Below are 55008 nucleotides of genomic sequence, written 5' to 3' on the forward strand. Positions count from 1 at the left end.
ATCGGAGTCCGTATCAGGCACCGTCCGCCTGACCGAGACGCGGCCGACCGGCGCGCCGCCTGAACACCTCTGCTCTCGCCTGTATGGAACCGCTCCCGGCGCGGTTTTTTGCCGCTCCGTGTTAGGTTCAGGCCATGACGGTCAAGCGGCACAAGGGCGCCGAGGCGCCCACCTCTTCCCACAACTTTGAACATGCGCTGGTGCTGGAAACGGCGCGGGTCACCGAGGGCGCGGCGCTGGCCGCCAGCCGCCGCATGGGCATGGGCGACAAGAACGCGGTGGACGGCGCCGGCACCGAGGCCATGCGCCAGTTGCTGAACACCCTCGACATCCGGGGCACCGTGGTCATCGGGGAAGGCGAGATGGACGAGGCCCCCATGCTCTACATCGGGGAAAAGGTGGGCGCCGGGCAGTACGAGGTGGACATCGCCGTGGACCCCGTCGAGGGCACCTCGGTGACGGCCAAGGGCCTGCCCAACGGTCTGGCGGTCATTGCCCTGTCCGAACGCGGCGGCCTGATGCACGCGCCCGACTGCTACATGGACAAACTGGTGGTGCCGCCGCCGGCCGCCGGCAAGGTCAATCTGGAGTGGCCCGTAGAGGCCAACCTGAACGTCCTGGCCCAGAGCCTGGAACGCGACATCGAGGACCTGATGATCACCATCCTCGACCGCGAGCGCCACGCCGACCTGATTCGCCGGGTGCGGGCCGCCGGCGCCCGCGTGAAGCTGATCGGCGACGGCGATGTGGTGGCCAGCCTGCAGGTGGGCGTGCGCGGCACGGGCGTCCACGCCCTGATGGGGTCCGGTGGCGCGCCTGAAGGCGTGCTGTCCGCCGCCGCCATGAAGTGCCTGGGCGCCGAGATTCAGGGCCGCTTTATTGCCGAGGACGACGCCATGCGAGAGCGCTTCAAGACGATGGGCGTAGACGAGACCCGCGTCTATAAGACCCACGAACTGGCGCCTGGCAAGCAGATTGTCTTCAGCGCCACCGGCATTACCTACGGCGAACTGCTCAGCGGCGTGCGGCGCTTTGGCGGCGGGGCCAGAACACACACCCTGGTGATGGGCTACGCCACCCGCGTGGTGCGCTTTATCGACACCGTGCACCTGGAAGACGACGGCGCGCGGGTCACCGTCAGGATTTAAAGGCGGGAGGGCGTGCGGAGGGGCCAGGATGTTTCTGGCCCCTCCGCACGCCTCTCTTCAGTTCAGCCGCAGCCAGTAGTAGTCGTACTTGCCCAGAATCATGGCGTAGGGGTCTTCACCCACCGCCGGAAAATGGCTGCCTCCGGCCAGGGTCACGGGCATGCGTCCGGCGTAGGCGTGCAGGTCCAGCTTGACAGCCTGGGCGTTGGCGGCAAAGTTGCTGACAATCAGCAGCGTTTCGTCGGGGGTGGTGCGGGTAAAGGCCAGAATGGCCGGGTTGTCGGTGTCGATAAACTGCAACTCACCGTGGGCAAACGCGGGGTGGGCGCGGCGCAGTTCCAGCTGGCGGGCAGTCCATTTCAGCAGGCTGCTGGGGTCGCGCTCCTGGCTCTGCACGTTCACGCGGCCGTACCCGTACACCGGGTCGCCAATCGGCGGAAAGAAGCAGTGTTCGGGCGGGCAGGTCGAGAAGCCGCCGCTCATGCCGGCGTTCCACTGCATGGGGGTGCGGACGCCGTTGCGGTCAGCCAGCGAGAGGTCATCCCCCATGCCAATCTCGTCGCCGTAGTACAGGATGGGACTGCCGGGCAGCGCCAGCAGCACCGTGGTCAACAGTTCCACACGGCGGCGGTCATTGTCGAGCAGCGGGGCCAGGCGGCGGCGAATGCCCACGTTGATCTTCATGCGGGTGTCCGGCGCGTAGGCGGCGTACATGAAGGCGCGCTCCTCGTCGGTCACCATTTCCAGCGTCAGTTCGTCGTGGTTGCGCAGAAAGGTAGCCCACTGCCCAAACTTCGGAATCTGCGGCAGGCGGTCCATGATCTCCCGAATCGAGGTGGTGTCCTCTTTTTTCAGGCTCATGTACAGCCGGGGCATCACCGGAAAGTTGAAGCACATGTGGAATTCCGGCTCGGCATCGGTGCCAAAGTACTCCACGACTTCCTCGGGCCACTGGTTGGCCTCGGCCAGCAGCAGGCGCCCCGGATACTCCTCATCCACCAGGCGGCGCATCTGTTTGAGGATGGCGTGGGTTTCGGGCAGGTTCTCGCAGTTGGTGCCCTCCCGCTCAATCAGGTAGGGTACGGCGTCCACCCGGAAGCCGTCCACGCCCAGGTCCAGCCAGAACCGGGCCGCGCTCAGCAGTTCGTCCACCACGCGCGGATTGTCGAAGTTCAGGTCCGGCTGGCTGGCAAAAAAGCGGTGCCAGTAAAAGCGCCCACTCACGTCATCCCGCGTCCAGTTGCTCGTCTCGGTGTCGGTGAAGATGATGCGCGCGTCGGCGTATTCGGTGCCGGTGTCACTCCAGACGTAATAGTCGTGGTACTCGTTGGGACTGCCGTCGGGCAGGGTCGGGCCGCGCCGCGCCGCCTGAAACCACGGATGGTCCGAGGAGGTGTGATTGGTCACGAGGTCGCCAATCACCCGCAGGCCCCGCACATGGGCCTCGCGCAAGAAGACCTTGAAATCCTCCAGGGTGCCCAGGTCCGGGTGAATGCCGGTGTAGTCCGCCACGTCATAGCCGTCGTCGCGCAGGGGGCTGGGGTAGAAGGGCAGCAGCCACAGGCAGTCCACGCCCAGATTCTTCAGATAATCCAGCTTGCCGGTCAGGCCTGGAAAATCACCCTTGCCGTCACCGTTGCCATCGGCAAAGGTCCGGACCGAGAGTTCATAGAAAACGGCGCTCTTGTACCATTCGGGCGCGGCAACCTGGGTCATGCGGTCCAGTGTAACGCCGAATGGAATCGCTGCCACAGGTACAACATAGGACCATGCCCCAGCCTCTTGTGCGTCCGTTGACACCGCAGGACCGCGGCGCGGTCCTGCGCATTTTTCTGAGCAATGTACCGGACTTTTTTCTGCCCACCGAGCGCGCCGATTTCGAGACCGACCTGAACGAGACCCCGCAGTACCTCGTCGTAGAAGTGGGGGGCGAGGTGGTGGCTTGCGGCGGCGTGGCGCTGGAGGACGACATGCAGACCGGCTTCTTCGTCTGGGGCATGGTGGCGCGTGAGCGGCAGGGTCAGGGCCTGGGGACTGTGCTGGTTGAGGCCCGCCTGCGTCTGCTGCGCGACTTGGGCGCGCGCCGGGTCTGCCTGGACACCAGCCAGCTCACAGCGCCGTTCTATGAGCGGCTGGGCTTCGAGGTCCGGCAGCGCACGCCCGAGGGCTACGGGCCTGGCCTGGACCGCCTGGAGATGGAACGGGCACTCTAAGGGCACTGGATAACAACACCGGCAGAACAAAGCAAAAACCCACCCGAACGGGTGGGTTCTGACTGGCTGGGGCACTAGGACTCGAACCTAGATTAACGGTGTCAGAGACCGTCGTCCTGCCATTAGACGATGCCCCAACGCAACTCTGACTGCTGCCAAAAGCAGCGTCAGGGAGTATAGATGCCCGTAGCGGCAGGCGTCAAGGCTCACCCCCACCACCGGGCCAGCGCGGCCCCGGACTGATTCCACGTTAAAACAGCGCTGGACTGCGTTCAGAGCGCAGTTGGCGCGCTTCGCCAAACTCTGATACACTGAGGTGTTGCCGCGCCCGTTGCCAGGTCATGACCGTAGAGTCAGCTTCGCAAGGAGAGCAGGTATCAGGCCAGTGCAGGGGCCGCAGTGCCCCCGTGCTCAGGAGGACAGGAGTTCATGGAAGACAACACCCAGACCCCCGCCCAGCAAGGCGGGACTCAGCCCACGACGGGCACCACCCAGCCCAGCGCCCCCACCCCCGTGGAGGAGCGCGAGTACCCCGCGATGACCATGGAGGACATCCTCGCCAGTGAGGCGCAGGAGCCCCAGAGCGTCACGCGCGGTGACATCGTGGACGGCACCATCGTGTTCATTGGCCAGGAAGGCATTGCCGTGGACATTGGTGCAAAAGTTGAGGGCATCATTCCCCTCAACCAGCTCGGCGACGAGCCGGTCACGCTGGAGCAGGCCCAGGAGATGTACAAGGCCGGCGAACAGATTGAGGCCTACGTGGTGCGCGTTGACCTGCCCAACAGCCAGATTGTGCTGAGCAAGAAGCGTGCCGACCAGGACAAGGGCTGGCGCGTTCTTGAAAAGATGCAGGAACAGGGCGAGGCCTTTGAGGTCGAGGTGCTGGAAAAGGTGCGCGGCGGCCTGGTCGCGCAGGTTGAAGGCATTCGTGCGTTCCTCCCGGCCAGCCAGGTGGACACCCGCCGCGTCAACGACCTTGACCCCTACGTGGGCAAGCCGCTGATGGTCAAGCTCATTGAGCTGAACCGCAAGCGCAACCGCGTCATCATCAGCCACCGCGCCATTCTGGAAGCCCAGAAGGCCAAGGCCCGTGAAGAAACCGTGGGCCAGCTGGAAGCCGGCGCCCAGTTTGAAGGCGAAGTTGTGGAAATCACCGACTTCGGCGTGTTCGTGAACCTGGGCGGCATTGACGGTCTGGTTCACCGCAGCGAGCTGACCTACGGCCGCTTTAACCACCCCCGCGACGTGGTCAAGGTGGGCGACAAGGTGCAGGTGCAGGTCATGGATGTCGATGGTGGGCGCGAGCGCATCAACCTGTCCATGAAGGCCCTCACCCAGGACCCCTGGGAAGGCGCCACCGAGCGCTACAGCATTGGTCAGAAGGTCAACGGTAAGGTCACCAACCTCACCAACTTCGGCGCCTTCGTGGAGCTGGAGTCGGGTCTGGAAGGGCTGGTCCATGTCAGCGAAATGAGCTGGACCAAGCGCGTGCGTCACCCCAACGAGGTCATGAAGGAAGGCGACGAAGTTGAGGCCGTCATCCTGCGCATTGACCCCAAGGACCGCCGCATCAGCCTCGGGATTCGTCAGACCACGGACGATCCCTGGAGCGCGCTGCCTGACCGCTACCCACCTGGCACCCCCGTGAAGGGCAAGATCACTGGCATGACCGACTTCGGCGTGTTCATGGAGATCGAGGAAGGCATCGAGGGCCTGATTCACATCAGCGAACTGGACACCCAGCGCGTGAACAACCCCGCCGACCTGTTCAAGAAGGGCGACGAGATCGAAGCCGTCATTCTGAACATTGACCCCGTGGAGCAGCGTGCCAGCCTCAGCCGTCGCCGCTTCCTGGGTGGCGGCAGCGTGCCCGCCCAGCGCGACTACGTGTCGCAGGGTGGCGGCGCCCGCAGCGACCGCTACAGCAGCGGTGGCGGCCAGGGTGGCCCACGCGGCGCTGGTGGCCGTGGCGGTCGCCGTGGCGACGCCGACTACGCTTACAACGCCAAGGACGCCCAGCAGGGCGGGAAGATCAGCACCAAGCTGGGCGACGTGTACGCCGACCTGTTTGCGCAGTTTGGTCTGGGCAGCGACAAGAAGGCCGACACCCCCGAAACCGAAGGCACGGACGACACCCAGGGCTAAGCCCCAGGCAAGTTCAAGAACACCCCGAGCCAAAGCGGCCCGGGGTGTTCTTGCGTTTAGATGTGGAAGGCAGATAAGAGGGGCCGTGCCCCTTCGCAGTGAAGGTGAGAGCGTCTTTTGCAAGATCACTCCGTCCATTACGCTTACACGCCAGAAAAGAATCAGTCGGCCAATGCCAATCTCTTTACACATCTCCCCTATTTCGCAACGTTCCATCGTCGCTTGAATTCTCTATGCAGCAGAGGAGCCAGAGGCCGCGCTGTGCCTCCAACGGGTTTCTTATTGTCTCTAGGCAGAGCGAGGAGGCGTGACCGTCTCTCAAAAGGCGTCATCCTGTGCCTAGAGGGTGCCAAGAACAGGTTTGAAGTTCGCGGTAGAGACTTCGTAACGAGCAGAATGGGTGGGTGACGCGCCGAGGGTATCCGAGTGACGTCGATGACGACACGTATTTCTTTCTGCTCCCATATTTGCTGCTCAGTCCTGAAGACGCCAGACAACGGAAATATCCCATTCGAGACGTGCTGAACGCCCTGCTTTGGGTCGCGCGCACTGGCGCGCAGTGGGCGTATTTGCCCCATGACTTCCCACCGGCGCAGACGGTGCACCAACAGGCGCACCGCTGGTTTGAGGCCGCGTGTTTTCAGAGCGCGGCGCATGATTTGCGGCTGCTGTCCCGCGTGGAGAAGAGCCGGCATGGTGAGCCAACGGCGATCATCATCGACAGTCGCACACTCCAGAGCACACCAGAGAGCGGCCACCGTGCCGGCTTTGACGGCGCGAAGAAGCGCAGGGGCACCAAAGTCCATCTGGCCGTCGACACCCTGGGGCACGTCCTGGCGGTGCTCACCACACCGGCTAATGAGCAAGACCGAGCACAGGTCAAAGACCTGTGCCTAGACGTGCAGGAAGCTACAGGTGTGACGGTCCAAGTCGCCTTCGCCGATCAGCACCCAGACCGCTTTTGATGCCACCCAGGCCGGGGTTGAATTGATCGTCGTCAAGCGCCCCGAAGCCATCAAGGGGTTCGTCCTGTTGCCCAAACGCTGGGTCGTGGAGCGCTCACTGGCGTGGCTGTCGCGCTTCAGACGCCTCGGACGTGACCTGGAGCGCCTGTCGTCCACCCTGGTCGGCTTCCACATCCTCGCCGCCTGCGTTCTGCTCTGCAACAACTTAAAGCCCCTTTTTGCATAACGTTCTTGGCACCCTCTAGCTCAGCTGTATACCGCTTCAGTACAGACTGCGTCTCCTGCAAGGTCGTGTGCAAGAGCCAGCCTGTAAGACCCACGCTATCCCCTACCCCGGATGCCGCGCCGCAGCAAACGTCGCTTGGGCGCTGAAGTCACCGGGCATCTTCTCGTACTCGCCTTCAGCGTTGAGTTCCCAGGAGCCACGCGTGTCGGCCCACTCCGTGTCCAGAATGCTCAGAAAGGCCTCGCGGTGGCGGTCATCCAGCACCGGAGCAATCACCTCAACGCGGCGGTCCAGGTTGCGGCTCATCCAGTCGGCGCTGCCAAAGTACACTTCCGGGCTGCCGCCGTTACCGAAAGCGAAGACGCGGGCATGTTCCAGGTAGCGGCCCAGCAGGCTGCGCACCCGGATGGTCTGCGACTGTTCGGGCATGCCGGGGCGCAGGCAGCAGACCCCGCGAATAATCATCTCGATCCTCACGCCGACACTGGCTGCACGGTAAAGCGCCTCAATCAGGCCAGGGTCGGTAAGCTGATTGAGCTTGACGCGCACCCAGGCGTCCAGGCCATCGCGGGCGTGGGCGGCTTCCCGCTCCAGCAACGCCTCAAAGCCGGTGCGGGCCGTGTCAGGGGCCACCAGCAGGTGCGTGTACTCCGCCTCGGCGTAGCCGGTCAGGTGGTTAAACAGCTCGGCCACATCGGCGCCCAGATCGGGGTCGGCCGAGAGCAGGCTCAGGTCGGTGTACAGGCGTGCGGTCTTGGCATTGTAGTTGCCGGTGCCGATATGCACGTAGCGCCGCAAGCCGCCTTCCTCGCGCCGCACAATCATGGTGACCTTGGCGTGGGTTTTCAGGCCCGCCACGCCGTACACCACATGCGCCCCGGCCCGTTCCAACTTTCTGGCCCAGGAAATATTGCGCTGCTCGTCAAAGCGGGCCTTGAGTTCAATCAGGGCCACCACCTGTTTGCCGTTCTCGGCGGCAGCGCGCAGAGCCGACAGCAGGCGCGGGTCGTCGCCTGTGCGGTAGAGCGTCTGCTTGATGGCCAGCACCTGCGGGTCGCGGCTGGCCTCTTCCAGAAAGTCCAGAATGTTGGCAAAGCCGTCGTAGGGATGGTGCAGCAGCACGTCACCCTGACGAATGGTGTCAAAGATGCCGTCCTCTTCGTCACCATCCAGGTCCGGCACGGCGGGCGAGTACGGGGCAAAGGTCAGCTCCGGGCGCTTGACGGGCAGCCCCATCAGGTCGGCGGTGCCCAGCGGGCCTTCCAGGGTAAAGATGTCCTCGGAATCCAGGCGCAGGCGCTCTTGCAAGAAGGTAATCAGGGCGGGAGGCGTGTCGCGCATGACCTCCAGCCGCACGGCCGACCCAAAGCGGCGGCGGCGCAGGCCGTCTTCAATGGTGGCCAGCAGGTCCTCGGCTTCTTCTTCCTCGAACTCGTAATCGGTGTTGCGCGTCACGCGGAAGGCGTGGGCCGCCAGCACCTCACGGCCCTTGAACAGTTCCTCAATGTGCGCGGCAATCACGTCTTCAAGCAGGAGGACCGTGTCGGCAATGCAGACGGCGCGCGGCAGCACGCCCACCGGCACCTTTACGCGGGCAAATTCCGGCTCCTCGTCCTCGCCGGACGCCAGCAGCACCGCCAGATTCAGGCTGAGGTTGCTGAGGTACGGAAAGGGGTGGCTGGGGTCTACGACCAGCGGCGTCAGGACCGGCTGAATCTCGGCCAGGTAGTGCTCGCGCAGCTGCGCGCGGGCCCGGCGGCCCAGCTCTGAGGTCTTGGCCAGCTTGACGCCCTGCCGGTTCAGGTCGCGCAGGGTCCGGCGGGTCGCGGTCTCGATTTCGCGCAGCATGGCCTGGGTCCGTTCACGCACCAGGGCCAGCGTTTCGCGGGGCAGCAGGCCGTCGGGGCCGGGGGTGTTCACGCCCGCCGCAATCTGCCGGTGAACCCCCGCCACGCGCACCATGAAAAACTCGTCGAGGTTGCTGCCGCAGATGGCGGCGTATTTCAGGCGCTCCAGAGGTGGATTGCGCTCGTCGCGGGCCTCGGCCAGCACCCGCTCGTTAAAGGCCAGCCAGGACAGCTCGCGGTTCAGAAACTCGCTCTGGGCATTGGCGACGGTGCTGTGCGTCCTGGGTGCCGCTGGCCTCTCCTGCGCGGGCGACGCACCGGCCGCCTTGGCCGTTCGCCGCCGACGGGCAGCAGGCACAGAGGCGGAGGGCGACGCGGGACGCTCGGTGTTCTTGGGGGGCACAGTGACAGACTCCTTGGGACAAACTCCACGGGGCAGTAGAGGGCACGACGGTCAGGTGAACGTCAACGCCCAGGGTATACCAGCGCGGCGGCGGCGCCGCCCAGAGTCAAGGTTCGGCCTGAAGAGACGACAGGCCCTGCATGGTGGCGGAAAATGCCCGCGCGCCCTCCTGCAAAGCCGCCAGCCAGCGGGGCAGCGCCGCGCAGAACGCCGCCGGGGTGTCATATAGCCCTTCAACGCTGGCCCAGACCTCGCTGTCAGCGGTGTGCAGCTTGACCAGCTTGGCTGTGCGGTTAACCTCGTCGCAGGCGTACAGCGCCGCGCCGTGATCCTCATCGGTGGTCAGGGGCCACAGCCCAGGCCGCAGCAGGTGGTAAAACACCTCGTCCCCGGCCTGAGGCAGCAGAAAATACTGTTCCCCCTCAAACGCCAGGGACAGACCCCACTCGCCCTCGGCCTGCACCGTAAAGCCCTGGCCACGCAGCAGGTCAGCTACAGTCGGCGCCGGCAGGGTGGCCTGCTGACCACTGGCCGCGCGGCGCGTCATGCCTTCACCCGGCGTCGGGCCCGGCGCCGCAGCGGTCGCCCGTCCAACGAGGCGGCCTGGCTCTGGTCTGCACGCGCCGACAGGGCCGCCAGCGTCACCCGCCGGGGCCGCAGTGGCGTCAGGAGCGGTGGGTCGGGGGCCTTCGACTCCCGCAGCGTGGGCACGAGAGGCGCCGCCTGCTCTGGTTCGCCAGGTGCGGGCTTGCGTTTGGTCTTTTTCTGCGGGCGTTCCAGCATGTGGCCCCCTGCGGCACGGTGAAGTGCCCCCAGTGTACGCCCTGGCCGTCAGGCACACGGCGGCCAGACTGGCTGAGGAGGCATTGGCCGGCTATGCCAGTTTTCGCAAGCGGGCGCTGTCTTTGGACTGTGTGGCAATTCCAGTCAAGAGCAGAAGGGGCTCTGCTGATGGCAACGCCCGCTGGGCACCAGCGTTCCCACCGGCCCACTTCTTCCCCGACTCGGTCCTCGCCGCAGCGACCGGAGGCCGCACCTCCTCTCCGATTGACAACCTCTCTCAGGCTGATTCCAGCGGCGCCACGTACACCTGACCGTCCTCCAATTCAGTGCGGTACAGGCGCACGGGCTTGACGGCGGGCAGCGTCTTGGCCTTGCCCGTGCTTAACTCGAACTTGGCACCGTGCTTTTCGCAGGTGATGCGCCCCGCGCTGACCTCGCCGCCCAGCAGAGGGTAATCCTTGTGGGTGCAGTTGTTGCGCAGGGCGTAGTACTGGCCTTCAAAGTTCACCACCACCACGCTGACTCCACCCACCAGGACCGCAACCTGACTTCCTTCGGGGAGGTCAGTCTGCTGGCCCACCAATACGCGCTCACTCATGAGGGCCGAGTCTAGCGCGCAGGGCGGCGCTACAGGCGCTACACCCCGCAGCCGCTCTCTAAAGGCGTTTGGCGCAGGCCAGACGGCTTCCATTCGGCCACGCCGACCCCCACCCCTTCGTAATAGGCGGCCTGAACGGCAATCTCCATGCGGCTGTCGCCGTTCAGGTCAGCCAGCCCAACCAGCCGGTAGAGATTGGCCATCGGCATAGGCACGTCGCTGCCAGGGTCCCAGGGCTTGAGCGGCGCCACATGCGCCCCCAGCGTAACGGTCTTAACCCCACTGCCCGCCACATGCCGCAGGAGCAGCAGGCTGTAGTCACCTGGCTGGCCCACGGGCGGCGGAGACTCACTGCTGCGCTCGGCAAAACGGCTGGCCTCAATGATGACCTCCTGGGTGCCGTTGCCATCCACGTCGGCGCGCACCAGCCGGGTGATGCGAACATTCGGGTTCTGAAGGCCCCGCCGCACCAGTTCGGCACGGACGAGGCTGGCGTAGACCGCATTGGTGTTGGGCAGCACCGTGACAGGCCGGGGCTGCGCCCGCATGCCACCAGCGACAAACAAGGTAGACAGCGCCAGCTGCGCGGCGGGCCGCACGGCCACCTCTGAAGCCCATTCGCAGGGAGAATCCAGCGTGGCCGGCTTCTGACCCCTCACCGTCTGCGGCGCCTGCCCCAGCGCCAGGCGGGTGTAGGTTTCCTGGCCCGTCAACCGGGCGCGGGCAGCGTCAGGGTCTAGCCAACGGTCCCCTGCCCACGCCCCCAGAAAATACGGCGTAGCCTGGCCCGGCAGAGCCGCCAGAACCGGATACACCTTGGCCACCGGCGCAGCAGTGGCCGGCAGCAACAGCAGCAAAGCAGGAATCAGCAGGCGCATGGCCCAGCCTACGGCCTGCGCGCCACCAGAAAGCTGAGGAGCAGCGGCAAGCTTCTTATTAATCGGCTGGGCGAGAGGCCAGAGACAGGCCGCGCAGGCAGCAGTGTCCCAACCACCTCAGCAGAGTCTTCCATAGCGGTTTCAACGGGACAGACGGTCCTCTGCTCCAATCTGCTGAACAGTGATGCGGTTGCCCCAGGGATCACGCAGCCGCAGCACATCGGTCTCTTCTTCCAGCTCTGCCCGGCCGCTCAGATGGGCCCGCAGGGCAGTCAGGTCTGGCGTCTGGACCGTGAGGCCCGCCAGACCTGCGGCCTCGGCCGTCGGTCGGGGTTGCCCCACCGTGTGCCACTCGTTGAGGCCGATGTGGTGGTGATAGCCGCCCCACGACAGAAACGCCGCGCTGCCCATATCGGCCACCAGGTCCAGGCCCAGCGTCTCGCCGTACCACGCCGCCGCCTGCGCCGCGTGGCCGACCTTCAGATGAACGTGCCCAATGGCGGTGCCGGCCGGCGCAGCGTAGGGGTCGTCAGTGAGGTGGCGGGGGTCCAGGCCTGCGGCCGCCAGCACCGCTGCCGTGTCCACCGCCTGCGTGCCCATCTGCACCTGACCGCCTTGCCACACCCAGGTATCGCGCGGCCGGTCTGCATAGACCTCAATGCCGTTGCTCTCGGGGTCCTGAAGATAAAACGCTTCACTGACGAGGTGATCGCCACTGCCAATCCGCAGCCCCAGACCCGCCGCGTGCGCCAACCAGCGGCCCAGGTCAGCGCGGGTGGGGAGCAAAAAGGCGGTGTGATAGAGCCCCGGCCGGCTGACCGGCGCGGGCGGCCACTGCGGCGCCGCCTGGAGGTGCAGCAGCGGCGTGCCCTGGGCACTGAGCACCGCGCGCTGGGCGCCCAGCCAGCTCACGCTGAGCCCCAAGAGGCGCTGGTAGAACGCGGCCAGGCCCTGAAGGTCACGCGCCGCCAGTTCCACTGGTCCCATGTGGGTTGAGGAAGCAAGAACAGAAGTCATAGGCAACAGCATGACAGCTTAGGTTTAAAAAATCAACTGATTTATTTTCTAAAAGATACTTTTGAGGCTTTGAGTTGCTCTCAAAGCCTCTTCGGCTTCTAGCTTCACCCCACTTTTCGCCTCTCCCTCTAAAGAAGGATGCTCGGCAGCCCGGTGAGGTATTGACTCAGGTGAGTCACTTACACATCGAGAGAGTCTTGGAGGTTTTTCATGGTTCAGTCCACCTTTGCTGCCGTTCTGGATGCTCTACATGACCTTGCCCGTCTGGCCCTGCCTGCTGGACTGCTGCTGGGCACGCTTCTGATTGCCCTGCTGCTGCTGAGCCTGCTGGACCGGTCCCGCGCCCGCGCCGCGCTGAGTTGGCTGGCGGTTCAGGCGCCGCAAATCGCCGCGTGGAGCCTGGTGGCCCTGGCCCTGGGCGCGGGGCTGCTGGCCGTGACGGTCACGCGCCGCGCCGTGGACACCCGCCTCAGCGCCCAGCAGAGCGCACGCTACGCCAACGCCGCCGACCCGGACGGCGGGCAAACCGCCCAGCGGGCCCCCAGCGCCGCGCTGCTGGAAACCCGCACCTACACCCGCAGTCTGGCCCTGCCACGCGACGTGGTGACCCGCATAGGTGTGAATGACGGCTGGACCCAATTGCTGCCGTATCTGGGAGGTGCCGCTGGCAGCGTGCAGGATCTGCAGGAAGGTTTTACGCGCCAGGGCGAGACCCTGACCTACAGCCGGGCCGTCACGCTGCTGACCGAACGGCCCGTAGACCTGGACCGGGCATCCATCCGGGCCAACCTGGCTTTCACCGACCCGGCTGGTGGGCGTGCCAGCTTTTACAACGCCACCTTTGACGCGACCTATGCCTTCACCAATCCACTGGACGAGGCCGCCACCATGCGCTTTTTCTTTCCCCTGCCGCAGGGGAGCGGCACCCTGAGCGGCTTTCAGTTCGTGGTGAACGGCACACCGCTGCGGCCAGGCACCGCGCTGGAGGGCGCGGCTTGGGAAGGAGAGGTTCCGGCGCGGGGCACAGTCAAGGTGCAGGTGCGTTACGCCCACCAGGGCGCGCGGGCCTGGAGCTATGTCCTGAGCCGCCGCGAGGCCTTGCGCGACCTCGACCTGACCCTCACCACCAACCGGCCAGCCAAATTTCAGCGGTACGCGCTGTTCCCGACATCCCAGACCCGTACAGCGCTGGGCAGCCAGCACACCCTCCGCTGGCGACTGACCGACGTAATTACCGCACAGGACGTGGCGGTTGTGTTTACTGGCGGCAACCTGCGGGAGACGCTGCATAAGGTGCATCTGGGACAGACAGCGGCCCTGGGTCTGGCCGCGCTACTGTGCGTGTTGTGGGCACTGACCCGGCGCCTCCCGCTCCGGCCCCTGACCCTGACAATGAGTCTGCTGGGGCTGGCACTGGGCTTTGTGCTGGGCGGCGTGCTGACGGCCTATCTGCCCCCGCTGCTGGCCGAGGGGGCAGGCAGCCTGACTGGCCTGGGGCTGGCCTGGCTGCTCCTTTCACCTGCGCATCGACGGCACCTGCGAGTTCCCCTCGTCCTGTGCGCCGCGCTGCCACTAGCCTTTCTGAGTGGCGGGCACGCAGGCTTGTTGGTTACAGCGCTGGCTACGCTGGCCTTGCTGACGCTGCAGTGGCCAGCAAGGAAGGTCAGAGCAGCATAAAAGAAGGGCCGGTCTGGACACTACCCAGGCCGGCCCCTGCTTGCATTTTTTATTGACTCAGCTGCCCGATGATGCTGAACATCGGCAGGAACATCCCGGCCACGATAACGCCTACGATGCCCCCTAGAAACACAATCATGATTGGTTCAATGGCGGCGGTCATACCGTCGACGGCCTCATCCACTTCTCGGTCATAGAAGTCACCCACCTTATTCAGCATGTCGTCCAGCGAACCGGTTTCTTCACCAATACTAATCATGCTGACCACCATTGGAGGGAAGACTTTGCTGGTGGCCAAACTGGAACTCATCTGTTCGCCGACCATCACCACATTTTTAGCGTTTTCAATGCTGTCTTCCACGATAGCGTTGTTGGCAGTGCCCTTCGTGATTTCGAGACTCTCAATTATATTCACACCGCTACTAATCAGCAATCCAAAGGTCCGAGCGAATGAGCTGATAGCACTCTTTTGAAGCAAATTACCTAAAATAGGCATCCTGAGTTTAAGATCATCAATAACAACGCGCCCCTTAGGAGTCTTATAATATGCGCGGTATGCAAAGACAACGGCAGCCACGATAACAAAAATGAGCAAGCCCGAGTTCCTCAGGAAGTCCGAAACTGCCATCAACACCCGCGTAATCAGAGGGAGTGGCGCATTCAGCTGTGCCAGAATTCCCGCAAACTGCGGGACAATAGTTGTCAAAAGAAAATAAGTAATAAGAACAGCGAAAGTGAGTACGACAACCGGGTAAGTCAAAGCACTTTTAATTTTACCGCGTAGAGCCAGCTCCTTTTCCTGAAAAGCCGAAATCCGCTCTAACACCGTATCCAACGTGCCGCTCGTCTCGCCAGCACGTACAAGGTTCACGAATAGACGGTTAAAAATCCTGGGATATTTGACCAATGTTTCGCTTAAGGGCGTCCCAGATTCAACATCCGTACGCATCTCTTTGACAACGCCCTGAAAGCCCTTATGTTCAATTTGCTTTTGTAGAATAGCCAGTGACTGCACCAACGGTACCCCAGCATTGATCAGGGTAGCCAGCTGCTTGCTGAAAATCGCCACCTGCTTGAGGTTAGGGGGACGATTGTCCAGAAAAGGGATCTTGATGTCAGCATTCAAACCACCTTTAGGCGGCTTGATTTCGACAATCATCAGGTTCTTGGCACGCAGGGCGTCGCGCACCTGGGTGGCCGTCTCGGCTTCCATCTGGGATTTCAGCACCTTGCCGGAGCGGTCACGCACGCGGTATTCAAAGACGGGCATACTGAAACAGTATAGGCAGCGCGTCTTGCGCCCGCCTTACAGTACGTCACACTCTGAACCCTTCCCATGACCGAGCCCTTGCCTCTTCCCCACGCCCTGCTCCGGCAGGCCGCCCGCACCCTTGCAGCGGGCGGTGTGGTGGCCTATCCCAGCGAAACGGTGTGGGGGCTGGCGGCTCATCCTCAGCAGGAGGCGGGCATCCAGCGGCTGTATGCCCTAAAGGGGCGAGACGCGGCCAAACCCGTCCAGGTGTCGTGCGCCAGCGCAGCAGATGGAGCGGCACTGGTGCACCGCAGCGCCGAGTGGCATGCCCTGACCGACTGCTGGCCTGGGCCGCTGACGCTGGTGGCACCGGCCTCGGCGGACTGCCCACCCCTGCTGGCTCCGGAAGGCCGGGTGGGGATTCGGGTGCCTGACCATCCAGTCGCACTGGCCCTGCTGCGACTGTGTGGAGGCGCGCTGGCGACCACCAGTTGCAACCTCAGCGGAGAACCGGCGGCCCTGACCGAAGCGCAGGCCCAGGCGACCGGCCTGGGCGACCTAACGCTGCCCGACGGCGGCGCGCCTTGCCTGGGCCTGCCGAGCACCGTGTTCCTGCTGCCTGAACGGCGTGTGCTGCGTGAAGGGGCGCTGCCAGAAGCGGCCCTCTGGGCGCGTCTAGCTGAAGCAGAATCAAGATGACAAACGTTTCACCACCGTTTCGCAGCCTCATTGGCGCCGCTCTTCTGGCGGCTGGGCGGCCGGTTAGTGCAGCAGAACTGGCTGGTGTGTTGGGGCTGACAGAAGACAGGACCCGGCGCGAAATAGAGGCTTTTGCCCTGCAGGTTGAAGAGGCGGGCCTGGGCTTTCTGGTTGAGGCCGTTGCGGGGGGTTACCGGCTGGTGGTGCCGCCGGTCCTGACCCCACACCTGGCGCCGCTGCTGGCGCCTCCACCTCTTCCGACCCTGAGCAGCGCGGCGCTGGAGGTCCTGGCCGTCATTGCCTACCGTCAGCCCGTGACCCGCGCCGAGATAGAGGCCATGCGCGGAGGCAGTGCCAGCACGGTCATGACCTTGCAGGAGCGGGAACTGGTCAAGGTGGTGGGCCGCGCTGACAGTGTGGGCCAACCGCTGCTGTACGGCACCACCGAGCGTTTCCTGCTGGACTTCGGCTTGACCTCACTGGACGCGCTGCCTCCACTGGACGACACCGGGTTTGCCCACCTCTTGCGTGGGTAGACCCCTGGAGTCTTGACCGGCCCCTTATGCTCTCTCAGCAAAACGAGAGCGCGCCTATCAGAGATGACGATGAAGCGCGGTGGTTGCCAGAGTGAAGGCCTGTTCCCCAGCCTCAGCCTGCGAGGAAGTGCCATGCTTCCTCGCGCCGTCACAGTCTGACGAGGTTGAGTGCGGCCCGGACGTCGGTCAGGGTCTGGGCGACGATGACACGGCCCCGGTCTGTTCCGTCACGCAGCAGCGCCATGACGCCAGCCGGGTCAGCCTCATACTGAGCTCGGCGCGCCCGCATGGGAATCAACAGTTCTTCCAGCACATCCAGCAGATGCCGCTTGACCGTCACGTCGCCCAGGCCGCCGGCCTGGTAGTGGGCTTTGAGGGCATCCACCCGCGCCGCGTCCGGGTCAAAGGCATCCAGGTAGGTGAAGACTGGATTTCCCTCCACCTGCCCTGGGTCGCTGGCGCGCAGGTGGCCGGGGTCGGTGTACATGCCCATCACCTTGCGCCTCAGTTCATCGGGTGAATCGGAGAGATAGGCGGCGTTGCCCAGCGACTTGCCCATTTTGGTCTGGCCGTCCAGACCCGGCAGACGCGGCACCGCCGACAGGAGCGCCTGCGGTTCGATCAGGGTGTCGCCGTAGAGACCATTGAAGCGCCGCACCACCTCGCGGCTCAACTCCAGCATGGGCTGCTGGTCCTCGCCAACCGGCACCACCTGCGCGCCAAACGCCACGATATCGGCCACCTGGGCCGCCGGGTAGATGAAAAAGCCAGCGGGCACGGCGTCGCCAAAACCCTTCTGACCAATTTCGGTCTTGACTGTAGGGTTTTGCCGCAGTTTGGAGACCGTGACGAGATTCAGCAGGTGCAGCGTCAGCTCGGCCAGTTCCGGCACCGCCGACTGCAAGACAAACGTCACCCGGCTGGGGTCCAGGCCAGCGGCCAGATAATCCAGCATCACCTCTGGAATGTGGGTACGCACCACCTCGGGGCGGTCAAAATGGTCGGTCAGCGCCTGAACATCGGCCACCAGCACGAACAGCTCATGGGTGTCTTGCAGGGCCACGCGGGTCCTGAGCGAACCGGTCAGGTGGCCCAGGTGGAGGCGGCCTGTTGGGCGGTCGCCAGTCAGCACACGGGGACGGGATGTAGGGGTCATGGATGGCCTCCTTGAAGGGAAAGAAACGACAAAAAAGCCGCGCCCCGATCTATACCGGGGCGCGGACTGACGGGATGAACAGTGTTCAGACGTCAGACAAGGGGCGGCCCGTTACCTGGGGCCACCACTGACGGGGCGTCTGCTTGCTCATGGGTGAAGTCTCGGGGCTGGCATCAGAAGTGCGCATCGGCCAGATGGCGCAGAGAGGCGGGAGGGCTTTGTGGGGAAGTTGAAGTTACTGGTTCGCCCCACCCCCCAGCCCCCTCCCCCAGAGGGGCAGGGGGAGCAACGTTGGCACTGGGCAAGAGTTCTTACTGGAGTGGGCGAGGCCGTTCTTTTCGTCCACGTGTCTGGCCTCGACGCCATCCGCTGCCCCGCCGGAAGGGCCTGCGCGCTGCGCGCACAATGGCCTCGCCCGGACCTGGGCGCTGAGGGAGCAGGAAGGCTTGATGCGTGCAGTGGGTTCTACTTTCTCAAAGACAGGAGGGCTTTTTCGTCCTTCCGGCTCATGGGAGGCTTGTCAAGCTGGGGTGTAACGACCAACCCACTTTCCTTTCTTCCACGTACGGCCCCCACTCCCCGCTGCCTTTACTCCTCCCAGTTCAGAATTACTTTGCCGCTCTGGCCGCTCAGCATGGCGTCAAAGCCCTCCTGGTATTGCCCAATGCCGTAGTGGTGGGTAATCACCGGCGATAGGTCCAGGCCCGACTGGATCAGGGCGGCCATCTTGTACCAGGTTTCAAACATCTCGCGGCCGTAGATGCCCTTGATGGTCAGCATCTTAAAGATCACCGCGTTCCAGTCAATGTCCACCCGGCCCGAGGGAATCCCCAGCAGCGCAATCTTGCCGCCGTTGTTCATCACCTGCACCATCTGCGCAAAGGCGGGCCCAGAGCCGCTCATTTCCAGGCCCACGTCAAAGCCTTCCGTCATGCCCAGGTCGGTCATCACGGCTTTCAGGTCTTCCTGCCCCACGTTGACCGCGCGGGTGACGCCCATGCGCCGCGCCAGGTCCAGGCGGTACTCGTTCAGGTCGGTGATGACCACGTTGCGCGCGCCCACGTGTTTGGCCACGGCCGCCGCCATCACGCCGATGGGGCCGGCGCCGGTAATTAGTACGTCTTCGCCCACAAGGTCAAAGCTCAGGGCGGTATGCACCGCGTTGCCAAATGGGTCGAAGATGGCGGCGATGTCGTCCGGGATATCGTCGGGCAGCTTGAAAGCGTTAAAGGCCGGCAGCACCAGATATTCAGCGAAGGAGCCGGGGCGGTTCACGCCCACCCCCAGCGTATTGCGGCACAGGTGGCGGCGCCCGGCGCGGCAGTTGCGGCAGTGCCCGCAGGTGACGTGGCCCTCGCCGCTGACGCGGTCGCCTATCTGAAAGCCGCGCACCTCGCTGCCGATACCGGCCACCACACCCACGTATTCGTGGCCCACGATCATGGGCACCGGAATGGTCTTCTGCGCCCACTCGTCCCACTTGTAGATATGCACGTCGGTGCCGCAGATGCTGCCTTTCTTGACGCGAATGAGCAGGTCGTTTGGCCCCGGCGCAGGCACAGGGGCCTGGGTCATCCAGATGCCTTCTTCGGCGTGGGCTTTGCTCAGGGCGCGCATGGTCTGTGCCGGCGGGTTCTGGGGCAGGTGGGCGTCAGGGGTCACGGGCGCCGTTCTACCCCTCCCGGCGGCGGCGCGCAACAACCGGGACCACGAAAGGCCCCGCGCGCTGGACACCCTGACAGCCTGACCGAGTCCAAAGCCTGCGTGAAGGCGAAACCAGCGCCAGCCTGAGCCCACGTGCCTTACGCTGCGACCTATGATCAAGTACCGCCGCCAGAACGCCCTGGAACCTGAAAAGGACGCCGAACTCAACGTGAATCTGGTGCCGCTGCTGTTTTTCGCGGTGGGCTTCTTGGGGGTGCGCGCCCTGATTCGTACGGTGCAGGGCCGCTAGGCCCAGGCGCTACTCTGGGGACATGACCCAACCCACAGGCCAGCAAGCCAGCGCCCAGCAGTTTAAAAGTACCCGCAGCGGGCGTCTGGTGGTTCCCGGCTGGATGAATCTGGTTCCCGGCAAACCCGACGCCGTTGAGGTGCAGCTGGACGTGGTCCCCGAGGACCTGGGGCGCGACCAGGCCAGCCTGCTCATCGAATACTGGGCCACTCCCGACGACCTGACGCTGCAAAGCGTGCTGCCTATCCGGGCCTTCAGCGCTTCCCAGGAAGGCTGGTGCGCCCTGGTGCCCGCCGCCGGGCGCGTGCTGGTGCGGGCCATTGACCCCCAGCCCACGCCGCCGGTCCTGGCCAGCCACTGGATTAATGTGGACCCGGCCACGGTGCCCGGCACCACCGTCCATGTGCGCGTGGCTTTCCCGGCTGCCCCCAGCCCCGTGCAGAACCTGCTCCACCCCCGCTCGTGACGGCGGAATCCTCCGCGCACACCCCACTGACCCGAGAGGAAATTGCGGGCGTGGAATTCGACTGGTTTGCCGCTGACCGCACCGGCCAGGTGGCGCAGTTTCTGGCAGCTGGTGACGACACGGTGCCCGCAGCCGCCCTGCGTTCCGAGGAACTACTCGAAGCGGTCCATGTCTGGATTGACACCCGACCAGCGGCTGAAGCACCCAACGCCCCGGCAGGCGGCTTTGACGACCACTTGACGGGCCCTCAGGAGCGCGGCGCGTTCGTGTACGACTGGGTTCAGGGGCAGCCTGGGGTGTACCGCCTGGTGGCCGCCCCCCGCCACCCTCTCGCGGTGACCGACCTGCCCGACCACCTGCGCGAGTACTTGGCGCCGCTGACGCTGGCCGTGACCTTCGGCGCCCCGAAGGTGCAGATCGGGCCGCAGGGCGAAGCCTGAGAGGACGCGGCGCAGGTTCCCTGAGCGCTGGAGCAGCGCCCCGTCCCACTCCACGCCGCCCGGAAATCGTCAGACGCACTACAGTGGCCCGGTGAGTCTTCCGCCCTCCGGCCCACCGCCGGCCCCACCCGAAATTAACCTGACCTTCGAGGACGCTGGACCGCCCGCCTCGCCACCGCCGGGACCGCCCCGGCGCAGCCTTCAGGCCAACACCATCATCATCATGCTGGGCACGCTGGGCTCGCGTCTGAGCGGCATCCTGCGCCAGATGATCATCAACCTGTTCGGCACGGGGCTGACCGACGCCTTTAATGTGGCGATCACCGTGCCCAACCTCCTGCGTGAGCTGCTGGCCGAGGGCGCGCTGGTCAATTCGTTTATTCCGGTCTACAAGTCGCTGGACGAGGCTGGGCGGCGGCAACTGGCCCAGACGTTCAGCGGCGTGATGCTGGCCGTGAACCTGCTGCTGATGGCCGTGGGCATCGTGGCCGCGCCGCTGGTCGTGGACCTGCTGCTCTCGGCCACGCCCAACGTGGACCGCGACCTGGCTGTCTACATGACGCGCCTAGTCATGCCGTTTCTGATGCTGATCAGCCTCTCGGCCGTGGCGATGGGCCTGCTGAACGCCGACGAGCATTTCCGGGAAAGCAGTTTTGCCCCTATTGCCTTTAACCTCGCCAGCATCGCCGCGCTGGTGCTGCTGCCCGACACGGCGACCTGGCTGGGCTTCGGCTGGCTGCTGGGCGGCGTGGCGCAGCTGGTCGTGCAACTGCCGGCGCTGCACCGCTTCGGGCTCTTGCCCACCCCCAGCCTGAAGCCGCACCCGGCCCTGGGGCGCGTGCTGCGCCAGATGGCCCCTTTCACCCTGACCGCGGGCGCGCGGCAATTTCTGAATGTGTATGTCCTGAACCTGCTGTCCAACCGGCAGCTGTTTCCGGATGGCACCACCAGCGGTTACTTCAACGCGCAGGCGCTGTTCACCATGGTCAATGGCCTCTTTATCGTTTCACCGGTGCTGGCGGTCTTTCCCCGCTTCTCCGAGGCGGCCGCCAAAGGAGACTGGACGCTGTTCAAGCAGCTCACGGCCCAGACCATCCGCACCACCACGTTTCTGGCGGCGCCTATGAGCGCGCTGATGGTTGTTCTAGCCCCTTACGCCATCAGTGTGATTAATCTGGAAGTGCCGCGCCTGCCTGAAGAACTGGACAAATTTGCAGCGGGCAGCGGCATTCTGACCGGTTGGGCGCTGGCGCTGGTGCCCTGGGCACTGGTCACCGTGCTGCTGCGCACCTTCTACGCCCGCGAACGCACCCGCGAAGCCGTCACGGTGAGCGCCATCGGCTTTGTGCTGGAGGTCGGGCTCTACCGCCTGCTGGTGCCGGCGATGGGGCTGATGGGCTTTGGGCTGGCCACCACGCTCAGCGGGGTGCTGATGGCGGGCGCCCTGACTGTCCTGTACCGCCGTGCCGTGGGCTTTCCGGGCCGAGAAATCGCCGGGCACCTCGCGCGGGTGGTGCCGCTGGCGACGGCGGCGGGCAGCCTGGCGTGGCTGGTGGCGCGGGTCTTGCCTGATCCTGGCTTTATCGTGCAGGGCGTCCTGGGCCTGGTGGTGGCCGGTGGCGTGGGCCTGGGGGCCTACCTGGCCGGCGCCCTGGTCCTCAAGCTCCCCGAGGTGGCCGCAGTAACGAGGCGGCTCCGGCGATAATGTCTCTTCAGAGGCTCAAGTAAGTCAAGTGCGCGTAGCAACGCGCGATATGCTGCCTCTTATGAAGGAGCGTTTTCCTCAGGTCAAGCCTTCTCGGCCCCAGACGACCCGCGTAGCACCTGAGGTTGAGTCCACCTTCTCTAGTCCTAGTCCAGAGAGCCAGCAAGAACGGCAGTTCAGGCGCTGGGTGAGCCGCCCCAGCCAGTTGCAAAGGCAAGTTGCCCAGCCAGTCCTGCGAGCAGCCACACTGATACGACAGGAAGAAGAGAGGCTGAGCACCAGCCAGCAAGCTGTGCAGCGGCAACTCAAAGAGACTCAGGTGAGCGAGATGGCGTCATCTGCGCGTCCTCTTCAGGCGCAGCGGGCCGCCACGACGCAACCTACTACACCTGCCGAGTGGGTCACGGTTATGCGTACCCGCGCTGAAGACATTGAAGGCCGCGCGCTGGATGCTCGTGGACGCTCACAATTTACGGCGTTACAGAGACAGGTCGCACAGACATTGGCTCAGGGTTTCCGAATGGACCAGGGACCAGCCCACAGCCGTTACGAAAGCTATGGCGAGCATCTGGCCACTTTGCAGCGTCATCCCATGAGTGCTCCCGTCTCACGAGTGGTGATGGGCCTGGTGCCTGCCAGTGAACGATTGGCCTTGCAGCGCGCTGTCGACACGGCGGCGCAGCGGCAGCACGAGCAGGCAGCGCAGCAGACCCAACAGACGCAAGTAGCTGCGTTTCAGCGGCAACTGGCTGAGCTAAACGCCGAAGCAACACAACCTGTTCTTCAGCGTATTCAGGCCCGGCGAGGCAGTGGCCATCCTCTGCCTGAAGCCATTCAGCGCCATCTGGAACAGGGCTTAAACCAGGATCTCAGCCGGGTCCGCATTCACGATGATGCGGAGGCGAACCTCCTGGCCAAAGGCGTGAACGCAACAGCCTTTACGACGGGTAACGATATCTTTTTTCAGTCTGGTCGGTTTAGCCCCAACACCCAATCAGGTTTGGAACTTCTGGCCCATGAAGTGACGCACACCGTACAGCAGGCTCAAGGACGGGTTGGACCGGGTATCGACCCTGATGCTGGCCTGGAGACAGAAGCGAGCATCATGGGCGCCAGGCTTGCAGCCGCGCCCCTCACGCAACGCCTCAAGACCAAGGCTACAGCGTCTGCCCCATTTTCAGCTGCCTTACAGCGGCAAGCAGCAGTGAACGGCACATCATGGCGGGAAAGCGGCAAATTAAAAGGCAATCCGCCTGTTCGGGATGAAACGAGTCCACCAAATTCAAACATTGTCGAGGATGAACAGCGCTACCGCACCCTGCGTGCCGGCGCACAGAAGCTCCTTCAGGGCCAGCGACAACGCGCTCAGGCACTCCTGACGCCCGACAAAAAGGGTGTACGGGATTACCGCTTCTGGTTCGCTCACGTTTACAGTTACGTCACAGCCAACGAAATTGAATTTTGCGAACAGCGCACCTTTGACTATCCCTCCTATGTTCTGCAGTGCGTTCTGTACTTCGACAAACTTTACGCTGACAATCTCAGCGCCATCAAAGGTCAGGTTGAGCCCCACTGGAAAGCCGCATTTGCGACATCCGCGCGGATGCAAAACGGGGACTATTTGCCCACACAAGTTGGGGCCGCTGTGTGGTCGCTGGTGGCTTCTATGCTGGCCCATATTCGTTTTGACCTGCCCCGCGCTGAAGCGTGGGTGGCTCAGGGCTACCAGAAGGCTTATGGTGCCAAGCCCGCAGATTTTCGGAGTGACTTCTTTCGTATGAGTGGCGTTTTTGACAACGCTTCACGCAGCATGTTCAAAGATATTGAGCGGCTGTTGCCCGACAAACTCAATGCAGGCCCAACCGCTGTTCGCAAGATGTGAGAGTGGAATCTCACCCCCGCTGCTATGCGCCATCTTCTGGGCGCAGATATGGCCGAGGAGCGGCTCGTTACTTGGCGGCGCATGGAGGCCCTGATGGCGCAGGGCAAAGTGCCGGCAAACCCTTACAAGCTTGGAGCGGGACAACTTGCAGGGAACGTCACCGGTCCATCTGCGCAAACTCATCTTGCGAAACTCAACGAGCTGTCGCCTACAGCCCTGCGACCTCAAATGGAAGGAATTAACGCGACGGTCCCCAACCGACTTGCGCGCGCAGCAGGAGGGGTTTCCTCAAGTCAAATGGGAGATGGAGTTTCTGAAATGCTCGCCCGGCAGTGGCAACAGCAGTTCAATCCACCAGCAAAAGGGCAGAAGGTGCCGCTCTATGGCCGGGCTTCTATGCTGCTCACGTTCATCAGAAACCCAGCTGGTATTCCACTCCCCGGCTTTGGCACTGGCAACGTAGCCACTGGCACGGATGACACCCTGATCGTCAGCATCCTCAGGGCTTCTTCGCTTAAGGGAGATTTGACGCTCCTGATGGATATGGTTGACGCCCAGAGTCTCCTGAGTGCCATGAACGACAAAGGTCAACGCCTCACAGCCGAGCGCCTTCTGGTAGTCAGTGGCTATTACCGCCAGCTTGGCGTCATGAACGCCACCAATCAGATTCAAAAATGGGTTGAAGCAGGGAACAATAATGATAACCGCCGCCACGCTCAAACACTGTTCCGCTCTTTGCCCACGGCCATCAGAAATCAGGTTCTGACTCGCCTAGAAAAGGCAAAGATTCCAGCCGCAAGGTACAGATGAAAACCCCCTGGAAAGTAGCCATTGCGGGCGCACTGGCGGTTGGAGCGGGAGGCGCCTATATGTCTATTCAGCAGAACCCACAGGACCCTCAGCATATTGCTGATGCATATGTGGTGGCCAACATCAAAAATGATTCAAAAGCCATTGGGGAGCTCCTAGGTTTGGGGGATTCCCCTATGGAACAAGTCTTAGGCACAGTGATGGGCGCAGCGCTTAATACTTACTGGTCAGATCAGGCACAGAATCCTGAAGATTTTCACTGGACCCTGATTCCACAACAGCACACAGAAGCGGTCACCGAGTACATCATTGATCTGCACACGCCAAACTATGGCGCCCTCGCCGACAAAGAGATGGAGCTTTTAGGCTACAGGACTGACGAAGATGGAGTCCTCACTGTCGCAGAAGAACCTCAGATCACTGTCGAGGAAGCTGAGCGCCAGGCACGCGCCGATCCTACGATCAAGCCACTTCATTTTAGGGTGCCTCTACAGCTGATCAGGAAGCAGAATACATGGATTGTAAATCCAGATCAGGAAGAAAATAACGCGATCTTTACTGTAATTCGCAGAGGAGACAGCTCAACAGAAAATTTGAAATATCTGATCACACCAGAGCAAAAACAGTAAAGACGTTGTTAGATGCCCAGCAGCGCATAGCCCATCAGCGCCAGCTTCTCCCGCAGCAGGTACACCCGGCTCACCTGCGTGCTCAGGGGGCTGGCGCTGACGTTGGCTTCCAGGCCCAGCGCGCGGGCCAGGGCCAGGGCACGTGGGGCGTGCGCTTCATCGGTGACCAGCGTGACCGGCGTACGCGGCGGCAGGGAGGTGCGGGCGTTGCGCAGGTTTTCAATAGTGGTGCGGCTGCGCGTTTCGGCAATCAAGGCGCGGCCCGGCACCCCATGTTCGTTCAGGTAGGCCGTGCCAACTCCGCCCTCGGTGTAGGGGTCGCCGGGGCGGCGGCCTCCGGTCACCACCACCGCGCGCACACCGCCGGCCCGGTACAGCTTCAGGGCGTGGTCCAGGCGGCGCTGAAAGGCGGGGCTGGGGTGACCGGCATACTGCGCCGCGCCCAGCACCACCAGGGTAGGGTGGGGCACGGCGGCGCTGGGCGCGCGCAGCCCTGGTGTCAGCAGAAATCCGGCCATCAGCAGAGCCGCCACGGTCAAAGGCAAGGTCGAGAGAACGGCGCCGCGCGAACGCATGAAGGCCAGCCTAGCATGAAGAAAATCCCAAGCCTGACGGTGGGGTGAGCGGCGCAGAACAGCAGGCCAGTAGCCCTGTTGAGGCTGTTCGGCCATCGTTTGCCTTGAGGCGTAGGACCTTATTCACTGGGTAGATGTACTGCTGGCCCCGCACACTCGCCTGCCCACCGTTGATGAACAGATTCTCTTGAGGGAAGTCGTCCTTGCTCGCCGCCACACCTGTCAAAGATAAGGAGGCATTGGGCCGGTTCTTCCGGAAGGCTGGGCAGGAGCATGCTACGCTCCGGTCTGACTTCCTGTCAGGGGGAGCTTTCTTCTATGCCCAGACCATCATCTGCCCACACGCTTGTTATCGTCGAGTCGCCGGCCAAAGCGCGCACCATCGAGAAGTATCTCGGAAAGGGATACACGGTGGAGTCCAGCATTGGTCACATCCGCGACCTGCCGAAAAGTGCGGCCGACATCCCCGAGAAATACAAGGGCAAGGCCTGGGCCCGGCTGGGCCTGGACATTGAAAACGACTTTCAGCCGCTCTACGTGGTCGCCCCTGAAAAGCGGGCGCACGTCGCCAAGCTGCGCAAGATGGCCCAGGACGCCGACGAGATTATTCTGGCGACCGACGATGACCGCGAGGGCGAGAGCATCGCCTGGCACCTGTACCAGGAACTGAAGCCCAAGGTGCCGGTGCGCCGCATGGTCTTTCACGAGATTACGAAAGAAGCCATTCAGGCCGCCATCGCTGCCCCTCGGCAGATCGATACCAACCTGGTCGAAGCCCAGGAGGCCCGCCGCGCGCTGGACCGCCTGTACGGCTACGAGGTCAGCCCGGTGCTGTGGAAAAAAGTGGCGCCCAAACTGAGCGCTGGCCGCGTGCAGAGTGTGGCGACCCGCATGCTGGTCGAGCGCGAGCGCGAGCGGATGCGCTTTGTGTCGGCTGAGTGGTGGGACCTGCTGGTGACCGGCAAGACCGCGCCGGGCCAGACCTTCCCGGCCCGCCTGACGGATGTGGCCGGGCAGCGGCTGGCCGTGGGCAAGGACTTTGACCCGCTGACGGGTAAGTTGAAAGAGGGCGCCGCCGTGCGGCTGCTGCCTGAAACCGAGGCGCGCGCCCTGGCCACCGGGCTCACCGGCCAATCCCTCACCGTGACCAGCGCCGAGGAGAAGCCCTTCACCCAGCGGCCCTATCCGCCCTTCATTACCTCGACCCTGCAGCAGGAAGGCAGCCGCAAGCTGGGCTTTGCCGCCACCCGCACCATGCGCGCGGCCCAGAAACTGTACGAGCAGGGCTACATCACCTATATGCGCACGGACTCGACCAACCTGAGCAGTGAGGCGGTCACGGCGGCGCGCACCCAGGTGGGCCAGATGTACGGCCAGGACTACCTCTCGCCGCAGCCGCGCGTCTACGCCAAAAAGGCCAAGAATGCGCAGGAAGCGCACGAAGCGATTCGCCCGGCGGGCAGCCGCTTCCGCACCCCGGACAGCCTGCGCGGTGAGTTGAGCGGCGACGAGTGGCGCCTCTATGACCTGATCTGGAAACGCACCGTGGCCTGTCAGATGGCCGACGCGCGGGGCCGCAGCCTGCGGGTGCGCCTGGGCGGCACGGCAAAGACGGGCGAGGCGGTGGGGCTCAGTGCCTCGGGCCGCACCATTGATTTCCCCGGATTCCTGCGCGCCTACGTGGAGGGCAGCGATGACCCCAGCGCCGCCCTGGAAGACAGAGAAACTCCGCTGCCTCCCCTCAAAGAGGGCGAGCGCGTCACCGCCGAGACCGTCAAGGCTGAAGGCCACGAGACCCAGCCTCCCGCCCGCTACACCGAGGCCAGTCTGGTGCAGTCCCTGGAAGGCGCCGGCATTGGCCGGCCCAGCACCTACGCCAGCATCCTGGGCACTATTCAGGACCGGGGCTACGCGGCCAAGAAGGGGCAGGCGCTGGTGCCCAGCTGGACAGCCTTTGCGACCTCGGCGCTGCTGGAACACCACTTCGGCCGGCTGGTGGACTACGACTTCACCGCCAAGATGGAAGAGGATCTGGACGACATCGCCGGGGGCCGCGCCCAGCGGGTGCCGTACCTGCGGCGCTTCTACCTGGGTGACCACGGCGAGGGGATGGCCCTGCGGCCCCTGATTGACTCCAAAATGGGTGAGATTGATGCGCGCGGGATTGCCACCATCCGGGTCCCCAAGCTGGATGACACCGGCATTGAGGTCCGTGTGGGGCGCTACGGCCCCTACATGGAGCGCGGCGAGCAGAAGGCCAACCTGCCCGACGACCTGGCCCCCGACGAACTGACCTCCGATAAGGCCGAGGAACTCCTTTCACGGCCCAGTGGCGACCGGGTGCTGGGCGTGGACGACGCCACTGGACACCCTGTGGTGGCCCGCGCTGGGCGCTACGGCCCTTACGTCACCCTAGGGGACACCAATCCGCCGGTGCGTTCAGCCAGCCTCTTTCCCAGCGATGACCTGGGCACCCTGAGCCTGGGGCGCGCCCTGAAACTCCTGAGCCTGCCGCGACTGGTAGGGGTCAGCGAGGGCGAAGAGGTCTGGGCGATGAACGGCAAATACGGCCCTTACCTGAAGCGGGCGAATGACAGCCGCTCGCTGACGAGTCACGAGGAGCTGTTCACGGTCGGGCTTCAGGAAGCTGAGGCGCTGTTCATGCAGCCGCGCTTTGGGCGGGGCCGGGCCGCTGCGGCGCCGCCCCTGCGGTCCTTTGACTACGAGGGCCGCGCCGCGATTGTGCTGAAGTCGGGCCGCTTTGGCCCCTACCTGACCGACGGTGAGCGCAACGCCACCCTGCGCAAGGGTGAAGACGAAGCCACCCTGACCGCCGAACGCGCCCTGGAGATTCTGGAAGAACGCGGCAAGGAGCCCAAGAAGAAACCGGGCAAGGCACCTCGCCAAGCGACCTCCACCAAGAAGGCGACGACCAGCAAAGCGACCACGAAAACGGGCACAGCCAAAGCAGGCCGCGCAGGCACCAAGCCGGCGGCCAAAACAGCGGCCAAGAAGCCCGTCAAAGCGGCCCCGAAGGCGGCCCCCGCCAAGGCCACCTTCACCTGGGCTGACCTGAAATCCCACCTGGATGTCCTGAGCGCCCAGGAACGTCAGCTGGTGACCGCCACCCGCGAGCAGGGCCGCAAGGTCGAGGATGTGGCGCCTGAACTGGGTCTGGACGTGAAAAAGGCCAAAGGCATGGCCTTGCAAGCCAGCAAAAAGCTGAATCAGGCCGCCAGGGGCGCGTGAGGGTGAGGGGGTGTCAGAGGGTTGAAGGGCGAGCGGGCCCCTTGACCCTCCAGCGCTTTGACGCCTGGGCGGCCCCAGGAGGCGGCTCCTGATGCCCCGCGCCCTGGCCCCTGAGACACCCCAGGCGCTGCACCTGGCGCGGCTGGCACAGGGCACGCCTGGCGAGTGGGTGCGGCTGCCGGGCAGTGCCGTGCAGGTGGTGCAGCTTCAGGGCACCCTGAGCGGCCCACAGGTGAGCGGCTGGCTGATCTGCCTGAGCGGTGAAGCGGTGGTGGACCTGCCCCTGAGCAACTTCGTGCGTCTGCGCCCCGCCGAGGGGTACGGGGTGCAGGCGCACGAGCCGTGGACAGCCTTTGGCACCAAAGACGGCACGGTGCTGATGCTGGTGGGAGAAGGCGAGCACAGAGAGCCGGCTCTCTAGCAGCGCCAGCTGGCCGCCTCTTGCAGGGAAAAGTTGAGATTCAGCGCCTGGGCTTGACCTGTGCTTTCGGCACCGACACTCGGCTTTCTCTTGTGGCCACACCACCGAAGAGGAGGCGACCAGGGGCAAGGGCCTCTGGTCGCCTCCTCTTCCCAGACCAGCGCTATTTCTTGCGCTTGGCCGCCCTCTGCGCCTCTTTAGCAGCCTTTTTCTCGGCCTTCTGGCGCTCCTGCATCTCGCGGCCCATCTCTTCCAGCAGCTGCGCGCCCTGGGCGTCCACGCGGCGCTGCAATTCCAGCAGGGTCGTGGCGACCATGTTGTGCAGGATGCGCTCCAGGGGCACCTTCACGAAGCCAAAGCGCACGCGGGCGTTGACGGTCATGGTCACTTCCGTGCCGCCGGGCATGGGCCGGAAGACCCAGCTCTGGGTGAGTTTGTCCAGAGGGCCCACATGGCGCACGCTTTCCCAGCCGCCCCGCTGCGGGGCCTGAAGCTGGCCATATTTGGCGGTAAAGCGCAGCCCCAGCAGGCGGCGAGAGAACTTGAACTTCACGCGGGCGTTGTTGGCGAGGCGGCCTTCCGGGCCTTCATAGTCGGCCTGCACCAGGTTGGGGTCCCACTGCACGCGCCGCTTGGGTTCCAGCGCCAGGCGGTAGAGCACGTCTGGACGCGACCGAACGACGATGGTCTGCTTAATACTGATGGGGTCAGCCATAGATAGGGGTCACTGTAGCGCGGGCAGGGCCAGGGCCGTGTCCCCACCGGTCAGGCCTTGCCAGCACCCCTGTCGTTCAGCGCCGCACGTCCATGCTTCTTCAGGCCACCTGGCCGCTCTTCCGCCTCATCAGTCCAGGTAATCTCTGGCCCGGAGATGGGCCGCGCGCAGGGTAAAGCGCTCGGCGGCGCCTACCCCGGCCAGGCGGCCCACCTCCGCCCGGCCGGCGCGGTACTGCTCGGCCGTCCACGGCCACTGGTAGAAAGTCTGGTAGTACGCCATTACCTCTGCGGCCACATCCAGCGTGTCGGTGACATTCACGAACACTTCTGGATAGGGACTGGCGGGGGCGTAGTACTGGTAAAAGCGCACGGGATCGCGCCAGGCATCCAGGCGGCCCAGGTCCTCGCCACTCTCGGGGGCCGCGTCGCCGCTCAGGTCCGGGGCGGGCGGCATGGCCACCCCGCCGCCCGATTCATTGATGATTTTGGGGATGCGGGCCAGCGTGATGGCGTCGAAGGCAATTTTGGCGGTCATGCGGTGGTCGGGGTGGGGGTGGTCGTCACTCCAGGTAATGACGGCGTTGGGCCGGAAACGGGCGTACAGCCGCGCTAAGAGCAGCGCCTCGGCGCGGCCGCCCGTCATGCGGCTGTCGCCCATATCAAAAAAATGGTGCTGGGCGCCCAGCTTCTGCGCCACCCAGGCCCCATGTTCGCGCCGTACCCGCCGCACCTCCTCGTGCGGGGCGTCACCAAACTGACTGGCCAGTTCGCCCAGCGTGGTCCAGACCAGCATGACCTCATCGCCGCGCGCGGCGTGGCGGGCCAGGGTGCCTGCGCAGCCAATCTCATCGTCGGGGTGGGCAAAGACAGCCATCAGTCGCATAACGGCAGGATAGTGGGAAGGAGAGCGTGGGGAGTGGAAAAGGCCCAGTTCTGCTTTACTTGCCCCTCTCCACTTACCTTAAAAACCGAATGGTCAGCGGGTAGTGGTACGGCTGCCCGGCACTGACGCGCACCACCGCCACAATCATGAACACGAAGGGAATCAGGCCCAGCACCACCATGACAGGGAGGTAGAACAGGAAAAACGTGCTGAACGTCCCGAGCACGGCCAGGCCCGCCAGTTCGGGGCGGGTCACGGCCCCCACTGCGCCGCCAATGAGGCCCAGGCTGAACAGCACGAAGGCCAGCACGCCCAGCACCAGGCCGTACAGCCAGACACTGAGCTGAAAATTCAGGGCTTCTTTGCCCTGTTCATCCAGGGCGCGGCTGCGGTCGCGCAGGGCCAGCCAGGCGATCAGCGGCCCCAGGATATTGCCCAGCGTGGGCAGCAGCAGTCCGGCCAGCGGCGACAGGTGGGTCAGGATGGCGGGCGTTCGCTCGGCTTCGGGGAGGAGGGCGGGCAGGCGGGTCATGCTTGACACTACGCCCCCCCTCTGCCTACAGTTCCCAGGCGATGACCCGAGGCCGACCAGTCAGAAGCGCCGCGCAAAAGGCGCAGGCGGCGGCGCGTGACCGCCTGCCCATCCAGGCCGGCATTCAGCCCGAGCAGCCCATTCAGGGTGAAAACGTGGACCTGTACAGCGACGGCGCCTGCGACACCCAGGCGGGGCACGGCGGCTGGGCCACCATCCTGAACTACAAGGGCAAGGAGCTGGTCCTGAGCGGCCACGAGGCAGGCACCACCAACAACCGCATGGAGCTGCGCGGCCTGCTCGAAGGCCTGAAGATGCTCAAACGGCCCTGTCAGGTGCGGGTGGTCACCGACAGCCAGTATCTGCGCAAGGCCTTTACAGACGGCTGGATTCTGAAATGGCAGCGCAACGGCTGGAAGACGGCGGGCGGCGACCCCGTCAAAAACCAGGACCTGTGGGAAGACCTGATTGCCCAGGCGCGGCTGCACGCCCTGACCTTCGTGTGGGTCAAGGGCCACGCCGGGCACGGCGAAAACGAGCGGGTTGACGAGTTGGCCGTGCAGGAGCGCAAGAAGCTCAGGAAGGCGTAGCCCGCCACTCGCAGCGGTAGCGCCGGCCCTCCCAGGGCGACGGCACCTCCTGCACTGTCAAGCCGCAGCGGCGGTAGAAGTCGGCGGCGCTGTCGTCAGTTTCGGCGCTCAGGGTTAGGAGGTCTAGGTGCCCAGTGACCGCACGCAGCAGCGCGCCGCCGTACCCCTGCCGCTCTTGACCGGGCGCGGTGGCGATATGCAGGAGGGTGGCGTGCCTTCCCTCTGTCCGTAGCCCAGCGGCACTGACGGGCTGGCCCTGGGCCTCCCACACCCAGACCTGGCGCGCTGGATCGGTGCGGTAGGCCTCCAGTTCAGCCTGCACCCGCGCCGGGTTGGGAAACATGGCGCGCGTCAGCAGGGCCGTGACCGGCAGAGACAGAGGCAGGAGTGGGCGCAGCATGCTTCAGGCTAGGGGTAGGGCAGATGGCCCCGCCATTGTGCTTATCGTGGGGAGGCCGCGCACCGGACTACGCTGGGGGTCATGACCAACCCAGCCTCCTCCTTGCAGCCGCCGGACGGCTGGCGCACCTTCTTGTGGCTGTGGGGGTCGCAGGCGCTGAGCGTGATTGGGTCGGCTATCGCCGGTTTTGCCTTCAACATCTACCTGACGCAGACGCGCTTTCCCCTGGCCGAGCAAAAACCGCAGCTGGCGGCGGCCCTCTCGCTCACTGCGCTGGCCTGGACGCTGGCGGCCACCCTGACGGCGCCGCTGGCCGGGGCGTGGACCGACCGCCATGACCGGCGCCGCATCATGCTGGCCTGCGACCTGGCCGGGGCCGCCCTGACCTTTGCGCTGCTGGGGCTACTGCTGCTGCCTGCCGCCCCGCTGTGGGCGCTGGTGGCGCTCTCGGCACTGATGGGCTTGGTGTCCACCTTTCACGGCTCGGCGTTTGATGCCAGCTACACCTCGCTGGTGCCCCGCGACCGCCTGCCCCGCGCCAACGGCCTGATGCAGACGGTCTGGAGCCTGGCGGGTCTGGTGGGGCCAGCGGCGGCGGCCCTACTGATCGGGGTACCGGCCCTGCTGCGCGACACAGGCGCGGCCCCAGCCTGGCTGAGCGGTCTGAATGACGGCGTGCCGTTTGCCTACGCCGTGGACGGCCTGACGTTCGTGCTGGCCGCAGCCGTGCTGTGGCGGCTGTCGGTGCCCTCCCCTGCGCCGCAACCGGCCGACACGCGGCCCACGCTGGCCCAAGACATGCGCTTTGGCTGGGTGTTTATCGGGTCGCGGCGGCCACTGCTGGCGCTGCTGCTGACCTTTGCCGTCGCCAACCTGTGCACCAGCAACCTGGGCGTGCTGGAACCGCTGATCGTCAAGTTTGGGCTTGCCGCTGACTGGCAGGCGCGCGGCGGCACATTACAAGGTGCCCTGGCGACCCTGGCGGTTACCCAGAGCGTGGGGGGCCTGCTGGGCGGCCTGCTGATCAGCACCTGGGGCGGCCTGAAGCACCAGCGGGTGCTGGGCGTGCTGATTCCGATGGTGGTGTCGGGCCTGGCCTTCGCCGCTTTTGGGGCCAGCGCCACCGTACTGGGCGCCGCCGCCGCGCTGTTTGTCATGGGCCTGACCCTGCCCACCATGAACGCCCACTCGCAGAGCATCTGGCAGTCGCAGGTGCCGCCCGAGATGCAGGGCCGCGTGTTTTCCGTGCGCCGCCTGATTGCGCAGTTCACTTCGCCCGCTAGCACCGCTCTGGCCGGCGTCCTGGCCGCCCGCTACGCGCCGGGGGGCGTGGCCATCGTGGCCGGGCTTCTGCTGGCCGCTGTGGCCGCCCTGCAACTGCTGAACCCAGTGATGCGGCGAGTGGAGGACCCGAGCCTCTCGGCACACGCGAAAGAAGTACCGGCCTCTTGAGAGAGCAGGAAAGATTGGCAAGGGCGGCCCAGAGCACTCGCTCAGGCCGCCCTTTCATCAGTTTCTGTCAAAGACCAGAGGTCAGCTGCCTTGCCGATCTCCCCTTCTACTCTCTGCTTTCCCGCTCCAGCCAGCCCGCCAGCCACGGCAACTTCACCTGCACCTTGTCGCGCAGGCCCGACCAGTAGCGGCGCGACCAGCCCTCCAGGGTGCGCTGTTTGCCGCGCGCCACCGCCAGGGCACCTTCGGGGACATCATCGTGAACGGCGCTGCCCGCCGCAATAAAGGCGGCGTCGCCCACCGTACGCGGCGCAATCAGGGTGGAGTTGCTGCCGATAAACACGCCCGCGCCCACCTGCGTGCGGTGCTTGTTCACGCCGTCAAAGTTGGCCACGATGGTCCCGGCGCCCACGTTGGTTTCCTGGCCGATGCTCACGTCGCCCAGGTAGGCCAGATGCCCCGCTTTGACGCCAGCGGCCAGCTGGGCATTCTTGGTTTCAACGAAGTTGCCGATGTGCACGCCCTCTGCCAGCACCGTACCCGCCCGCAGCCGGGCAAACGGGCCCACGTCGCTGCCAGCCCCCACCTGCGCGCCTTCCAGCACACTGTGCGGCTTGATGGTGACGCTTTCAGCCAGCACGCTGTCGGTCAGGACGCTGTAGGCACCTACCGTCACGCCGCTGGCAATCCGGGTCTGACCGCGCAGGATGACGCCAGGTTCCAGTGTCACGTCGCGGTCAATCTGCACGGTGTCCTCTATAAAGACCGTCTCGGGCATGGGAATGGTCACGCCCGCGCGCATGTGCTGCTCGGTCAGGCGGGCGCGCAGAACGCGCTGGGCGTCGGCCAGACCCACGCGGTCATTGGCCCCCATGACCTCGTCCGGGTCGGCCAGTTTGAAGGCCTGCACGGCCGCGCCCTGCTCTCGGTACAGCCCCAGCAGGTCGGTCAGGTAATACTCGCCGCCCGCGTTCTCGTTGGTGATGCGCCCGGCCAGGTCGCGCGCGCGCCCGTCCATGAGGTACACACCCGAGTTGAACTCGCGCACGGCGCGCTGCTCGGGGGTGGCGTCTTTCTGCTCCACGATGCGCTCCACTGCCCCGTCCTCATCCCGCAGGATGCGCCCGTAGCCGGTGGCGTCGGGCAGTTCGCCGGTCAGGACCGTAAAGGCGCTGCCCCGCTCACGGTGATCGGCCAGCAGGTCGCGCAGGGTCTGGGCCCGCAGCAGCGGCGTATCGCCGTACAGCACGAGCACGTCAGCGTCGCCGTGACGCTGCAGGGCGTCCAGCCCTTTCAGGAAGGCGTGACCGGTGCCCAGTTGCTGCTCCTGACGGGCAAAAGCCACCCCGGGGGCCTGCAGCGCCGCCTCGACCTGATCGGCGCCGTGACCGGTCACCACGATCACCTGGCGCGCACCCAACTCCTGCGCTGCCTTGACCGCCCAGGCCACCATCGGGCGGCCCGCCACCGGATGCAGCACCTTGGGCAAGGCGGACTTCATGCGGGTGCCCTGCCCCGCCGCCAGAATCACCACGTCCAGGGGACGATTTGTCTCACTCATACGGCGGTTACTGTACCAATCTGAATAGAACCCAGAGGCCGTGAGGGGCCACCCCCACGCCTTCTGCGGCGTAGCAAAGCGAATCTTCGAGACAGCGGCACAAAAAAAGGGCTCCCTGAGGAGCCACGAGGAATTCGGACCTCTAGACGCTGGGCGCTTCGGTGGCTGGCGCGGGGGCCGTCACCTCGGCCTTTTTCTGACGCAGGCGCACCAGCATCCAGATGCTGACCAGAATCAGCGGAATGCTGATCAGGTGCGTATCGGTGAACAGGCCGATGCCGGGGGCGTCCAGGCCCTGATTCAGGTAGGCCTTGGGCGACAGGGGGTTGAGGCGGAAGGTCTCTTCCCAGCCGGCGCGCAGCAGCGAGTACCACAGCCAGAACTGCCAGAACGCCCAGCCCGGAATGCGCGAGCGCAGCCAGAAGAACGCCGCCACCGACAGAATGATGCCGATAATCACGCCGTACAGCTGTGTGAAGTGCACGGGGGCCGTCATGACCAGTTGCCCGCCGATCTCCTGGCAGTACTGGGAGAGGTCCATGTCGGGGTTGGCATTCTTGATACACATGCCGTCGTGAAAGGCGCGGGCGCCGTCGGGCCAGCGGAACCCAACCGGCCAGCCGGTGACGCGCCCGACCGTATCGGTTCCGTTCATGATGTTGCCGATGCGTCCGCCGATGATGCCAAAGGCGACGCCGGGCACGCACAGGTCGGCGTAGCGGTAAAAGTCCATGCCCTTGCGGCGGGCGTAGTACAGCATGACCAGAATGCCGCCAATCAGGCCGCCGTGAATCGAGATGCCGCCCTGGCGGAGGTTGACAATATCCAGCAGCACGCGCGGAAAGGGAATGTTCTCAAACTGGTGCCACGAGGTCGCCACAAAGACCAGCCGGGCGCCGACCAGGCCCCAGACAATCATCCACAAGATCATGTCGTTGAACAGGTCCACGTTCAGGCCGCGCTCGCGCGCCATCTTCGTGCCGACCCACACACCCGCGACAATGCCAAGCGTAATCAGCACGCCGTACCAGGCAATCGTGAAACTGCCAATCTGCAAGAACACTGGATCCATAGGTGCTTCGTAGTGTAGGGCTTCCGGCCCAAAAAAACCGGCCTGTCTGCTGAGCACAGGCCGGCTGAATGGACAGGGATTACAGCCCTAAAGCGGGGCTCTCCTCTGGCGGCGGCAGGCGGAAGAAGTGCGACAGCAGCACGCCCAGTTCGTACAGGACGTACAGCGGCACCGCCACCATCAACATACTCGTGGGGTCCGGCGTGGGCGTAATGATGGCGGCGAACAACATGATGACAATCAGGGCAATGCGCCAGCTGCGGCGCAGAATGCCGTGGTTGACCAGCCCAATGCGGGTCAGGATGACCGCCAGGATAGGCATTTCGAAGGCCAGCCCGAACGCGATCAGGAAGGTGGTAATCGTGCCGATGTAATCCCGCAGATTCAGCAGCGGGGTAACGGTGCCGGCCAGGAAATCCAGCAGGAAGCCGACCATCGTGGGCAGGACCAGGTAGTACCCAAACAGCGCGCCGCACAGAAAGGCAAACCCAGCGCCGATCACGAAGGGCAGTGCCCAGCGCCGCTCCTGTGGATACAGACCCGGCGCAATAAAGCCCCAGATTTGACCCAGAATGAACGGCAGCGCCAGCGCGAAGCCGGCCCAGAACGAGATATTCAGCGACAGCACAAACTGATCTGTCAGGGCCTGCGTCACGACCTCCACTTTGTTCATTCGGTACTGCTCGCTGCCCAGCAGCGGCACCTTAATCGCCTCAATCAGCGCCACGCGGTACTGAAAAGCAATGACCAGCCCAATCGCCAGAAAGATCACGCTGATAATCAGGCGCTTTCTCAGCTCGTCGAGGTGGTCAAATAGGGGCGCACTTTTCAGGGTGCTGTCGCCTTGGGTCATGCGCTGATCCTCAGCTGCGGCGTTCCGCGACCGGCTCGGCGGGGGTGACCACCGGGGCGCCGGTCACCGGGTCCAGCTGACGCGAGGGCACATCGGTCACGGGGGTGACGGGCTGGTGGGTTTCACGCTTGAATTCCTTGATGCCCTGGCCCAGGCCCTTGCCCAGTTCGGGCAGCTTGCGGGCGCCAAACACCAGCGCAATCACAACAACAATCAGGATAATTTCGAGGGGTCCCATGTTCGTGTCTCCTTAAGAAGGCGGGGCCGCACTCTATGCGGCCGTCTCTCTGCCCTGAAGGTATGCGATTGGTGGGCCGGCAGATTGACCTCAGCTCACCTATCAAACCTTAATCGGCGTTGATCAAAGGACGGTGAACGCCCGCCACGCGCGCCCCGTCCGGCCTGAAGCGGGGGCTTTTGCAGCTGGTGGGACGGGTCAGATGCTCCAGCCACCGTCCACCAGCAGTTCCTGGCCGGTGATGTACGCCGCTTCCTTGGTGGCCAGAAACGCCACGGCCGCCGCCACCTCGTTGGCCTCGCCAAAGCGGCGGGCCGGAATGCGCGCCGCCAGCGCCTCGGCGTCGACTGGGTCGCGGTGCAGGGCGCGCAGGCGCTCGGTGGCGGTATAGCCGGGCGCCACCGTGTTACAGGTCACGCCGTCGGCGGCGACCTCCAGGGCCAGGGTTTTCAGGTGGTTAGTGACTGCGGCGCGCATGGCGTTGCTGACCGGTAAGGTCAGGGCCGGGCGCCCCACCGTCAGGCTGGTGATGGCGATAATGCGGCCCCAGCGCCGGTCCCGCATCCCGGGCAGTACGGCGGTGGCCAGGCGCGCGGTGCTGAGAAAGGTGGTCTGGAAGCCCTGCGTCCAGGCGGCCTCGTCCACCTCGCTGGGCCGGGCGGGGGGCGGACCGCCCGCGTTGCTGACCAGAATGTCCACCGGGCCGGCGGCCTCCACGGCAGCCTGCACGCCCTCTAGCGTGCTCACATCCGCCACCACGCAGCGCGCACCCAGGGCGTCAGCGGCGCGGCGCAGCGCCTCCTCGCCGCGCGCCGCCAGCGTGACGTGGGCACCCAGCCGCGCCAGATCGTGGGCAGCGGCCAGCCCAATTCCTTTGCTGCCGCCCGTGACCAGGGCGCGTTTACCGTCCAGCCGAAAGAGGGTCATAGCGGCCACCTTATCTGGATTCTGGCTGTGCCGTTCACCCTTCGTGCCCAGAAGCAAGGGGAGCACGCCGCAGCCGTCAGCCCACTTCAACTGATGGGCAGAGATGAACCAACTGGCGTCTAGATGCACCCACAGCCCGCGCACGCCTCCGTCACCTGCTCTAGCCTGCGGGCATGAACGTTCTGATCGTGGTGGCCACCGCTGGTGAGGCCGAGCGGCTGCGCGACCTGGAAGCTGGACCCAGTGCGCGGGTGGTGGTCAGCGGCGTGGGGCCCGTGGCGGCGGCGCTCGCCACTGCGCGCGCCCTGGCCCAGGCGCCCGCCGACCTGGTGGTCAGTGCCGGCATTGGCGGGGCCTACCCTGGCTCGCGCCTGGTACCGGGCGACCTGGCGGTGGCCAGCGTCATTGTGCAGGCCGACCTGGGGGCCTGGGATGGAGAAGCCTTTTTGCCCCTGGAGACCCTGGGGCTGTCGGTGCAGCCAGACCGCACCCAGGGCGCAGTCTTTCCAGTCTGGCCCGGCGCGGCGGAGGCGGCGCGCGTGGCCGGCGCTGCCTGTGGGCCGGCCCTGACGCTGTGCAGCGTAACCGGCTCGCACGAAGGGGCGCAGGCACTGGCAGAGCGCTGGCCCGGTGCCCTGACCGAAGGCATGGAGGGCGCCGGCGTGGCCCACGCGGCGCTGCTGGCGGGTGTGCCGGCATTGGAGGTGCGCGGCGTCAGTAATCCGGTGGGACCACGGGACCGGGCCGCGTGGCGTCTGCCTGAGGCGCTGGCCGCCACCCGGCGTGGCCTGGAGGCGGTGCTGAGCGTGGCCCAGCGGTGGCCTGACTGAACCAGGGCCAGACAACCTGATGGATATCGGCGCAACAGCCTAAGCCGCCTCGGGTAACAGCACGCCAGAGCGCTGGGACAAGGGGCCGTGTCAGATGAGCGGCCCGCTCTGGTCTGCCAACTAATCCTGTGGTGGCTTGGGGCCCATCAAAAAGGCGCAAGACAGCTCTGACAGCGCGGCCTCTTCTCCCAAAAGCACCCCCAATACCCCTAGTTTAGTTGACAAAATAACTCAACTTATCTGCTATTCTAAGCCTCATGAAGCGTGCGTTTCTCTCCCTACTGACCCTGAGTCTGGTCGCTGGCGCTGGCGCGCAGCAGGCCAAAGAATTGCGTCTGGGCGTGTTCCCCAATGTCACCCACGCCGCCGGCCTGGTGGGCGTGCAGCGCGGCCTCTTCCAGAAGGAACTGGGGGGCGTCAAGCTGGTCGTCAAGGAATTTGCCAACGGCTCGCAGATCAATGAGGCCTTTGCAGCGGGCGCCATTGACGCCGCCTATGTCGGACCCGGCCCGGCCATGAACGCCTTTATGCGCGGTGTGCCCATTCAGGTCTACGCCGGCGCCGCCAATGCGGGCGCGGTGCTGGTGGCGCGCAAGGACAGTGGCGTGCGCAACGTCAAGGGCCTGGCGGGCAAAAAGGTCGCCGTGCCCACACGCGGCTCCACGCAGGACATCAGCCTGCGCCACCTGCTGCACGAAAACGGCCTAAAGGCCAGCGATGAGGGCGGCACGGTCACCATCGTGCCCATTGACCCGGCCAACATGCCCGCCGCCTTTGCGGCCAAACAGGTCGACGCCGCGCTGGTGCAGGAGCCCTGGGGCGCCGTCATGGAAACGCAGGGCGCCCGCCTGATTGCCAACGAAAAGGCCATCTGGGAAGGGGGCAACTACACCACCACCGTATTGGTCGTGAACACCAAGTACGCCGCCGCCAACCCCGACACCCTGACCGACCTGCTGCGCGGGCACCTGAACGCCATCAAGTTCATTGGCAGCAGCAACGCGGGGGCGCAGAAGGCCATCGCCGAACAGATCAATACCTTTACCGGCAAGCGGCCGGGCAGCGCCGAGCTGTTCAAGGCGCTGGCCCGCACCCGCGTCACCTGGGACATTAACCTCAAGACGCTGGCGGAGTACGCTGAACTGAACAAGGAAGCCGGCTTTGCGCGGGACGTGCCGGACCTGAGCAAATTCGTGAACCTGAACATTATTCGCGGCCTGGCAAAATAAGCGCCGGGCGCAGCGTGAAGAGCGCCGTTCAAGGAGTCTCTGCGGAGGCTCCTTTGTTGTCATGGCGGCGGGGTTATCTCTGGGAAGAACTCCGATTGAATTGAGCAGGATGCTCGATGAAATCCGAGCGAACTTGGAAAGTTGCGCATCAGAGCGAGCAGGAATAGATGCGGATTCCGCTGAATTACAGCACACCCGGACAGGCACCGTCTACGCTTCCATATCGCGAAATCCGTATGAGACGGCACATGCTCCGCATGACCTGAGCGGGCTGGCACCGCGGCGAAAGTGGCAACAGCGCAGGGACCGAGAAGGGCGCCTTCTCCTCTGGTTCACCGCGCCGCGCCCTCCCCTTTCCCGCTGCCCGCTACACTGAAGGGATGACGGGGCCTAAGAAGGGTTCACGGGGCCGAGCCCCGAAACGCAACACCGCACAGGGGCGCGGCGGCGCCACACGCGACAGCAGCCGGCCGGCGCGGGAACGCAGCGCAGCAGCGGGCAGCGACCGGAGCGAGCAGCGACCAGACCGCCCCCAGACCGCGCGCAGCGGCGCAGCGGGCAAAAGCAGCGGAACCACAGCGGGTGGAAGTGGCCGCGCGGGCCAGACTCGCGGCGGACCGCGCCGGACTGGGCCTGGCCAGAACCGGGGCACGCCGGGCGAAGGCGGTGGTTCGGGGCGCACCGGCCAGCAGGGCCGCGCCGGTCAGATTCAGCGCCGCAAGCCGCTGCCCGAACTCAAGCGGGTGCAGCTGGACGCCCCCGCCCCTGACCGCGTGTTTAAGGACCGCGACGGCGAGGGCCTGACCTTTCCCGACAGCAACCTCAAGCGGGTGGCCGCCCAGATTCTGACCGAAAAGCGCAAGGCGTGGCGCTACCGGCCCTTTTCGTTTCCGCTGTTTACCGACAAGGGCAACGAGCAGGCCTTTCACTTTGACTTCTATGTCTATGACGCCGAGGACAGCGTCATTCGCCTGATTCTGGTGGTGCCTTTCGAGTCGCGTGAAGTCTGGGACCGCGTGGGCCGGTTCAAGCGCCAGTACCCCATGTATCCCTACGAGCTCTGGACGCCAGAAAAACTGGCGCGCCTGAGTGGCCCGCGCGGCCGACTGGAGTTTTAAGCCGGGACGTGCAGGCCGGCCTCGATGTCTCCGGGGGCAGAGCTATACCGGCCTTCCCCCTTCCGGCCTATGCTGGCGGGCATGAATGCCAAAGGGGACTTAATCGCGCGGGCCATCACCCTGGGCCTGGGCACGCCTGTATTCGAGGTCACGCCGCAGGGGCCGCCCCACGAACCGCTGTTCCGGGTCACGGTGCGCGTGGGCGGGGAAGTGCTGGGCCAGGGCGGCGAAGGCCGCAGCAAACGCGACGCCGAGCGGATGGCCGCCGAATCGGCCTTGAAGGCGCTGGATGACCCGGCGCCGACCAGGGCCGACGACCCTCAGCCGCAGGTCACGGGGCGCTGGCCCATCTACAGCGTGGTGCTGGAGGCCGCGCTGGAAACGGCTGCCGAATTTGCCGACGACGACGCCACCCTGGACGACGTGCGCGCCCAGGCCGCGCGGCTGTACCGGGACCTCCTGACCGAGTTGGGGCACGGTCCCGAGGCAGAGGAATGAGCGCCTGGCCCTGGCGCCCGGACGGCGTGCTGTTCGACATGGACGGCGTGCTCACCCTGAACAACCACTTTCACCGTCAGGCGTGGCAGGAGGTGGCCGCCGAGGTGCTGGGCCTGCACCTGACCGAGCAGGACCTGGACACCAAGGTGGACGGCGGGCGTAACCCCGAAATCATGGAGCGCTTGACCGGCACCCCGCCCGAGGAAGCCCTGGCGCGGCGCTTTCATGACGTCAAGGAGGGCCGCTACCGCGCCCTGGCCGCCGGCGCCCTGCGCGAGGTGGTGGGTCTGAGCCGCTATCTGGACGCCCTGGACGTGCGGGGCATTCCCTTTGCCCTGGTCACCAGTGCCGACGCCGTGAACGTGGCGTTTGGGATGGAGGCGCTGGGCTTTGGTCACCGCTTCCGCACCCGCGTGCTGGGCGAAGACGTGTCGCGCGGCAAGCCTCACCCCGAACCGTTTCTGCTGGGGGCCGCGCGCCTGGGCCTGAGCCCTGAGCGCTGCCTGGCCCACGAGGACGCCGTCAATGGCGTTCGCAGCGCGGCTGGGGCCGGGTGCCGCGTGGTGGCCCTGACCACCACCGCCCCCGCTGAGGCCCTGCTGGCGGCAGGCGCCGAACGCACCGCCCCCGATTTCAGTGACTGGGCCCAGTGGTTGACCTAGCGGCGGCTGAGTTAGTGGTGGTCGGCTTAGCGGCAGCAGGCCTGGCCCCATGAAAGGCGCCGAGGCTGAAGCCCGCGCCGCCGCGCATCTGGGGGCTCTGGGCCGCACGGTGCTGGCCCGGAACTACCGTGTCCGGGGCGGCGAAATTGATCTGGTGACGCAGGAGCAGAGCGGCGCCCTGGTCTTCACCGAGGTGCGTCACCGCGCCCGCGCCACCCACGGTGGGGCGGCCGAGAGCGTCACCCCCCGCAAGCTGGCCCTGATGCACCGCGCCGCCCAGACCTACCTGCTGCGCGAGTGTGGCCGTGACGACCTGCCCTGCCGCCTGGAGGTCCTGACCATTGACGGGCCGGTCCACACCGGGGCGCTGGCCCTGTGGCCTGTGGAATAAAGCTGCCGCTGCCTGGAAGAGGGAGGCCCTCACTCCCAACAAGGAAGCGACCCGGTTTGACCCAGGCCGCCTCTCTGCTCACCCATCCTTTTACTGACGGTCTTGCAGCTTCACGTAGTGCGCGTCTTTCTCGCCGGTGTACACGGCGTCAGGGCGCAGCAGGCGGTTGTCGCGAGTGTACTCAATGACGCTGGCACACCAGCCGCTGATGCGGGCCAGGGCGAAGATGGGCGTGAAGAACTCCTTCTTGATGCCCAGATCGCTGTAGACCGTGCCGCTGTAAAAGTCCACGTTGGGGTAGATGCCCTTGGACCCGATACGGTCCACGACGACCTTCTCGATGGTTTCCAGAATCTGGTAGTAGTTGCTCTTGCCCTCTTTGTTGGCCACCACTTCGGCGTAGTCACGCAGCACGCGCGAGCGGGGGTCAAAGTACTTATAGACGCGGTGCCCCACGCCCATGATTTTTTCCTTGTTATCCAGCTTCTTGGTGATGTAGGCCTCGGCCTGCTCGGGGGTGCCGACCTCGTCGAGCATGTCCATCACGGCCTCGTTGGCGCCGCCGTGCAGCGGTCCCTTCAGGGCACCAATCGCGCTCGTCATGCACGAGTACATATCCGAGAGGGTGGACGCCGTGGCAATCGCCGTGAAGGTGCTGGCGTTCATGCCGTGGTCCACATGCAGCACCAGGGCAATGTCAAACAGGCGAGCCTGTTCGGCGGTCGGCTCCTTGCCGCTCAGCATGTACAGGTAGTTGCCGGCGTGGGTCAGGTCCATGCGCGGCGCCACGATGTCCTGGCCGTCCTGGGCGCGGTTAATGGCCGCGATGATGGTCGCAAACTGCGCGATCAGGCGCGTGGCGATGGCGCGGCGGCCTTCTGCGGTGGTGTCCTCGGCCTGGGGGTCCAGCAGGCCCAGGTACGACACGGCCGTGCGCAGCGCCTGCATGGGGTGAACGCCCCTGGGCATCGCCTGAATCACGGCGGCCAGCGCTTCGGGGATGGCGCGGTTGGCTTTCAGGTCGGCGTCAAAGGCGGCCAGTTCGGCGGCTGTGGGTAGCTGGCCATTAAGCAGGGCCAGCGACAGTTCTTCAAAGGTGCTGTTCTCGGCCCACTCCTGAATGGGAATCCCCAGGTGGGTCAGAATCCCTTCGGTGCCGTTGATGAACGTGAGTTTGCTTTCCGTAAAGAGGACGCCCTCAAGCCCTTTGGCGATATTCGTCATGATGAGCCGAGCATAGCACCGGACCGCTTTCGTTCTGCCCCCGCTGCACGTTCCCGCAGGGGTGACAGGGCGCGCCTGCTGGGGCCGCCCGCTTACAATGCCCGGCGATGACCGACGCACCCTCCACCGTCACTCTGGCGCTAGATACGGCCACGCCCTGGCTGACCCTGGCCCTCAGCTGGGCTGGCGGCGAGGTCAGCGTCTCGCGCGAGGTGGGCCGCGCCCACGCCGAGCTGCTGCCCGCAGCTACCCGCGCCCTCTTTGAAGAGGTGGGGCGGCCCTTTACAGCCGACCTGATCGTGGTGGGCACTGGGCCTGGGTCGTACACCGGCGTGCGCGTGGGAGCCAGCTACGCGCTGGGGCTGGGGCGCGTCTGGGGGGCGCCGGTGCTGGGGGTCAGCACGCTTGAGGCCCTGGTGCGCGGCGAGGGCCGGCAGGGGGTGTCGCTGGACGCCCGCAAGGGCAACGTGTACGGGGCCGTCTATGAGGTGAGGGGCGGCGTGGTGCAGGGGCGCCTGCACCCGCCAGCCCGGCTGCCCCTGACCGAATTTGAAGCGCTGCTGGGCGGCGCCCCCCACCACCATGACCCGGCGCCGGACGGCGTGGCGCTGCTGCGGGCCGGGCTGGCCCACGGTCAGCGCGACTGGGCCCTGGCGTACCTGTAGGGCGCCGGCCCGGTCGGCTCAGCCCTCTTCACTGCTGAGCCGTACAGGCGGGCCACAGTTCACCATGACCCAACAGGACTCACCCCCTCACGCCATCTTTTAAGGATTGCCCCGGACGGGTGGGCGTAGGCCTCACCCCAACCCGCGCCTGGGGGCGCACACTGCGGGCATGCTGGACAACATCCTGAACACAGTCAAGCGTGGAGCCGAGCGGGTGCAGCGCCGGGGCGAGGAGGTGGCGCACACCGCGCGCCTGCGCATGGAGGTCTTTCAGCTGGGCCGCGAACTGGACGCGCTGTATGGCCGCCTGGGCCGCTCCTATCATTCCGGGGCCGACCGCGAGGTGCTGGGCGGCATTCAGGACGACATCCGCCGCGTCGAGGACGAGATTCGCGCCCGCGAACACCTGATGACCGAGCTGGGCAGTGACCCAGAAATGCCCCAGCCGTCCTCTGACCCCATGAGCCTTGCCAAAGCGCCCCTCCCCACCGGAGGCACTGAGCCCAACGTGCCGGCCGCTGTTCCCCGCCCTCACCCCCAGGAGGCCACGATGTCCGACGCTGACCGCAACCCCTACCAGACCCCCGCCGACCGCACCCCAGAGGAGCGTCCTGCGGGCGTGCCCACCAGCCCTGACCCCACCATGCAGCACAGCGATGACCGCCTGGTGCCCGGCGAACACCGCGCGGGCGTGGCCCTGGAAGCCGAGCGCGACAAGCAGTTCCGTCACGACAACACCATCGAGGAAGGCAAGGCTGCCAGCCGCAACCCCGACCCCTTAGATAAATAGACATAATCCGGCAAAGGCGCTGGGGCATTCTGCTCGCTCCCAGCGCCTTTCTCTTTGGATTAGGAAGCTGCATCTGTCCCTATTGTCAGATCAAAGCAGTCCAGCCGGAGCCAGCGGCCCTATTCACACTCGGGCCGCTTTGCTGCTAGCTTCAGCCCTCACGGATAAACTGCGGGGCGCGCTTGGCCTTAAAGGCCGACACACCTTCTTCGTGCTCCCAGTGGTCGCCGGCCAGCTGTTGCAGGGCCGCTTCCTGGTCCAGCGCTTCGTCCAGGCCACTGGTCAGGGCAGCGACCAGCGCCTGTTTGGTCAGTTTCAGGGCGTGGGCCGGGCGCTGCGCCAGCCGCTCGGCGTAGGCCTGCACGTCAGCGGCAAAGGTGTCATCGGCAAAGACATGCTCACACAGGCCCAGTCGCAGGGCGTCCTCAGCCCGCACGCGCTCGGCCAGGGCCATCAGCTCGAAGGCGCGGTGGTAGCCCACCAGGCGCGGCAGGGTCCAGGTGCTGCCCGAATCTGGAATCAGGGCAATATTAGAAAACACCTCAATCAGACTGGCCGACGCGGCCCACAGCCGGATGTCGCCGGCCAGGGCAAGGCTGGCCCCGGCCCCGGCGGCCACGCCATTGACCGCGCTGATGACCGGCTTGCCCAGCCCCCGAATCGTGCGAATCAGGGGGTTATAGGTGTGGTGCAGGTGCTCGGTGAAGGTCATGTCGCGCCCCGACACGTCGCCCAGGTCCTGCCCGGCACAGAAGCCCCGCCCCGCCCCGGTCAGCACGACCACTCGCACATCGGGGTTAGCGTCGGCAGCTTGCAGTTCGCGGGTCAGGGTCAGCAGCAACTCGTCGTTGGCTGCGTTCAGTTTGTCGGGGCGGTTGAGGGTCAGGGTCAGAACATGCGCCTGGGTGCGCGCCAGAATCACAGGGTCAGCGGTCATGGCCAGCAGCGTAGCGCGCCCGCGCCCGGCTGCTACACTCCGGGCCGTGAGCGAGCCTGCGGCCCTGCCCGTCATCTTGGCACTGGATGTCAGCAAGTCCCGCATTGGGTTTGCGGTCAATGCGGGCCGCCTGGCGTTCGGGCGCGGCAGCGTGGACCGCAAGCGGTTGCCCCTGGACCTGAAAGCGGTGCGTCTGCGCGCCGAGGCTGCTGGGGCCACCCTGCTGCTGCTGGGCCTGCCCCTGCGAACGGACGGCGCCCACAGCCCCAGCGCCGACCGGGTGCGCGCCTTTGGGCGCATTCTGGAAGACAAGGGCTACGCGGTGGCCTATCAGGACGAGCGCTTTACCACCCGCCGCGCCCGCGCCCTGGGGGCCGCCGACGAGGATGAGGCCGCCGCAGTCCAGATTCTGGAGCTTTACCTGATGGGCCAGGCGCCCCAGGGTGAGAGAGGCGACAGAGAGCTTTCACCAGAAAGCTGACGAAGTTCTGAGAAATCTCAAGTCTTCTTTAGAGATGACCCACCGAATCTAAAGATTTGGTGGAGCAGGTACACTGCCTTATCCCATGAAAGCTGCCCTCACCCGCTGCCTGCACGTGCTGCTCATCGACGATGATCCAGCCGACAGACTGCTGGCGCTGGAAGCATTTGGCGAACATGCCGAGACCGTGGACATCAGCGTGTGTGAGGACGGCGTGGAGGCCCTGGCCTGGCTGCGCCACCCTGGCCGCGCCCTGCCGGACGTGGTGATTCTGGACCTGAACATGCCACGCATGACGGGCTTTGAAGTGATTGCCGCCATCCGCGCTGACCCGGCGCTGCGGCACCTGCCAGTGGTGATTCTGTCCACCTCGGACAGCCCGGAAGATGTGGCGCAGGCGTATAACCTGTTCGCCAGTTCGTACATGGTCAAGAGCAAGGATTTCCCCGGCTTTCTGGCGCAGGTGGACCATTTTGTGAAGTTCTGGCAGGACTGCCGCTTTAACCGCCCGGACGCTGGGTAAGTGCCCCAGGCAGGGGCTGTTTCGGGCAGGAGCTATCGCGGGTAAACAGCGGCGTCCAGGCAACTTTCGCATCTGGTCTTAGGACAGAAGCCAGAGCTGACGAGAGAGCCCTCAACACCTCTGGAGCGCCGCAAGGCGGTTCTTGGCCCCTGCCCAGCAGCCTTCTTCAACTGGGGCACCTTCTCACCATTGATGAAGCGAACGACCGCTGTCAGAGGCCTTCCCTGCCCCATTGGCTCACGCACACAGCGGTCCACTTGCACCGTTCCTCCCCACTGCGCCTTTTGCCGGATGCAACCAGGGCACCCGCCGCTGCGTAATGGAGGGCATGAGCAACCCAGGCGGTCCGCTGACTCCCCCCGATTCGCTTCTCAAAGCGCCCGAGGCCGTGCCGCCTGTGCAGGCCCAGGAAGCCCCAGAAATGGTCCCCCTGTCGCCAGAAGACCGCGCCCGCCTGGAACAGATGGCCCAGGCGTTTGCCCAGGACGTGCTCTCGGCTGGCACGCATACCCCGGACTTCAAGCGGAAGCTCGACGCGGTGCATGACCTGGGCCTGCCCGAGCAGCGCGCCGCCGCCCAGAGCAGCAACCGCATGCTGGACCGCCCGCTGCGCGCCACCCGCGCCGGCGCCCTGGCCGAAGGCAGCGATATTCTGCGCGGCCTGACTGACCTTCGCCGCACAGTGGAAGACCTGGACCCCAGCCGCGCCCCCACGCCGCGGCGCCTGTTCGGCAAGCTGCCCGGCGGCAAGAAGGTGCAAAATCACCTCGACCGCTACCAGAGTGCCCAGAGCCACCTGAACGGCATTCTGGAAGCCCTGTACCGGGGCCAGGATGAGCTGCGCCGCGACAACGCCACCATCGAGACGGAAAAGGTCCATCTCTGGGACACCATGCAAAAGCTGCGGCAGTACGCCCATGTGGGCCGGGCGGTAGACGAGGCCCTGACCAGCCGCCTGCAGGAGTTGCAAGTCACTGACCCCGAGAAGGCCCGTATGGTCAGCGAGGAGCTGCTGTTTGCGGTGCGCCAGCGCGTGACTGACCTGCTGACCCAGCTGGCGGTCAGCATTCAGGGGTATCTGGCCCTGGACCTGGTGCGGCGCAACAACCTGGAACTGATCAAGGGCGTGGACCGCGCCACCACCACCACCGTCAGCGCCCTGAAAACCGCCCTGATGGTGTCGCAGGCGCTGGGCACTCAGCAGGCGGTGCTGGGGCAGGTGACGGCCCTGAACGACACGACCGGGCGCATGATTGGCAGCACGGCCAGCCTCCTGCGCCAGCAAAGCACCGAGATTCAGCGGCAGGCAGGCAGCGCCACCGTGGACCCGCAGATTATTCAGGCGGCCTTCCGGGATGTGTACGGCGCCCTGGACGCCATCAGCAGCTACCGCCAGCAGGCGCTGGAGCGCTTCCGCGACACCATGCAGGTGCTCGACAAGGAAGTGGCGCAGGCCCAAACCTACCTGGACCGCGAGCGGCAGCAGGCGTCGCGCGAGGTGGCGCAGGGGCTGAACGTGACCGCGCAGGGCGACCTGAAACTCTGATGCCCGCGCCCCCCCCTGTCCTGCCGGCGGCAGACCGGCAGGCCGTCTTGTCGTGGCTTGTGGCGCGCCTGGCGGCTCAGCCCGCTTGCCCGGTGCTGCGCGTGGCCATTGACGGTGTGGACGGCGCCGGCAAGACCACGCTGGCCGATGAGCTGGCAGCGGCCCTGCATGACCTGGGCCGCCCGGTCATCCGGATCAGCGCCGACGCATTTCATGCGCCGCGCGCCGTGCGCTATCAGTTAGGCCGCGACTCGCCGCAGGGCTTTTATGAGGCTTCGTACGACTTGGACACCCTGCGCCGCGAGGTGCTGCAGCCGCTGTCGCCGGGCGGCTCGGGGCTCTACCGAATGGCGGCCTTTGATGTGGAGCGCGACCTGCCTGTCTCGGCAGCGCCCCAGAAAGCCGAGCCGGGCAGCATTCTCCTGCTAGACGGTCTGTTCCTGCACCGGCCAGAGTTGCGCGCCTTCTGGGACGACTCGGTGTTTCTGCGGGTGCCCTTTGAGGTCTCGGTGCCGCGCGGCGCCGCGCGCGGTCCGGGGTATGGTTCGCCCGATCCACAGGCTGCGAGCAACCGCCGCTATATAGAGGGGAACCGATTGTATTTTGCCCACGCCCAGCCCGAAGAGCAGGCCGGAGTCGTGCTGGACTACACGTCGCTGAGCCGGCCCTGGGTGCTGTATGCCCGCTGAAGCGCAGGCGCTGGCCGACGCCCGCACCCTGCTGGGGCCGGGGGCCTACCTGCTGGCACGCGGCGCCACCTGCCTGGCCTACACGGATGGCCGCCGGGTGGCCCGGCTGGCCCGCACGGCTGAGGCCCGGCTGAGCGTTCAGGTGCAGCTTCAGCGGCGGCTGGCCGCGCAGGGGGTGCCGGTGCCCCCCGTGCTAGAGACCGGCCTTCTGCGCGGCGAGACGCCCTACAGCGTGGACATTCTGATCAGTGGAGACGGCCAGCCGCCTACCGCCGCCGGCTGGGCCGACCTGGGCGAGGGGCTGGGAGCGCTGCACCACCTGCCGCATGAGGGTTACGGCCTCCTGGAGGACCGGGCAGACGGCCTGCGTGGCCAGGCCAGCCGTCCTGAGCTGGGCATCATTACCCGCCTGCCGGGGGTGTGGCCCTTTGGTCCGGTGCCCCTGACCGTACATCCACTGATCCAGGCCGATAGCGCTTTGCTGGCACCGCTGACTGCCCTCGAAGCGCAGTTGAGTGAGGTGGTCAGGCACCCGGCGGCGGTGTGCCACACCGACCTGCACGCTGGACAGCTGATCTGGCGCGGTGGGCGCCTGGCCGCCCTGCTGGACTTCGGGGACGCCGCGGCTGGGCCGCCAGCCTGGGACATCGCCAGCGCGGCCTATTTTCACGGCTGGGCGGCGGCGCAGCAGGTGGCTGCCGCCGCTGGCCAACCCTGCAGTGAAGCCAGTGCTCTGTTTGGCGTGTTGCTGGCCCTGCACCGGGCCAGTCGGGCGCAGCGGCGTGAACAGGTGCGGCAGGCCGTGATGTTTGCTTTCAGCTGCCTTAGCCGCCTGTGTACGGAACCCCCAGGTCCTGATAGCGGCATCCACCACCGGCCCAGTCAACCCATTCCACCACACAAGGCGCCAGAGCTGTAGCCCCGGCGCCTTGAACTCCTTTTCAGTTGGCCTAGTTGTCGGCCGTTGCACTGTAGGCGTCACCAGTGCCCTCAGCGGGGCTAAAGGTGATGCACTGGGCCTGCTGGCCACTCAGACTGACCTCAATCTGGCCGGCGGTACAGGCCATGTCCTCGTTATAGCGGCAGGTGGTGACGTCGCAGCGGCTGACCATGCTCTGGCCTTCGGTGTCGTTCATAACGGACCTCCGTTCCCCCAGCCTGCGCCCCTGACCAGCGGCCCAACGTGATGCGGCTTGCAAGCTCAAGGAAGGCTCCAAAACCCGAGCGAGCAGATAAGGTTAGAGAGATTTCGCCAGCAGTAGCCGTGCCAGACGAGCAATCCCGACCTGAGACTAAGAGGTAAGAGAACGAGGCCTAAGGCCCACACTCAGGCCAGCCTCATGCCAGAGATGGCCCTGAGGGTGAGCCTCTACCTCTCTCCTCTTTGAATGGCGCTGGCGGCCGAGCACCATCATCTCAAAGGAAAGCCGCCCTGGTCTAGCATCCAGGGCGGCTTTGGGAGACAGCCTCAGTTCAGCAGGCTGGCGCGAATGCCCTGGGCGCAGGCCACCCGGTGGGCCACCTGGGCGGCGTCCAGTTCGCCGTGTTCGCGCAGGCCGGCGGCCAGCACTTCCACCTCACTCCAGGCGCAGCGCAGTCTGGCCCTGGCGCGGCCCCGCAAGACCGCCAGGTAAGCGTCCAGGGTGTCCTGCTCATCAGGGTCCGTCAGCGCGCAGGCCAGCAGCATACGGGCGTCGCGGCCGGCCGCCACCGCCGTGGTCCCGCTAAGAACCGCCGCCTCTTCGCCGGCCAGCGCCACCAGGACCACTTCTTCAGCCAGGGCGCGGTTGAGGCGCAGGGCGGCGGGGTCAGGGACGGCGCGGTACACCACGCCACTGAAGGTGACCCGGTCCAGCCGCAGCGGCGTGCGGGGATGGGTGTGCGCCAGGTAGGCTTCGGCCGCCCGCTGCAAGGAAGCGGCGTGGCGGTCCTGAGGGGCGGCAGTGGGGGTGGGGTGCAGGTGGGGGATGGGCATAATCCTGACTCTGGTGGTCAAGATAAGGCATCGCGGGTGAGATGTCTGTCCCCTGTCCAGGGAGGCAGAGCACCGGTGAGGTTGCCCGCGTCACGGAGCAGCTCCATTCCAGCCTGTGAGGCCTGCATAACCCTTAACTTCATGGTGCCTGGGCGGGACAAGTAGCCCGCAGTGCCTACGCCGCTTGAGACCCACTCACACAGCGGTTTCCAACTTCCACCCTGAGACCAACAATCCCCCGCAGTGCACTTCTCAGCAACCACTCCCTTTCTCTGCCGCAGAGGAATTGAGGCCCTCAACCCTTCCGAGTTCCGCCCTTAGCTACCTCTGGCCTCGACCTCAGCCTGCTTGGCGCCCCAGGCGTCCATACGGGCTTCTAATTGCACTTCGAGATCGTGGGCGGCCTGGCCCAGTGCGGCAAAATCAGCGTCTGGCGTGGCGCTGGCCAGGGCCGCCTGCGCCTGCTCCAATTCACTCTCCAAGCGGGCGATATCGGCTTCCAGGGCCTCAACCTCACGCTTAAGGTGCCACAAACCCTTGCCTTTTGGCGCGGTCGGCTTCGGCGTGGGCTTGGGGGCGACCTCGGTCCCCACGCTCCTGTGCTTGGCCTTGTAGTCCTCCCAACCGGGGTACTCGTAGAACTGTCCGTCCTCGACCAGCCAGATACGGTCGGCCAGACCCTCAATGAACGCGCGGTCGTGGCTGACCATCATCAGGGTGCCCGTAAAGTGCTCCAACGCGTCTTCTAGCGCCTCGACCATTTCCATATCCAGGTGGTTGGTGGGCTCGTCCATCACCAGCAGGTTGTGGTCTTCCTGGGCCAATTTGAGCAGCGCCAACCGCGCCCGCTCACCACCCGACAGGATGCGCGCGGGCTTGTCGTGCTGGTCGTAGGGGAACATGAAGGTGCCCAGCAGGTCGTGGGCCTCGGGGTCTTTCTGGGTGTAGGCGCGGGCCACGTCGTACAGGGTCTCGGCTGGGTCCACGCCGCGCAGGGCCTGATCGTAGTAGCCCACCGTAACGCGGGCGCCAGTCAGCACGCGGGCGCGCGCATCGTCCCCCTTGTCCAGTCCCAGCAGGGCGCGCAGCAGGGTGGTCTTGCCAGCCCCGTTGCGCCCGATGATGGCGATGCGCTCGCCCCGCCGAATCTGCACATTGACATCCCGGTACAGGGTGCGGCCACCGGGCAGGGTACGGGTGACGTGCCGGGCGTCCAGCACCACGTCCCCACTTTCGGGCGCATGGAAGGTGATGCGCGCGGTGCGCTGTTCGGGCGGCGGAGCGGCGGTGGCGCGAGCCTGCATGCGGTCCACACGCGCCTGCATGGCCTTGGCGCGGCGGGCCAATTTGCTCATGCCCAGGCCCCAGATTTTCATGCGGTCGGCGCTGGCCTGCAGGGAGGCAATCTGCTTGCTTTCGGTGGCGTGGCGGGCCGCTTGGCCCTCTAATTCCACAGCCAGCGTCTCGCGGAAGGTCGAGTAGTTGCCGGCGTAGACCTTGAGGGTGCCGCTGCGGAGGTAGGCCGTTTCACGCGTGACCGTGTCTAAGAAGGTGCGGTCGTGGCTGATGACCAGCACGGCACCCGGATAGCGACCCAGAAAGGCTTCCAGCCACTCGACCATCACGATGTCGAGGTGGTTGGTGGGCTCGTCCAGCAGCAGGACGTCGGGGTTTTCGACCAGCAGCGCGGCCAGGCCCAGGCGGGTGCGCTCGCCGCCACTCAGACCCGAGGCCAGGTCATGTTCGCGGCCCCGGAACCCGAAGGCCAGGGTCACAGCGTCCTTGCGGCTGCGGCGCTCGAAGCCGCCCCGGCGCTGATAGTGCTCCAGCAGCGCTTCATGATGCAGGATGCTCTCGGGAGTGCCGCTGCTCATGGCCTCGGCCGCCGCGTGCAGCTCAGCTTCTAACTGGTCCAGGTCGTGGAAGGCGGCGCTCAGGACGCTGTCCACCGTGGCGCCCTCGGCAAACACGGGGTCTTGCTGCAGAGCGCGCACGCGCACGCCGGGGCCGCGCTTGACGATGCCGCCGTCGGGCATCAGCTCGCCCGTCAGGAGTTTTAGCAGGGTACTTTTACCCGCCCCGTTGCGGCCCACCAGGCCCACGCGGTCGCCAGGCTGCACGGCGAAGGTTACGTCGGACAAGACGGTCAGCGGGCCGTACTCTTTACTGGCGTCTAGGGCGGCAACAAGCACGCCCCGCAGTATAGGTGGAAAGGAGAAAGGGAGGACTCAGCGCTGTGGCCTAGCCAGTGGGACTTCTTGCCGCTGGATATAGAGCGAAGCGATTACGTGGGAGACCTGGACTGGCCCGGCATAGGCATGGCGGCCAGAGCAACTCGCAAGGCTCGGGAGTCTGGGCTGCCGCCTGTGGTGCCAGCGCTTGGGGCTTATCAGGCCATGCTGGACGCTCTGCTAGCCCCACGGATTGATCAGCCGGACCATCCGGCTGTTCAGAAGAACACCTCGCACAAAGTCAAAAATCGGCGAGTGCCTGAAGAAATGCTGATAGAAAGGATCCTGCGGGCCTGGTAGGCGTCCCTGTAGTCTCA

55 protein-coding genes, 1 tRNA gene and 1 pseudogene are annotated in these 55008 nt (G+C 65.4%); 31 read left to right on the plus strand and 26 right to left on the minus strand.

What is annotated here, in order from left to right:
• Positions 1 to 134 precede the first annotated feature (134 nt).
• Entirely contained in the window at positions 135 to 1148 is a 1014-nt protein-coding gene (glpX, locus tag GO986_RS14770; RefSeq protein ID WP_157460080.1) for a class II fructose-bisphosphatase, read from the plus strand.
• 57 nt (positions 1149 to 1205) lie between these two features.
• Here the strand turns inward: glpX and treS are convergent, their stop codons facing one another.
• Positions 1206 to 2864: a maltose alpha-D-glucosyltransferase gene (gene treS, locus GO986_RS14775; protein ID WP_157460081.1), complete on the minus strand. Its 1659-nt coding sequence runs from the start codon at positions 2862 to 2864 to the stop codon at positions 1206 to 1208.
• A 53-nt stretch (positions 2865 to 2917) separates the two neighbouring features.
• On the opposite strand from treS, the gene GO986_RS14780 reads away from it, so the two are divergent.
• Complete coding sequence (locus tag GO986_RS14780; RefSeq protein WP_157460082.1) at positions 2918 to 3361, plus strand: GNAT family N-acetyltransferase; 444 nt, start codon at positions 2918 to 2920, stop codon at positions 3359 to 3361.
• 63 nt (positions 3362 to 3424) lie between these two features.
• On the opposite strand, the gene GO986_RS14785 is transcribed toward GO986_RS14780, so the two are convergent.
• A tRNA-Gln gene (locus tag GO986_RS14785) sits at positions 3425 to 3498 on the minus strand.
• Between the two features lie 292 nt (positions 3499 to 3790).
• Between GO986_RS14785 and GO986_RS14790 the strand changes: the two genes are divergently transcribed.
• Both GO986_RS14790 and GO986_RS14795 read left to right on the plus strand, forming a co-directional pair.
• Complete coding sequence (locus GO986_RS14790; RefSeq protein ID WP_157460083.1) at positions 3791 to 5509, plus strand: 30S ribosomal protein S1; 1719 nt, start codon at positions 3791 to 3793, stop codon at positions 5507 to 5509.
• A 404-nt stretch (positions 5510 to 5913) separates the two neighbouring features.
• A pseudogene (locus GO986_RS14795) lies at positions 5914 to 6700 on the plus strand (IS5 family transposase).
• Between the two features lie 102 nt (positions 6701 to 6802).
• Here the strand turns inward: GO986_RS14795 and ppk1 are convergent.
• The 6 genes from ppk1 to GO986_RS14825 all read right to left on the minus strand — a co-directional run bounded on the left by ppk1 (position 6803) and on the right by GO986_RS14825 (position 12226).
• The gene (gene ppk1, locus GO986_RS14800) at positions 6803 to 8905 is read right to left on the minus strand and encodes a polyphosphate kinase 1 (protein WP_224575968.1); all 2103 of its coding nucleotides are present in this window, start codon (positions 8903 to 8905) and stop codon (positions 6803 to 6805) included.
• Between the two features lie 151 nt (positions 8906 to 9056).
• A complete protein-coding gene (locus tag GO986_RS14805; RefSeq protein WP_157460085.1) occupies positions 9057 to 9497 on the minus strand; it encodes a hypothetical protein in 441 nt (146 codons plus the stop codon).
• The gene (locus GO986_RS14810) at positions 9494 to 9733 is read right to left on the minus strand and encodes a hypothetical protein (RefSeq protein ID WP_157460086.1); all 240 of its coding nucleotides are present in this window, start codon (positions 9731 to 9733) and stop codon (positions 9494 to 9496) included. Before GO986_RS14810 ends, GO986_RS14805 begins: the two co-directional genes overlap by 4 nt.
• A gap of 277 nt (positions 9734 to 10010) precedes the next feature.
• Positions 10011 to 10331: a Rieske 2Fe-2S domain-containing protein gene (locus GO986_RS14815; protein WP_157460087.1), complete on the minus strand. Its 321-nt coding sequence runs from the start codon at positions 10329 to 10331 to the stop codon at positions 10011 to 10013.
• 38 nt (positions 10332 to 10369) lie between these two features.
• Positions 10370 to 11209 carry a hypothetical protein gene (locus GO986_RS14820; RefSeq protein WP_157460088.1) on the minus strand — a complete coding sequence of 280 codons (840 nt, stop codon included), beginning with the start codon at positions 11207 to 11209 and terminating at the stop codon, positions 10370 to 10372.
• A gap of 141 nt (positions 11210 to 11350) precedes the next feature.
• The gene (locus tag GO986_RS14825; RefSeq protein WP_157460089.1) at positions 11351 to 12226 is read right to left on the minus strand and encodes a VOC family protein; all 876 of its coding nucleotides are present in this window, start codon (positions 12224 to 12226) and stop codon (positions 11351 to 11353) included.
• A gap of 210 nt (positions 12227 to 12436) precedes the next feature.
• On the opposite strand from GO986_RS14825, the gene GO986_RS14830 reads away from it, so the two are divergent.
• On the plus strand, positions 12437 to 13903 hold the full coding sequence (locus GO986_RS14830) for a hypothetical protein (RefSeq protein WP_157460090.1): 1467 nt from the start codon (positions 12437 to 12439) through the stop codon (positions 13901 to 13903).
• 49 nt (positions 13904 to 13952) lie between these two features.
• Here GO986_RS14830 and pilC read toward each other — a convergent pair whose 3' ends face one another.
• A complete protein-coding gene (gene pilC / locus GO986_RS14835; RefSeq protein ID WP_157460091.1) occupies positions 13953 to 15173 on the minus strand; it encodes a type IV pilus assembly protein PilC in 1221 nt (406 codons plus the stop codon).
• 66 nt (positions 15174 to 15239) lie between these two features.
• On the opposite strand from pilC, the gene GO986_RS14840 reads away from it, so the two are divergent.
• Both GO986_RS14840 and scpB read left to right on the plus strand, forming a co-directional pair.
• Positions 15240 to 15854, plus strand: coding sequence for an L-threonylcarbamoyladenylate synthase (locus GO986_RS14840; protein ID WP_157460092.1), 615 nt, complete (start codon positions 15240 to 15242; stop codon positions 15852 to 15854).
• On the plus strand, positions 15851 to 16390 hold the full coding sequence (gene scpB, locus GO986_RS14845; protein ID WP_157460093.1) for an SMC-Scp complex subunit ScpB: 540 nt from the start codon (positions 15851 to 15853) through the stop codon (positions 16388 to 16390). Before GO986_RS14840 ends, scpB begins: the two co-directional genes overlap by 4 nt.
• A gap of 148 nt (positions 16391 to 16538) precedes the next feature.
• Here the strand turns inward: scpB and trpS are convergent, their stop codons facing one another.
• Both trpS and tdh read right to left on the minus strand, forming a co-directional pair.
• Complete coding sequence (gene trpS, locus GO986_RS14850) at positions 16539 to 17546, minus strand: tryptophan--tRNA ligase (RefSeq protein ID WP_157460094.1); 1008 nt, start codon at positions 17544 to 17546, stop codon at positions 16539 to 16541.
• Positions 17547 to 18134: 588 nt separating this feature from the next.
• A complete protein-coding gene (gene tdh / locus GO986_RS14855) occupies positions 18135 to 19163 on the minus strand; it encodes an L-threonine 3-dehydrogenase (protein WP_157460152.1) in 1029 nt (342 codons plus the stop codon).
• Positions 19164 to 19362: 199 nt separating this feature from the next.
• On the opposite strand from tdh, the gene GO986_RS22625 reads away from it, so the two are divergent.
• From GO986_RS22625 to GO986_RS14885, 7 genes are all read left to right on the plus strand, one after another.
• Positions 19363 to 19500 (plus strand): hypothetical protein, encoded by a 138-nt coding sequence (locus tag GO986_RS22625; RefSeq protein ID WP_198170698.1) that lies wholly within the window; start codon positions 19363 to 19365, stop codon positions 19498 to 19500.
• Between the two features lie 22 nt (positions 19501 to 19522).
• Positions 19523 to 19966, plus strand: a complete 444-nt coding sequence (locus GO986_RS14860) for a uracil-DNA glycosylase (protein WP_157460095.1) — start codon at positions 19523 to 19525, stop codon at positions 19964 to 19966.
• Positions 19963 to 20406, plus strand: coding sequence for a hypothetical protein (locus GO986_RS14865; protein ID WP_369409399.1), 444 nt, complete (start codon positions 19963 to 19965; stop codon positions 20404 to 20406). The genes GO986_RS14860 and GO986_RS14865 overlap by 4 nt, the downstream gene beginning before the upstream one ends.
• Before the next feature lie 91 nt (positions 20407 to 20497).
• Positions 20498 to 22111, plus strand: a complete 1614-nt coding sequence (gene murJ / locus GO986_RS14870; RefSeq protein ID WP_369409400.1) for a murein biosynthesis integral membrane protein MurJ — start codon at positions 20498 to 20500, stop codon at positions 22109 to 22111.
• A 61-nt stretch (positions 22112 to 22172) separates the two neighbouring features.
• Positions 22173 to 23993 (plus strand): eCIS core domain-containing protein, encoded by a 1821-nt coding sequence (locus GO986_RS14875; RefSeq protein ID WP_157460096.1) that lies wholly within the window; start codon positions 22173 to 22175, stop codon positions 23991 to 23993.
• A 24-nt stretch (positions 23994 to 24017) separates the two neighbouring features.
• The gene (locus tag GO986_RS14880; RefSeq protein ID WP_157460097.1) at positions 24018 to 24803 is read left to right on the plus strand and encodes a hypothetical protein; all 786 of its coding nucleotides are present in this window, start codon (positions 24018 to 24020) and stop codon (positions 24801 to 24803) included.
• Positions 24800 to 25432 carry a hypothetical protein gene (locus GO986_RS14885; protein ID WP_157460098.1) on the plus strand — a complete coding sequence of 211 codons (633 nt, stop codon included), beginning with the start codon at positions 24800 to 24802 and terminating at the stop codon, positions 25430 to 25432. The genes GO986_RS14880 and GO986_RS14885 overlap by 4 nt, the downstream gene beginning before the upstream one ends.
• An 8-nt stretch (positions 25433 to 25440) precedes the next feature.
• Here GO986_RS14885 and GO986_RS14890 read toward each other — a convergent pair whose 3' ends face one another.
• The gene (locus GO986_RS14890) at positions 25441 to 26007 is read right to left on the minus strand and encodes a YdcF family protein (protein WP_157460099.1); all 567 of its coding nucleotides are present in this window, start codon (positions 26005 to 26007) and stop codon (positions 25441 to 25443) included.
• A 318-nt stretch (positions 26008 to 26325) separates the two neighbouring features.
• Between GO986_RS14890 and topA the strand changes: the two genes are divergently transcribed.
• Both topA and GO986_RS14900 read left to right on the plus strand, forming a co-directional pair.
• On the plus strand, positions 26326 to 29256 hold the full coding sequence (gene topA / locus GO986_RS14895) for a type I DNA topoisomerase (protein ID WP_198170700.1): 2931 nt from the start codon (positions 26326 to 26328) through the stop codon (positions 29254 to 29256).
• A gap of 91 nt (positions 29257 to 29347) precedes the next feature.
• Complete coding sequence (locus GO986_RS14900; protein ID WP_157460101.1) at positions 29348 to 29677, plus strand: hypothetical protein; 330 nt, start codon at positions 29348 to 29350, stop codon at positions 29675 to 29677.
• Positions 29678 to 29840: 163 nt separating this feature from the next.
• On the opposite strand, the gene GO986_RS14905 is transcribed toward GO986_RS14900, so the two are convergent.
• From GO986_RS14905 to GO986_RS14915, 3 genes are all read right to left on the minus strand, one after another.
• Positions 29841 to 30392: an SRPBCC family protein gene (locus tag GO986_RS14905; protein ID WP_157460102.1), complete on the minus strand. Its 552-nt coding sequence runs from the start codon at positions 30390 to 30392 to the stop codon at positions 29841 to 29843.
• A gap of 129 nt (positions 30393 to 30521) precedes the next feature.
• Positions 30522 to 31277: a PIG-L deacetylase family protein gene (locus tag GO986_RS14910; protein WP_157460103.1), complete on the minus strand. Its 756-nt coding sequence runs from the start codon at positions 31275 to 31277 to the stop codon at positions 30522 to 30524.
• A gap of 73 nt (positions 31278 to 31350) precedes the next feature.
• Complete coding sequence (locus GO986_RS14915) at positions 31351 to 31809, minus strand: DUF4870 domain-containing protein (protein WP_157460104.1); 459 nt, start codon at positions 31807 to 31809, stop codon at positions 31351 to 31353.
• A gap of 41 nt (positions 31810 to 31850) precedes the next feature.
• On the opposite strand from GO986_RS14915, the gene rnhA reads away from it, so the two are divergent.
• Complete coding sequence (rnhA, locus tag GO986_RS14920) at positions 31851 to 32399, plus strand: ribonuclease HI (RefSeq protein ID WP_157460105.1); 549 nt, start codon at positions 31851 to 31853, stop codon at positions 32397 to 32399.
• Here the strand turns inward: rnhA and GO986_RS14925 are convergent.
• Complete coding sequence (locus tag GO986_RS14925) at positions 32386 to 32799, minus strand: GNAT family N-acetyltransferase (protein WP_157460106.1); 414 nt, start codon at positions 32797 to 32799, stop codon at positions 32386 to 32388. The two genes, rnhA and GO986_RS14925, sit on opposite strands and share 14 nt — an antisense overlap.
• Before the next feature lie 81 nt (positions 32800 to 32880).
• On the opposite strand from GO986_RS14925, the gene GO986_RS14930 reads away from it, so the two are divergent.
• Positions 32881 to 34251 (plus strand): MFS transporter, encoded by a 1371-nt coding sequence (locus tag GO986_RS14930; RefSeq protein WP_157460107.1) that lies wholly within the window; start codon positions 32881 to 32883, stop codon positions 34249 to 34251.
• Positions 34252 to 34357: 106 nt separating this feature from the next.
• Here GO986_RS14930 and glmU read toward each other — a convergent pair whose 3' ends face one another.
• From glmU to GO986_RS14955, 5 genes are all read right to left on the minus strand, one after another.
• Entirely contained in the window at positions 34358 to 35812 is a 1455-nt protein-coding gene (glmU, locus tag GO986_RS14935) for a bifunctional UDP-N-acetylglucosamine diphosphorylase/glucosamine-1-phosphate N-acetyltransferase GlmU (protein WP_157460108.1), read from the minus strand.
• Between the two features lie 142 nt (positions 35813 to 35954).
• On the minus strand, positions 35955 to 36884 hold the full coding sequence (locus tag GO986_RS14940) for a prolipoprotein diacylglyceryl transferase (protein ID WP_157460109.1): 930 nt from the start codon (positions 36882 to 36884) through the stop codon (positions 35955 to 35957).
• Positions 36885 to 36963: 79 nt separating this feature from the next.
• Positions 36964 to 37737, minus strand: a complete 774-nt coding sequence (gene tatC, locus GO986_RS14945; protein WP_157460110.1) for a twin-arginine translocase subunit TatC — start codon at positions 37735 to 37737, stop codon at positions 36964 to 36966.
• Positions 37738 to 37747: 10 nt separating this feature from the next.
• Positions 37748 to 37975 (minus strand): twin-arginine translocase TatA/TatE family subunit, encoded by a 228-nt coding sequence (locus tag GO986_RS14950; RefSeq protein ID WP_157460111.1) that lies wholly within the window; start codon positions 37973 to 37975, stop codon positions 37748 to 37750.
• A gap of 198 nt (positions 37976 to 38173) precedes the next feature.
• Entirely contained in the window at positions 38174 to 38902 is a 729-nt protein-coding gene (locus GO986_RS14955; protein WP_157460112.1) for an SDR family oxidoreductase, read from the minus strand.
• 173 nt (positions 38903 to 39075) lie between these two features.
• On the opposite strand from GO986_RS14955, the gene mqnB reads away from it, so the two are divergent.
• From mqnB to GO986_RS14985, 6 genes are all read left to right on the plus strand, one after another.
• Entirely contained in the window at positions 39076 to 39732 is a 657-nt protein-coding gene (mqnB, locus tag GO986_RS14960; RefSeq protein ID WP_157460113.1) for a futalosine hydrolase, read from the plus strand.
• A gap of 257 nt (positions 39733 to 39989) precedes the next feature.
• Entirely contained in the window at positions 39990 to 40961 is a 972-nt protein-coding gene (locus GO986_RS14965; RefSeq protein WP_157460114.1) for an ABC transporter substrate-binding protein, read from the plus strand.
• 380 nt (positions 40962 to 41341) lie between these two features.
• The gene (locus GO986_RS14970) at positions 41342 to 42079 is read left to right on the plus strand and encodes a hypothetical protein (RefSeq protein ID WP_157460115.1); all 738 of its coding nucleotides are present in this window, start codon (positions 41342 to 41344) and stop codon (positions 42077 to 42079) included.
• 81 nt (positions 42080 to 42160) lie between these two features.
• Positions 42161 to 42577, plus strand: a complete 417-nt coding sequence (locus GO986_RS14975) for a putative dsRNA-binding protein (RefSeq protein ID WP_157460116.1) — start codon at positions 42161 to 42163, stop codon at positions 42575 to 42577.
• On the plus strand, positions 42574 to 43239 hold the full coding sequence (locus tag GO986_RS14980; RefSeq protein ID WP_157460117.1) for an HAD family hydrolase: 666 nt from the start codon (positions 42574 to 42576) through the stop codon (positions 43237 to 43239). Before GO986_RS14975 ends, GO986_RS14980 begins: the two co-directional genes overlap by 4 nt.
• 49 nt (positions 43240 to 43288) lie before the next feature.
• Entirely contained in the window at positions 43289 to 43630 is a 342-nt protein-coding gene (locus GO986_RS14985; RefSeq protein WP_157460118.1) for a YraN family protein, read from the plus strand.
• 90 nt (positions 43631 to 43720) lie between these two features.
• On the opposite strand, the gene GO986_RS14990 is transcribed toward GO986_RS14985, so the two are convergent.
• Complete coding sequence (locus GO986_RS14990) at positions 43721 to 44854, minus strand: citrate/2-methylcitrate synthase (RefSeq protein ID WP_157460119.1); 1134 nt, start codon at positions 44852 to 44854, stop codon at positions 43721 to 43723.
• Positions 44855 to 44961: 107 nt separating this feature from the next.
• On the opposite strand from GO986_RS14990, the gene tsaB reads away from it, so the two are divergent.
• Together tsaB and GO986_RS15000 are read left to right on the plus strand one after the other, a co-directional pair.
• Positions 44962 to 45519 (plus strand): tRNA (adenosine(37)-N6)-threonylcarbamoyltransferase complex dimerization subunit type 1 TsaB, encoded by a 558-nt coding sequence (tsaB, locus tag GO986_RS14995; RefSeq protein ID WP_157460120.1) that lies wholly within the window; start codon positions 44962 to 44964, stop codon positions 45517 to 45519.
• Positions 45520 to 45688: 169 nt separating this feature from the next.
• Positions 45689 to 46309, plus strand: a complete 621-nt coding sequence (locus GO986_RS15000) for a hypothetical protein (protein ID WP_157460121.1) — start codon at positions 45689 to 45691, stop codon at positions 46307 to 46309.
• A 151-nt stretch (positions 46310 to 46460) separates the two neighbouring features.
• Here GO986_RS15000 and GO986_RS15005 read toward each other — a convergent pair whose 3' ends face one another.
• Positions 46461 to 47246 (minus strand): enoyl-CoA hydratase-related protein, encoded by a 786-nt coding sequence (locus GO986_RS15005; RefSeq protein WP_157460122.1) that lies wholly within the window; start codon positions 47244 to 47246, stop codon positions 46461 to 46463.
• Between GO986_RS15005 and ruvX the strand changes: the two genes are divergently transcribed.
• The 5 genes from ruvX (at position 47245) to GO986_RS15030 (ending at position 51404) form a co-directional block, all read left to right on the plus strand.
• Entirely contained in the window at positions 47245 to 47727 is a 483-nt protein-coding gene (ruvX, locus tag GO986_RS15010) for a Holliday junction resolvase RuvX (protein WP_157460123.1), read from the plus strand. The genes GO986_RS15005 and ruvX overlap by 2 nt on opposite strands.
• 85 nt (positions 47728 to 47812) lie before the next feature.
• Positions 47813 to 48250, plus strand: coding sequence for a response regulator (locus tag GO986_RS15015; RefSeq protein WP_157460124.1), 438 nt, complete (start codon positions 47813 to 47815; stop codon positions 48248 to 48250).
• A 328-nt stretch (positions 48251 to 48578) separates the two neighbouring features.
• The gene (locus tag GO986_RS15020; protein ID WP_157460125.1) at positions 48579 to 49796 is read left to right on the plus strand and encodes a toxic anion resistance protein; all 1218 of its coding nucleotides are present in this window, start codon (positions 48579 to 48581) and stop codon (positions 49794 to 49796) included.
• Entirely contained in the window at positions 49796 to 50485 is a 690-nt protein-coding gene (locus GO986_RS15025; RefSeq protein ID WP_232337825.1) for a nucleoside/nucleotide kinase family protein, read from the plus strand. Before GO986_RS15020 ends, GO986_RS15025 begins: the two co-directional genes overlap by 1 nt.
• Positions 50475 to 51404 carry a phosphotransferase gene (locus tag GO986_RS15030; protein ID WP_157460126.1) on the plus strand — a complete coding sequence of 310 codons (930 nt, stop codon included), beginning with the start codon at positions 50475 to 50477 and terminating at the stop codon, positions 51402 to 51404. The genes GO986_RS15025 and GO986_RS15030 overlap by 11 nt, the downstream gene beginning before the upstream one ends.
• Positions 51405 to 51435: 31 nt before the next feature.
• Here GO986_RS15030 and GO986_RS15035 read toward each other — a convergent pair whose 3' ends face one another.
• The 3 genes from GO986_RS15035 to GO986_RS15045 all read right to left on the minus strand — a co-directional run bounded on the left by GO986_RS15035 (position 51436) and on the right by GO986_RS15045 (position 54652).
• Positions 51436 to 51621, minus strand: coding sequence for a DUF1540 domain-containing protein (locus GO986_RS15035; protein ID WP_157460127.1), 186 nt, complete (start codon positions 51619 to 51621; stop codon positions 51436 to 51438).
• A 332-nt stretch (positions 51622 to 51953) separates the two neighbouring features.
• A complete protein-coding gene (locus tag GO986_RS15040; protein WP_157460128.1) occupies positions 51954 to 52460 on the minus strand; it encodes a hypothetical protein in 507 nt (168 codons plus the stop codon).
• A 317-nt stretch (positions 52461 to 52777) separates the two neighbouring features.
• Positions 52778 to 54652, minus strand: a complete 1875-nt coding sequence (locus tag GO986_RS15045; protein WP_369409401.1) for an ABC-F family ATP-binding cassette domain-containing protein — start codon at positions 54650 to 54652, stop codon at positions 52778 to 52780.
• Positions 54653 to 55008: the final 356 nt, after the last annotated feature.

It is taken from the genome of Deinococcus arboris, assembly GCF_009755355.1.
Classification (GTDB): Bacteria; Deinococcota; Deinococci; order Deinococcales; family Deinococcaceae; genus Deinococcus; species Deinococcus betulae.

Bases quoted from the DNA above. Each gene is read 5' to 3' on its own strand.
- GO986_RS14980 (WP_157460117.1), top strand. From the start codon at position 42,574: ATGAGCGCCTGGCCCTGGCGCCCGGACGGCGTGCTGTTCGACATGGAC.
- GO986_RS14930 (WP_157460107.1), top strand. From the start codon at position 32,881: ATGACCAACCCAGCCTCCTCCTTGCAGCCGCCGGACGGCTGGCGCACC.
- GO986_RS14790 (WP_157460083.1), top strand. From the start codon at position 3,791: ATGGAAGACAACACCCAGACCCCCGCCCAGCAAGGCGGGACTCAGCCC.
- GO986_RS15030 (WP_157460126.1), top strand. From the start codon at position 50,475: ATGCCCGCTGAAGCGCAGGCGCTGGCCGACGCCCGCACCCTGCTGGGG.
- GO986_RS14910 (WP_157460103.1), bottom strand. From the start codon at position 31,277: ATGCGACTGATGGCTGTCTTTGCCCACCCCGACGATGAGATTGGCTGC.
- GO986_RS14890 (WP_157460099.1), bottom strand. From the start codon at position 26,007: ATGCGTTCGCGCGGCGCCGTTCTCTCGACCTTGCCTTTGACCGTGGCG.
- treS (WP_157460081.1), bottom strand. From the start codon at position 2,864: ATGACCCAGGTTGCCGCGCCCGAATGGTACAAGAGCGCCGTTTTCTAT.
- GO986_RS15020 (WP_157460125.1), top strand. From the start codon at position 48,579: ATGAGCAACCCAGGCGGTCCGCTGACTCCCCCCGATTCGCTTCTCAAA.
- GO986_RS15035 (WP_157460127.1), bottom strand. From the start codon at position 51,621: ATGAACGACACCGAAGGCCAGAGCATGGTCAGCCGCTGCGACGTCACC.
- GO986_RS14950 (WP_157460111.1), bottom strand. From the start codon at position 37,975: ATGGGACCCCTCGAAATTATCCTGATTGTTGTTGTGATTGCGCTGGTG.
- GO986_RS14840 (WP_157460092.1), top strand. From the start codon at position 15,240: ATGACCGAGCCCTTGCCTCTTCCCCACGCCCTGCTCCGGCAGGCCGCC.
- GO986_RS14900 (WP_157460101.1), top strand. From the start codon at position 29,348: ATGCCCCGCGCCCTGGCCCCTGAGACACCCCAGGCGCTGCACCTGGCG.
- GO986_RS14885 (WP_157460098.1), top strand. From the start codon at position 24,800: ATGAAAACCCCCTGGAAAGTAGCCATTGCGGGCGCACTGGCGGTTGGA.
- GO986_RS14830 (WP_157460090.1), top strand. From the start codon at position 12,437: ATGGTTCAGTCCACCTTTGCTGCCGTTCTGGATGCTCTACATGACCTT.
- GO986_RS15005 (WP_157460122.1), bottom strand. From the start codon at position 47,246: ATGACCGCTGACCCTGTGATTCTGGCGCGCACCCAGGCGCATGTTCTG.
- GO986_RS14915 (WP_157460104.1), bottom strand. From the start codon at position 31,809: ATGACCCGCCTGCCCGCCCTCCTCCCCGAAGCCGAGCGAACGCCCGCC.
- GO986_RS15015 (WP_157460124.1), top strand. From the start codon at position 47,813: ATGAAAGCTGCCCTCACCCGCTGCCTGCACGTGCTGCTCATCGACGAT.
- glpX (WP_157460080.1), top strand. From the start codon at position 135: ATGACGGTCAAGCGGCACAAGGGCGCCGAGGCGCCCACCTCTTCCCAC.
- GO986_RS14965 (WP_157460114.1), top strand. From the start codon at position 39,990: ATGAAGCGTGCGTTTCTCTCCCTACTGACCCTGAGTCTGGTCGCTGGC.
- GO986_RS22625 (WP_198170698.1), top strand. From the start codon at position 19,363: ATGATCAAGTACCGCCGCCAGAACGCCCTGGAACCTGAAAAGGACGCC.
- GO986_RS15025 (WP_232337825.1), top strand. From the start codon at position 49,796: ATGCCCGCGCCCCCCCCTGTCCTGCCGGCGGCAGACCGGCAGGCCGTC.
- GO986_RS14860 (WP_157460095.1), top strand. From the start codon at position 19,523: ATGACCCAACCCACAGGCCAGCAAGCCAGCGCCCAGCAGTTTAAAAGT.
- GO986_RS14975 (WP_157460116.1), top strand. From the start codon at position 42,161: ATGAATGCCAAAGGGGACTTAATCGCGCGGGCCATCACCCTGGGCCTG.
- GO986_RS15000 (WP_157460121.1), top strand. From the start codon at position 45,689: ATGCTGGACAACATCCTGAACACAGTCAAGCGTGGAGCCGAGCGGGTG.
- GO986_RS14990 (WP_157460119.1), bottom strand. From the start codon at position 44,854: ATGACGAATATCGCCAAAGGGCTTGAGGGCGTCCTCTTTACGGAAAGC.
- GO986_RS14985 (WP_157460118.1), top strand. From the start codon at position 43,289: ATGAAAGGCGCCGAGGCTGAAGCCCGCGCCGCCGCGCATCTGGGGGCT.
- tdh (WP_157460152.1), bottom strand. From the start codon at position 19,163: ATGCGCGCCCTGAGCAAAGCCCACGCCGAAGAAGGCATCTGGATGACC.
- scpB (WP_157460093.1), top strand. From the start codon at position 15,851: ATGACAAACGTTTCACCACCGTTTCGCAGCCTCATTGGCGCCGCTCTT.
- GO986_RS14820 (WP_157460088.1), bottom strand. From the start codon at position 11,209: ATGCGCCTGCTGATTCCTGCTTTGCTGCTGTTGCTGCCGGCCACTGCT.
- GO986_RS14955 (WP_157460112.1), bottom strand. From the start codon at position 38,902: ATGACCCTCTTTCGGCTGGACGGTAAACGCGCCCTGGTCACGGGCGGC.
- GO986_RS15040 (WP_157460128.1), bottom strand. From the start codon at position 52,460: ATGCCCATCCCCCACCTGCACCCCACCCCCACTGCCGCCCCTCAGGAC.
- ruvX (WP_157460123.1), top strand. From the start codon at position 47,245: ATGGCCAGCAGCGTAGCGCGCCCGCGCCCGGCTGCTACACTCCGGGCC.
- GO986_RS14880 (WP_157460097.1), top strand. From the start codon at position 24,018: ATGCGCCATCTTCTGGGCGCAGATATGGCCGAGGAGCGGCTCGTTACT.
- GO986_RS14810 (WP_157460086.1), bottom strand. From the start codon at position 9,733: ATGCTGGAACGCCCGCAGAAAAAGACCAAACGCAAGCCCGCACCTGGC.
- GO986_RS14805 (WP_157460085.1), bottom strand. From the start codon at position 9,497: ATGACGCGCCGCGCGGCCAGTGGTCAGCAGGCCACCCTGCCGGCGCCG.
- GO986_RS14875 (WP_157460096.1), top strand. From the start codon at position 22,173: ATGAAGGAGCGTTTTCCTCAGGTCAAGCCTTCTCGGCCCCAGACGACC.
- GO986_RS14905 (WP_157460102.1), bottom strand. From the start codon at position 30,392: ATGGCTGACCCCATCAGTATTAAGCAGACCATCGTCGTTCGGTCGCGT.
- GO986_RS14815 (WP_157460087.1), bottom strand. From the start codon at position 10,331: ATGAGTGAGCGCGTATTGGTGGGCCAGCAGACTGACCTCCCCGAAGGA.
- tatC (WP_157460110.1), bottom strand. From the start codon at position 37,737: ATGACCCAAGGCGACAGCACCCTGAAAAGTGCGCCCCTATTTGACCAC.
- pilC (WP_157460091.1), bottom strand. From the start codon at position 15,173: ATGCCCGTCTTTGAATACCGCGTGCGTGACCGCTCCGGCAAGGTGCTG.
- topA (WP_198170700.1), top strand. From the start codon at position 26,326: ATGCCCAGACCATCATCTGCCCACACGCTTGTTATCGTCGAGTCGCCG.
- tsaB (WP_157460120.1), top strand. From the start codon at position 44,962: ATGACCGACGCACCCTCCACCGTCACTCTGGCGCTAGATACGGCCACG.
- GO986_RS14970 (WP_157460115.1), top strand. From the start codon at position 41,342: ATGACGGGGCCTAAGAAGGGTTCACGGGGCCGAGCCCCGAAACGCAAC.
- GO986_RS14825 (WP_157460089.1), bottom strand. From the start codon at position 12,226: ATGACTTCTGTTCTTGCTTCCTCAACCCACATGGGACCAGTGGAACTG.
- GO986_RS14940 (WP_157460109.1), bottom strand. From the start codon at position 36,884: ATGGATCCAGTGTTCTTGCAGATTGGCAGTTTCACGATTGCCTGGTAC.
- trpS (WP_157460094.1), bottom strand. From the start codon at position 17,546: ATGACCCCTACATCCCGTCCCCGTGTGCTGACTGGCGACCGCCCAACA.
- rnhA (WP_157460105.1), top strand. From the start codon at position 31,851: ATGACCCGAGGCCGACCAGTCAGAAGCGCCGCGCAAAAGGCGCAGGCG.
- glmU (WP_157460108.1), bottom strand. From the start codon at position 35,812: ATGAGTGAGACAAATCGTCCCCTGGACGTGGTGATTCTGGCGGCGGGG.
- mqnB (WP_157460113.1), top strand. From the start codon at position 39,076: ATGAACGTTCTGATCGTGGTGGCCACCGCTGGTGAGGCCGAGCGGCTG.
- GO986_RS14780 (WP_157460082.1), top strand. From the start codon at position 2,918: ATGCCCCAGCCTCTTGTGCGTCCGTTGACACCGCAGGACCGCGGCGCG.
- GO986_RS14925 (WP_157460106.1), bottom strand. From the start codon at position 32,799: ATGCTGCGCCCACTCCTGCCTCTGTCTCTGCCGGTCACGGCCCTGCTG.